Annotated in this window: 53 protein-coding genes and 2 tRNA genes (2 of these 55 only partly in view); 16 read left to right on the plus strand and 39 right to left on the minus strand. The window is 71.5% G+C overall.

What is annotated here, in order from left to right; all coding sequences use genetic code 11:
• The 5 genes from tig to ABD785_RS29430 all read right to left on the minus strand — a co-directional run.
• Positions 1-1,186, minus strand: the 5' portion of a protein-coding gene (gene tig / locus ABD785_RS29410; RefSeq protein WP_344834810.1) for a trigger factor. It extends 251 nt beyond the left edge of the window; 1,186 of the gene's 1,437 nt are visible here — the first part of the coding sequence; the start codon lies at positions 1,184-1,186; its stop codon lies beyond the left edge, outside the window.
• Positions 1,187-1,388: 202 nt separating this feature from the next.
• Positions 1,389-3,164 carry a substrate-binding domain-containing protein gene (locus tag ABD785_RS29415; RefSeq protein WP_344834812.1) on the minus strand — a complete coding sequence of 592 codons (1,776 nt, stop codon included), beginning with the start codon at positions 3,162-3,164 and terminating at the stop codon, positions 1,389-1,391.
• A gap of 106 nt (positions 3,165-3,270) precedes the next feature.
• On the minus strand, positions 3,271-4,821 hold the full coding sequence (locus ABD785_RS29420) for a caspase family protein (protein WP_344834815.1): 1,551 nt from the start codon (positions 4,819-4,821) through the stop codon (positions 3,271-3,273).
• Positions 4,818-5,159 carry an effector-associated constant component EACC1 gene (locus tag ABD785_RS29425; protein ID WP_344834818.1) on the minus strand — a complete coding sequence of 114 codons (342 nt, stop codon included), beginning with the start codon at positions 5,157-5,159 and terminating at the stop codon, positions 4,818-4,820. The genes ABD785_RS29420 and ABD785_RS29425 overlap by 4 nt, the downstream gene beginning before the upstream one ends.
• Positions 5,153-6,154 (minus strand): YbaK/EbsC family protein, encoded by a 1,002-nt coding sequence (locus ABD785_RS29430; RefSeq protein ID WP_344834820.1) that lies wholly within the window; start codon positions 6,152-6,154, stop codon positions 5,153-5,155. The genes ABD785_RS29425 and ABD785_RS29430 overlap by 7 nt, the downstream gene beginning before the upstream one ends.
• Positions 6,155-6,262: 108 nt before the next feature.
• Between ABD785_RS29430 and ABD785_RS29435 the strand changes: the two genes are divergently transcribed.
• A complete protein-coding gene (locus ABD785_RS29435; RefSeq protein ID WP_344834821.1) occupies positions 6,263-8,821 on the plus strand; it encodes a LuxR C-terminal-related transcriptional regulator in 2,559 nt (852 codons plus the stop codon).
• A gap of 73 nt (positions 8,822-8,894) precedes the next feature.
• Here the strand turns inward: ABD785_RS29435 and ABD785_RS29440 are convergent.
• From ABD785_RS29440 to ABD785_RS29450, 3 genes are all read right to left on the minus strand, one after another.
• A tRNA-Pro gene (locus ABD785_RS29440) sits at positions 8,895-8,968 on the minus strand.
• A 61-nt stretch (positions 8,969-9,029) separates the two neighbouring features.
• Positions 9,030-10,247, minus strand: coding sequence for a sulfite oxidase (locus tag ABD785_RS29445; protein ID WP_344834823.1), 1,218 nt, complete (start codon positions 10,245-10,247; stop codon positions 9,030-9,032).
• Positions 10,248-10,312: 65 nt separating this feature from the next.
• A complete protein-coding gene (locus ABD785_RS29450) occupies positions 10,313-11,437 on the minus strand; it encodes an LLM class flavin-dependent oxidoreductase (protein WP_344834825.1) in 1,125 nt (374 codons plus the stop codon).
• 81 nt (positions 11,438-11,518) lie between these two features.
• On the opposite strand from ABD785_RS29450, the gene ABD785_RS29455 reads away from it, so the two are divergent.
• A complete protein-coding gene (locus ABD785_RS29455) occupies positions 11,519-12,700 on the plus strand; it encodes a cytochrome P450 (protein WP_344834827.1) in 1,182 nt (393 codons plus the stop codon).
• Here ABD785_RS29455 and ABD785_RS29460 read toward each other — a convergent pair.
• Genes ABD785_RS29460 through ABD785_RS29470 form a run of 3 tightly spaced genes read right to left on the minus strand, consistent with a single transcriptional unit; the run spans position 12,697 to position 14,084 of the window.
• Positions 12,697-12,930 carry a DUF3618 domain-containing protein gene (locus ABD785_RS29460; RefSeq protein WP_344834829.1) on the minus strand — a complete coding sequence of 78 codons (234 nt, stop codon included), beginning with the start codon at positions 12,928-12,930 and terminating at the stop codon, positions 12,697-12,699. The two genes, ABD785_RS29455 and ABD785_RS29460, sit on opposite strands and share 4 nt — an antisense overlap.
• The gene (locus tag ABD785_RS29465) at positions 12,927-13,313 is read right to left on the minus strand and encodes a phage holin family protein (protein WP_344834832.1); all 387 of its coding nucleotides are present in this window, start codon (positions 13,311-13,313) and stop codon (positions 12,927-12,929) included. The genes ABD785_RS29460 and ABD785_RS29465 overlap by 4 nt, the downstream gene beginning before the upstream one ends.
• Positions 13,314-13,355: 42 nt before the next feature.
• Positions 13,356-14,084 (minus strand): PaaX family transcriptional regulator C-terminal domain-containing protein, encoded by a 729-nt coding sequence (locus ABD785_RS29470; protein ID WP_344834834.1) that lies wholly within the window; start codon positions 14,082-14,084, stop codon positions 13,356-13,358.
• A 63-nt stretch (positions 14,085-14,147) separates the two neighbouring features.
• On the opposite strand from ABD785_RS29470, the gene ABD785_RS29475 reads away from it, so the two are divergent.
• Positions 14,148-15,767: an acyl-CoA dehydrogenase family protein gene (locus tag ABD785_RS29475; RefSeq protein WP_344834836.1), complete on the plus strand. Its 1,620-nt coding sequence runs from the start codon at positions 14,148-14,150 to the stop codon at positions 15,765-15,767.
• A 6-nt stretch (positions 15,768-15,773) separates the two neighbouring features.
• On the opposite strand, the gene ABD785_RS29480 is transcribed toward ABD785_RS29475, so the two are convergent.
• The 3 genes from ABD785_RS29480 to ABD785_RS29490 form a co-directional block, all read right to left on the minus strand.
• Positions 15,774-16,205, minus strand: a complete 432-nt coding sequence (locus tag ABD785_RS29480; protein ID WP_344834840.1) for a nuclear transport factor 2 family protein — start codon at positions 16,203-16,205, stop codon at positions 15,774-15,776.
• A gap of 42 nt (positions 16,206-16,247) precedes the next feature.
• Positions 16,248-16,424 (minus strand): hypothetical protein, encoded by a 177-nt coding sequence (locus tag ABD785_RS29485; RefSeq protein WP_344834843.1) that lies wholly within the window; start codon positions 16,422-16,424, stop codon positions 16,248-16,250.
• A gap of 67 nt (positions 16,425-16,491) precedes the next feature.
• Positions 16,492-17,334: a CE1 family esterase gene (locus ABD785_RS29490; protein WP_344834847.1), complete on the minus strand. Its 843-nt coding sequence runs from the start codon at positions 17,332-17,334 to the stop codon at positions 16,492-16,494.
• 169 nt (positions 17,335-17,503) lie between these two features.
• Here ABD785_RS29490 and ABD785_RS29495 point away from each other — a divergent pair.
• Positions 17,504-17,577 (plus strand) — tRNA-Gly (locus tag ABD785_RS29495).
• 52 nt (positions 17,578-17,629) lie between these two features.
• Here the strand turns inward: ABD785_RS29495 and ABD785_RS29500 are convergent.
• Complete coding sequence (locus ABD785_RS29500) at positions 17,630-17,782, minus strand: hypothetical protein (protein ID WP_344834850.1); 153 nt, start codon at positions 17,780-17,782, stop codon at positions 17,630-17,632.
• Positions 17,783-18,241: 459 nt separating this feature from the next.
• On the opposite strand from ABD785_RS29500, the gene ABD785_RS29505 reads away from it, so the two are divergent.
• From ABD785_RS29505 to ABD785_RS29520, 4 genes are all read left to right on the plus strand, one after another.
• A complete protein-coding gene (locus ABD785_RS29505) occupies positions 18,242-18,376 on the plus strand; it encodes a hypothetical protein (protein WP_344834852.1) in 135 nt (44 codons plus the stop codon).
• Between the two features lie 140 nt (positions 18,377-18,516).
• A complete protein-coding gene (locus ABD785_RS29510; RefSeq protein WP_344834854.1) occupies positions 18,517-18,882 on the plus strand; it encodes a TraR/DksA family transcriptional regulator in 366 nt (121 codons plus the stop codon).
• A 239-nt stretch (positions 18,883-19,121) separates the two neighbouring features.
• Positions 19,122-20,639, plus strand: a complete 1,518-nt coding sequence (locus tag ABD785_RS29515) for a serine/threonine-protein kinase (protein ID WP_344834856.1) — start codon at positions 19,122-19,124, stop codon at positions 20,637-20,639.
• A 115-nt stretch (positions 20,640-20,754) separates the two neighbouring features.
• On the plus strand, positions 20,755-21,567 hold the full coding sequence (locus ABD785_RS29520) for an adenylate/guanylate cyclase domain-containing protein (RefSeq protein ID WP_344834858.1): 813 nt from the start codon (positions 20,755-20,757) through the stop codon (positions 21,565-21,567).
• Between the two features lie 11 nt (positions 21,568-21,578).
• On the opposite strand, the gene ABD785_RS29525 is transcribed toward ABD785_RS29520, so the two are convergent.
• From ABD785_RS29525 to ABD785_RS29560, 8 genes are all read right to left on the minus strand, one after another.
• A complete protein-coding gene (locus ABD785_RS29525) occupies positions 21,579-22,214 on the minus strand; it encodes a class I SAM-dependent methyltransferase (RefSeq protein WP_344834861.1) in 636 nt (211 codons plus the stop codon).
• 53 nt (positions 22,215-22,267) lie between these two features.
• Positions 22,268-23,275, minus strand: coding sequence for a galactofuranose ABC transporter, permease protein YjfF (yjfF, locus tag ABD785_RS29530; RefSeq protein WP_344834864.1), 1,008 nt, complete (start codon positions 23,273-23,275; stop codon positions 22,268-22,270).
• Positions 23,272-24,339 carry an ABC transporter permease gene (locus ABD785_RS29535; protein WP_344834868.1) on the minus strand — a complete coding sequence of 356 codons (1,068 nt, stop codon included), beginning with the start codon at positions 24,337-24,339 and terminating at the stop codon, positions 23,272-23,274. Before ABD785_RS29535 ends, yjfF begins: the two co-directional genes overlap by 4 nt.
• Complete coding sequence (locus tag ABD785_RS29540) at positions 24,336-25,847, minus strand: sugar ABC transporter ATP-binding protein (protein ID WP_344834870.1); 1,512 nt, start codon at positions 25,845-25,847, stop codon at positions 24,336-24,338. The genes ABD785_RS29535 and ABD785_RS29540 overlap by 4 nt, the downstream gene beginning before the upstream one ends.
• 67 nt (positions 25,848-25,914) lie before the next feature.
• The gene (locus ABD785_RS29545) at positions 25,915-26,892 is read right to left on the minus strand and encodes an ABC transporter substrate-binding protein (RefSeq protein WP_344834873.1); all 978 of its coding nucleotides are present in this window, start codon (positions 26,890-26,892) and stop codon (positions 25,915-25,917) included.
• A gap of 42 nt (positions 26,893-26,934) precedes the next feature.
• The gene (gene araA / locus ABD785_RS29550) at positions 26,935-28,425 is read right to left on the minus strand and encodes an L-arabinose isomerase (protein ID WP_344834876.1); all 1,491 of its coding nucleotides are present in this window, start codon (positions 28,423-28,425) and stop codon (positions 26,935-26,937) included.
• 32 nt (positions 28,426-28,457) lie between these two features.
• Entirely contained in the window at positions 28,458-29,117 is a 660-nt protein-coding gene (locus ABD785_RS29555) for an L-ribulose-5-phosphate 4-epimerase (RefSeq protein WP_344834878.1), read from the minus strand.
• A 69-nt stretch (positions 29,118-29,186) separates the two neighbouring features.
• Positions 29,187-30,224: a LacI family DNA-binding transcriptional regulator gene (locus tag ABD785_RS29560; protein WP_344834881.1), complete on the minus strand. Its 1,038-nt coding sequence runs from the start codon at positions 30,222-30,224 to the stop codon at positions 29,187-29,189.
• A 164-nt stretch (positions 30,225-30,388) separates the two neighbouring features.
• Here ABD785_RS29560 and araB point away from each other — a divergent pair, with 164 nt between their 5' ends.
• The 3 genes from araB to ABD785_RS29575 are packed head-to-tail and all read left to right on the plus strand — an operon-like array spanning position 30,389 to position 33,667.
• The gene (araB, locus tag ABD785_RS29565; RefSeq protein ID WP_344834884.1) at positions 30,389-32,029 is read left to right on the plus strand and encodes a ribulokinase; all 1,641 of its coding nucleotides are present in this window, start codon (positions 30,389-30,391) and stop codon (positions 32,027-32,029) included.
• A 23-nt stretch (positions 32,030-32,052) separates the two neighbouring features.
• Complete coding sequence (locus tag ABD785_RS29570) at positions 32,053-33,075, plus strand: aldose epimerase family protein (protein WP_344834887.1); 1,023 nt, start codon at positions 32,053-32,055, stop codon at positions 33,073-33,075.
• A gap of 52 nt (positions 33,076-33,127) precedes the next feature.
• The gene (locus ABD785_RS29575) at positions 33,128-33,667 is read left to right on the plus strand and encodes a hypothetical protein (protein ID WP_344834891.1); all 540 of its coding nucleotides are present in this window, start codon (positions 33,128-33,130) and stop codon (positions 33,665-33,667) included.
• 24 nt (positions 33,668-33,691) lie between these two features.
• Here ABD785_RS29575 and ABD785_RS29580 read toward each other — a convergent pair whose 3' ends face one another.
• Both ABD785_RS29580 and ABD785_RS29585 read right to left on the minus strand, forming a co-directional pair.
• Positions 33,692-35,494 (minus strand): acyl-CoA dehydrogenase, encoded by a 1,803-nt coding sequence (locus ABD785_RS29580; protein WP_344834894.1) that lies wholly within the window; start codon positions 35,492-35,494, stop codon positions 33,692-33,694.
• Positions 35,495-35,593: 99 nt separating this feature from the next.
• Positions 35,594-36,199 carry a QsdR family transcriptional regulator gene (locus ABD785_RS29585; RefSeq protein ID WP_344834898.1) on the minus strand — a complete coding sequence of 202 codons (606 nt, stop codon included), beginning with the start codon at positions 36,197-36,199 and terminating at the stop codon, positions 35,594-35,596.
• A 71-nt stretch (positions 36,200-36,270) separates the two neighbouring features.
• Here ABD785_RS29585 and ABD785_RS29590 point away from each other — a divergent pair, with 71 nt between their 5' ends.
• Positions 36,271-37,005, plus strand: a complete 735-nt coding sequence (locus tag ABD785_RS29590) for a ZIP family metal transporter (RefSeq protein ID WP_344834902.1) — start codon at positions 36,271-36,273, stop codon at positions 37,003-37,005.
• A gap of 6 nt (positions 37,006-37,011) precedes the next feature.
• Here the strand turns inward: ABD785_RS29590 and ABD785_RS29595 are convergent, their stop codons facing one another.
• From ABD785_RS29595 to ABD785_RS29610, 4 genes are all read right to left on the minus strand, one after another.
• The gene (locus tag ABD785_RS29595) at positions 37,012-37,785 is read right to left on the minus strand and encodes a hypothetical protein (protein ID WP_344834904.1); all 774 of its coding nucleotides are present in this window, start codon (positions 37,783-37,785) and stop codon (positions 37,012-37,014) included.
• Entirely contained in the window at positions 37,782-39,278 is a 1,497-nt protein-coding gene (locus tag ABD785_RS29600) for a beta-N-acetylhexosaminidase (RefSeq protein ID WP_344834906.1), read from the minus strand. Before ABD785_RS29600 ends, ABD785_RS29595 begins: the two co-directional genes overlap by 4 nt.
• A gap of 34 nt (positions 39,279-39,312) precedes the next feature.
• Positions 39,313-40,461, minus strand: coding sequence for a serine/threonine-protein kinase (locus tag ABD785_RS29605; protein ID WP_344834908.1), 1,149 nt, complete (start codon positions 40,459-40,461; stop codon positions 39,313-39,315).
• A gap of 432 nt (positions 40,462-40,893) precedes the next feature.
• Positions 40,894-41,622, minus strand: coding sequence for a L,D-transpeptidase family protein (locus ABD785_RS29610; RefSeq protein WP_344834911.1), 729 nt, complete (start codon positions 41,620-41,622; stop codon positions 40,894-40,896).
• Between the two features lie 151 nt (positions 41,623-41,773).
• Between ABD785_RS29610 and ABD785_RS29615 the strand changes: the two genes are divergently transcribed.
• Positions 41,774-42,508: a nuclease-related domain-containing protein gene (locus ABD785_RS29615; protein ID WP_344834915.1), complete on the plus strand. Its 735-nt coding sequence runs from the start codon at positions 41,774-41,776 to the stop codon at positions 42,506-42,508.
• Here ABD785_RS29615 and ABD785_RS29620 read toward each other — a convergent pair.
• On the minus strand, positions 42,481-43,134 hold the full coding sequence (locus ABD785_RS29620) for a TetR/AcrR family transcriptional regulator (RefSeq protein ID WP_344834917.1): 654 nt from the start codon (positions 43,132-43,134) through the stop codon (positions 42,481-42,483). The genes ABD785_RS29615 and ABD785_RS29620 overlap by 28 nt on opposite strands.
• A 123-nt stretch (positions 43,135-43,257) precedes the next feature.
• Entirely contained in the window at positions 43,258-45,807 is a 2,550-nt protein-coding gene (gene pepN, locus ABD785_RS29625; protein WP_344834921.1) for an aminopeptidase N, read from the minus strand.
• Between the two features lie 125 nt (positions 45,808-45,932).
• On the opposite strand from pepN, the gene ABD785_RS29630 reads away from it, so the two are divergent.
• Positions 45,933-46,550 carry a mycothiol-dependent nitroreductase Rv2466c family protein gene (locus ABD785_RS29630; protein WP_344834924.1) on the plus strand — a complete coding sequence of 206 codons (618 nt, stop codon included), beginning with the start codon at positions 45,933-45,935 and terminating at the stop codon, positions 46,548-46,550.
• 235 nt (positions 46,551-46,785) lie between these two features.
• Here the strand turns inward: ABD785_RS29630 and ABD785_RS29635 are convergent, their stop codons facing one another.
• From ABD785_RS29635 to ABD785_RS29660, 6 genes are all read right to left on the minus strand, one after another.
• Positions 46,786-47,256 (minus strand): ribose-5-phosphate isomerase, encoded by a 471-nt coding sequence (locus ABD785_RS29635; protein WP_344834927.1) that lies wholly within the window; start codon positions 47,254-47,256, stop codon positions 46,786-46,788.
• 17 nt (positions 47,257-47,273) lie between these two features.
• Complete coding sequence (locus ABD785_RS29640) at positions 47,274-48,209, minus strand: ATP-binding protein (RefSeq protein WP_344834931.1); 936 nt, start codon at positions 48,207-48,209, stop codon at positions 47,274-47,276.
• 70 nt (positions 48,210-48,279) lie between these two features.
• Entirely contained in the window at positions 48,280-49,041 is a 762-nt protein-coding gene (locus ABD785_RS29645) for an energy-coupling factor ABC transporter ATP-binding protein (RefSeq protein WP_344834934.1), read from the minus strand.
• The gene (cbiQ, locus tag ABD785_RS29650; protein WP_344834939.1) at positions 49,041-49,802 is read right to left on the minus strand and encodes a cobalt ECF transporter T component CbiQ; all 762 of its coding nucleotides are present in this window, start codon (positions 49,800-49,802) and stop codon (positions 49,041-49,043) included. The genes ABD785_RS29645 and cbiQ overlap by 1 nt, the downstream gene beginning before the upstream one ends.
• A complete protein-coding gene (locus ABD785_RS29655; protein WP_344834942.1) occupies positions 49,802-50,104 on the minus strand; it encodes a PDGLE domain-containing protein in 303 nt (100 codons plus the stop codon). Before ABD785_RS29655 ends, cbiQ begins: the two co-directional genes overlap by 1 nt.
• Complete coding sequence (locus ABD785_RS29660) at positions 50,101-50,805, minus strand: energy-coupling factor ABC transporter permease (RefSeq protein ID WP_344834944.1); 705 nt, start codon at positions 50,803-50,805, stop codon at positions 50,101-50,103. Before ABD785_RS29660 ends, ABD785_RS29655 begins: the two co-directional genes overlap by 4 nt.
• Positions 50,806-50,963: 158 nt before the next feature.
• On the opposite strand from ABD785_RS29660, the gene ABD785_RS29665 reads away from it, so the two are divergent.
• Positions 50,964-52,097: a PP2C family protein-serine/threonine phosphatase gene (locus ABD785_RS29665; protein WP_344834945.1), complete on the plus strand. Its 1,134-nt coding sequence runs from the start codon at positions 50,964-50,966 to the stop codon at positions 52,095-52,097.
• Positions 52,098-52,166: 69 nt separating this feature from the next.
• Positions 52,167-53,123 carry a hypothetical protein gene (locus ABD785_RS29670; protein WP_344834947.1) on the plus strand — a complete coding sequence of 319 codons (957 nt, stop codon included), beginning with the start codon at positions 52,167-52,169 and terminating at the stop codon, positions 53,121-53,123.
• 182 nt (positions 53,124-53,305) lie between these two features.
• On the opposite strand, the gene malQ is transcribed toward ABD785_RS29670, so the two are convergent.
• Both malQ and ABD785_RS29680 read right to left on the minus strand, forming a co-directional pair.
• Complete coding sequence (gene malQ, locus ABD785_RS29675) at positions 53,306-55,048, minus strand: 4-alpha-glucanotransferase (RefSeq protein ID WP_344834948.1); 1,743 nt, start codon at positions 55,046-55,048, stop codon at positions 53,306-53,308.
• Positions 55,049-55,099: 51 nt separating this feature from the next.
• On the minus strand, positions 55,100-55,483 hold the final stretch of the coding sequence (locus tag ABD785_RS29680) for an amidase (protein WP_344834950.1). 1,035 nt of this gene lie beyond the right edge of the window; the window shows 384 of its 1,419 coding nt (coding positions 1,036-1,419); the start codon falls outside the window, past its right edge — the gene reads right to left on this strand; its stop codon occupies positions 55,100-55,102.

A 55,483-nucleotide genomic window follows, 5' to 3' on the forward strand; every position in this document is an offset into this window, starting at 1 on the left:
TGAGGTACTGCGCGAGCTGCTGCGGCGGCAGGCCCATCTGCATGGCCTGGGTCACGACGTACTCGCTGAGCTCCTCGTTCTCGACGCCCAGCTCCTCCTGGAGGGCCAGCTGGTCGAGGATGAAGCCGCCCTTGACGGCCTTGCGGGCGGCGTCGTCGATCTCGGCCTCGAACTCCTCGGCCGTCTTCTCCTCCTCGGTGAGGTAGTCCTCACGGGAGAGACCGGCGTAGGAGAGCTGCTGCTCGAGCTGCTCGTTGCGGCGGGCGATCTCGTTGGCCACGACGGAGTCGGGCAGCGGGATCTCGACCTTCTCGAGCAGGGCCTCGAGGGCCTTGTCGCGGGCCTGGCCGACCTGGTTCATGCTCTTCTGGCGGGCGAGGCGCTTGCGCACGTCGTCCTTGAGCTCGTCGATGGTGTCGAACTCGGAGGCCAGCTGGGCGAACTCGTCGTCCGCCTCGGGCAGCTCCTTGTTCTGGACCTTGGAGACGGTGACGGTGACGTCGGCCGCCTCGCCCTTGCGGGAGCCCGCCACCAGGGTGGAGGAGAAGGTCTTGGACTCGCCGGCCGCCAGGCCGACGATGGCCTCGTTCAGGCCCTCGATCGCGCCTTCGGCGCCGACCTCGTAGGAGTAGCCCTTGGTGGCGGCGTCCTCGACCTCTTCGCCGTCGATCGCGGCGGACAGGTCGATGGTGACGTTGTCCTTCTCGGCCGCGGGACGCTCGGCCGGGGTCAGGGTCGCGAAGCGGTCGCGGAGGTTGCCGAGGGTCTCCTCGACCTCCTCCTCGGTGACCGTGGCGTCGTCGACGGTGACCGGCAGGCCCTCGTACTCCGGCACCTCGAAGGAGGGGCGGACGTCGACCTCGGCGGTGAACTCGAACTCCTTGCCGTCGTCGAGCTTGGTGACCTCGACGTCGGGCTGGCCGAGAACGAACAGCTCCTTCTCCTCGACGGCCTTGCCGTAGAGGCCGGGAAGCGCGTCGTTGACGGCCTCCTGGAGGACCGCGCCGCGACCCACGTACTGGTCGATCAGCGCGGCGGGGGCCTTGCCCGGACGGAAGCCCTTCAGCCGCACCTGCTTGGCGAGCTCCTTGTAAGCCTTGTCCAGGCTCGGCTTGAGCTCTTCGAACGGCACTTCGATGGTGAGCTTCACCCGGGTCGGGGTCAGCTCCTCGACGGCGGTCTTCACTGGGGCAGGTCTCCTTGATCCGGCGGTTGACACGGCTCTACGCGCTCGAGCCTGGGAGCAGGCGAGCCTCGGCGGCTAGCAGGACTTCCAGGCAAGCACCTAGCAGGCCGCCGGTCTGACTGAGTCGTTTTCGGGCGGCAACACATGCCTATGCGGCCCCAAGTCTAGGGGGTCCCGGCCACTGGCCGGGACACCCCTGAACTCAGAAGTTGGACAGCAGCTCGGAGAAGACCTGGCTGATGCTGTTCGGGTCCTTGGAGTCGTAGGCGGCGCCGTCGGTCGCCTGGGCGATCTTGGTGAGGGTCTCGAGATCGGCGCCGTCCCCGAAGGCGAGGGTGAACACGCGGACGGGCTCGCCCTCCTTGGCCGCCAGGCGTCCGGTGAGCGTCTCGAGGTCCTCGATGCCGCCGCGCCGGTCGTTCTGGCCGTCGGTCATGACCACGACCGCGTTGATCGCGCCCGCGGCCTTGGCGCCGCGCAGCGTGTCGTAGGCGGCCGCGGTGGTGTTGTACAGGCCGGTGCCGCCCTGGACCCTGAGCCCGGACAGCGCGTTCTTGAGCTGGTCGCGATGCGCGCCCGCCATCCCGCCGAACGGGACGATCTGCTGGTAGTCCTGGTCGCCGACGAGCTTGGAGGAGAACTGCCACAGGGCCACCTGGTCCTGCGGGGCGAACTCCTTCAGGGCGTTGATCGCGGCCGCCTTGGCCAGGTCGAGCTTGCTCTTGTCGGTGCCGGGCACCTTCTGGCTCATCGAGCCGGACTTGTCGAGCACGAGCAGGACCTTGGCGGGCTTGCGCAGCTCGGTCCAGCTGTTCAGCACACCCTGCATGATCGAGGCCGCGGGCAGCGGCAGCTTGATCTTGGGCTGCTCGGCGAGCACGCCGAAGTCCTTCGACGCCGACGCTCCCGGCTCGCCCTTCCAGCCGCGGTAGCCGTGGTCGGTGAAGAACTTCTGGCCGGGACCCGAGTGCAGGTACTCCAGGAAGTCGTCGGCTGCCCGCTTCTTCTGCGCGTCCATCCAGGTCAGTTCCACGAACGGGTGGTCGGACAGGACCGTCCCCTCGCTCGGGTAGAACGCCACGACCGGGACCTTCGGCTTGGCGTGCTCGCCGATCTGGGTCGGGTCGATGGTCGGGTTGCCCTGGTTGTAGTTCCAGACGAAGGTCTCCTCCGCCGTGACGGCCGAGATGTAGTTCAGCGCCTCGCCCCGGTCGTCGGCGCGCTGGAGGTTGCTGAAGAAGGTGAGGAGCGTGTCGCCGTAGTGGACGATCGACTTCTCGATGTTCCCCACGAACTCGCGGTTCTTCGGCGCGGTCAGGTCCTCGGGGACGAGGTCGCTGGTGGAGCCCGTCGCGGCGAAGTAGGCCGCGAGCGTCGCGTTGAATCCGCTGGTGGAGTAGTTGGGGTTGGTCTTGCCGAGCTTGAAGGTCCCCCACTCGGGGTGGCCCTTGGTCGACCAGCCCGCGGAGGTGGCCAGCTCGGCGAGGTCACGCCAGCCGATCTGCTTGTCCGGCCAGCCCAGGGCCTCGGCCATCGGCTTGGGCATCGCGATGGTGAGCGGCGTCGTCATGATCGCGGGCCAGGAGGTGCCGGTGACCGGGGCCTTCGGCGACTGCTCCCGCAGCAGGGCCGCCCACTGGCTGGAGGCCGGGGACCAGATGTCGGGACGCGGGCCGTCGTCGTCCGACCAGCCGCGGGCCAGGGCCTCCTTGGCGGTGCCGGAGTTCTTGGAGTCGACGGTGATGCTGACGCACTTGCCGCCGACCTCGGCGTCCTTGGCGTAGGCGTCACCGGCCATCTGCAGCAGCTGGACCTTGTCCTGCGAGGCCGCGATCCTCAGCTTGGTGGTGCCGCCGCAGTCGCCCGAACCCTTCGCGAGGAAGAACACGACACCCGCCGCGATCATGAGGGTGACGACCGTGACGATGGCCACCAGCGGCCACGGGTTGGTTCGCCTGGTCGGGGTGTTGATCGCCACTGTGCCTCCTGATGAACACCATCGGTCCGGAAAGTAAACCGTCCCGGTTCACCGCTTAGATGTCGATGATCGCCCATCGGTGCCCTTCGTCATCAATCCGTTGCGATCAGAAGCCCGCGTTGACGTCGGCGGGGCAGGACACGGGCTCGTGCCCGCCGACCGGCTCGGTGGCGAAGGTGACGGTGAGCGAGTCGGCCAGGTAGAGACGGCCGCAGGCACCGGGACTGGTGGCGGTGGCGTGGCAGCGGCCGGACCCGCAGGAGTCGACCGGGTCGAGCCGGACGTGCCACTCCTTCGCCCACTGCTCGACCGCGGCCCTCGACCAGTTCACGAGATCGCGCACGAACATGTACCGGTGGTAGACGCGCAGCTTGGCGATCCTGTTCTCGGGGCACTCCCGCCCCTCGACCGGGTCGATCGCGTAGACCTTGCGCGGGCTGTCGGTCTCGGTGCCGTCGGCCAGGCTGTCGCTCCAGATGATCTGGCTGGTGACCCCGCGCGCCTTCAGCAGCGCCTCGACCTCGCCGACGTCGCGTCCCACGAGGTTGGCCGGGATCGTGCACGGTGCGGCGGACGTCGGCGCGGGCCGCACCTGGCGCGGGGTCGGCCCGCCCGACGGGGTCGCCTTCGGCGCGACGGGGGCGGAGGGGGTGGTGGCCCTGTCGCTCACCACCGGGCCGGCCGGGATCGCCTCGCCCGGGGGCGTCGCGCCGGACGGAGGAGCGGTCAGTGCCTTCGGGTTCGTCGTGCCGGGCGCGGGCCGGCCGCCGCCTCCCCCGGTGAAGGCGGCGACGCTCACGAACGACAGCAGCCCGAGGGCCAGGACGCCCGCGCCGACCATGAGCGGCAGCGGCGGGAAGCCGGGCCTGCGCCGGTGGCGGGGCGGCGCCATGACGGGCTCGTCCGGGGCGGGCGCCGCACCGGACGCGCTGTTGCGGACCAGCCCGAGATGGGTGATGTTCTGGTGGACGGCGAGCTGCGGCTCGGGCAGGCCCCGGCTGCCGAGCCGGCCGCGGACCGCGTCGAACAGATGGGTGACGCCGAGGATCGGCGGCCCCGACGGGTCCCCCCTGCGCATCGCGGTCAGCAGCTCGCTGGTGAAGGCGGTGTGCGCGCCGCCCGCCCGGGCGAGTGACACCGACACCCGCGAGCTCGACGTGAGCGTGGCCGCGCCCTGGATCTCGAGCTGTCCGGCGACGACCGAGCTCGGCGCCGCGGAGGCGTCGATGGCCCGGCCGCTGAAGCAGCAGTCGAGGATGACCATCCGGCAGCGGGCGTCGCCCGCCGCGACCGAGTCGCGCACCAGCTCGTAGGGCAGGGCGCTGAAGGACAGCAGCGCGGGATCGTCGTGGGTGCCGGTCAGCCCCAGGTGGAGGCGGCCGCGCCGGTCCAGCAGGCCGTGGCCGACGTAGTAGATGAGCAGCAGGTCCTCGGCGCGGGTGCCGAGCTCGTGCAGGGCGGCGCCGATCCGCGCGGTGTCGGCGGGATCGGCGATGACCCGGATGTGCTCCTGTTTGAACCCGCACAGCTTCCGGCTGGTGAGGACGTCGGCGAGCGCGGCGAGGTTGGCGTGGGCCTCGGGGATGCCGGGCAGGTGCCGGTAGGTGGCGGTGCCGATGAGCAGCGCCCAGGAACGTTCCGGGTCGAAGATCCTCATCCGCCCGCCGCCTCCACCGCCGCCTTGAGCAGCACCGCGACGTCCAGGGTCCCGTCGCCCACCAGGGTGACCGGCGGACGGTCGCCGATCCTGACCTGGAGGGTGACATCGGTGCCCCGGTGCCTCAGCCAGATCTCGACCGTCTCGGCGAGCGCGGCGTTCTGGGCGGCGTCGGCGAGCGTCACCAGGAGTTCCTCGTCGGCCGTGCCGAGCTCGCCGGGGCGCGGCGGAGCGGGGACGAGACGGATCCGGCCGCGCAGCCGCTCCTCGCCGCGCAGCCAGTCGTCCAGCGAGCGCAGGTCGTCGGGGCCGGGGGCGGAGAGGCGGACGGTCAGCATGGTTCTCCGGAGATCGGGACGGCTTCGGTGACGCGGATTAGATCCTCCGGAGCGAGTTCCAGTTCCATCCCGTCGCGCCCGCTGGAGACCAGGACGGTCCGGTGGGCGGTGAGCGACGGGTCGTACAGGACCGGGACCCGCAACGGAAGCGCCAGCGGCGTGACCGCATCGGTTCCCAGCCGCTGGACCTCAGCGGGCTCGGCGATGCGCGCGTAGGGCCGTCCCATTGTGCGGGCGACCGCCGCCAGGTCGATGCGTCCCGTGACCGGCAGGAGTGTGATGGCCACATGTGGGCCGGCGTCGACCAGGACGGCCTTGGTCAGGCGCTCCGGTTCGGCCGTCAGGAACGGCAGGCCGAGGAGGGCGGGCAGGTCGCGGCGGGCGACACGGCGGCCGCGCGGCAGGGGGGCGGGCCGCTCGGTGAAGGGCACGTTCCGCTCGCGCAGCAGCCGGACCGCGGGCGGGTCGGGGCGGCGGCGCGGCGCCTCTCCCCTGCGGGCCTTGAACTCCTCGTAGGTGCGGGCGAAGACGTAGAGGTAGTCGAGCAGCGCCTCGGCGAGGGCGACGGCGTCGCGGGCGTCGCGTTCGGCGGGCGCGGAGTTGAGGTGGGCGCCGCGGTTGCCGAGGATCCTCAGGTCCTCGGCCCACTGCAGGAAGCGGCCCTCGATCCGGCCGTCGTCGGCCATGACGCCGAGGGAGGTGTAGAGGGTCGGGCGGTGCACGCCGTGGTCGCGGCAGACTCCCTCCAGGATCCGCCGCACGGCGACGACGGCACCCGAGTGCGCTCCCGCCCGCAGGCACGAGCGCGCCTCGGAGAGCTCGTCGCGGAGCGTCCGGGGGATCGCGGGATCGGGCGGCGGCGGGCCCGCGGGCCACACCACGGCGGGCTCCCCCGCCAGGTCGAGCAGCACGACCAGCAGGCACGCCTGGCACTCGGCGAGCGGGTGGGGCCGGAACTGGACCGGCAGGAACGCGCGGTCGGGCCCGTCGGGCACCCGGACGATGGTGCGCCGGGCACAGCGCGGGCAGTCTACGGAGAAGCTTGCTCCCCAGCGGTCCACAGGGCGACCATAAGGAGGGACGCCGAGAAAGGCTAGGGGCACATGGCCGGGTGGCCGTTCGCCGGGCGGGCCGCGGAGCTCACGCGGCTCGGGCAGATCGCCCGCGAGAGCGCGCTGGTGATCGCCGGTCCCGCCGGGGCGGGCAAGAGCCGGCTCGCGGCGGAGATCGTCGAGGGCTTTCCCCAGGGTGAGTTCACCGTGGCCAGGGTCAGCGCGACCGGTTCGGCCAACGGCATCCCCTACGGGGCGCTGGCGCATCTGCTGCCCGCCGAGTCACCGGGCGGCATGACCAACCCGCTGCGCTGGGCCGCGGAGGCGATCAGCGTGCGCGGGCGGCGCCTGCTGCTCGCCGTCGACGACGCCCATCTCCTGGACGCCGCGTCGGCCGCGACCGTCCGCTACCTGGTGGCCAACGCCGGGGCCTACCTGGTGGCGACGGTCAGGACCGGGGAGCACGTGCCGGACGCCGTCGCCTCGCTGTGGAAGGACGGGTTCGCCGTCCGGTCGGAGATCGGGCCGCTGACCGCGGAGGACACGGCGCTCATGCTGCACGCGCGGCTCGGCGGGCCGGTCGACGACACGACGCTCCAGCGGCTGTACCGGGCGACCGAGGGGAACGCGCTGCTCGTCCGGGAGCTGGTCGGGGCGGCGCTCGACTCCGGTGAGCTGGCCGAGGAGCGCGGGATGTGGCGGCTGGCGGGCGTCCCTGCGCCGGGCCCGCGGCTGACGGAGCTGATCCAGGAGCGGATCGGGAAGCTGTCGGGCGTGCAGGCGGCCGTCCTGGAGTACGTGGCGCTGGCCGAGCCGCTCGGGCTGCGTCCGCTGACGGCGCTGTGCGGGGCCGCGGCCGTCGAGGAGGCCGAGGCGCGCGGGCTGGTCCGGGTCGAGGCTGCGGGGCGGCGCGCGGAGGTCAGGCTCGCCCATCCGCTGTACGGCGAGGTCGCGCGGGCGCAGTGCCCGTCGCTGCGCCGCAGGTCCCGGTTCGCCGCGCTCGCCCGAACGCACGAGCGGTACGGGGCGCACCGGCGCGAGGATCCGCTGCGGCTCACCCTGTGGCGGATCGAGAGCGGGCTCGGCGCGCCGCCCGGGCCGCTGCTGAAGGCCTGCCGGCTCGCCTGGGCGGCGCACGACTACCCGCTCGCGCTGCGGCTGGGGCATCTCGCGGTCACGGCGGGCGGCGGCCTGGAGGCGTCGCTGCTGCTGGCGACCGTTCTCGACAACGCGCAGCTGCCCGACGAGGCGCGGGCCGTCCTGGACGCCCTGCCGACCCCGGTCGAGCCGGCGCAGCGCGTCCAGGTGACGCTCGCCAAGGCCAGCAATCTCGCGTGGGGGATGAACCGGCTCGGCGGCGCCCTCGCGCTGCTGTCGGCGGAGGTTCCGGAGCTGGCGGTGCGGCGGCTGTCGCTGCTGGCGTCGGCCACGCGTCCCGCGGAGGCGCTGAACCTCGCCGACGCCCTGCTCGACGCGGGCGGGCTCGAGGCGGGGCAGGTCGCGCAGGTGCTGAACGCGCGGGCGCTGGCGCTGGTGCAGCTCGGCCGGATCGGCGAGGGCGTCGCGGTGCTGCGGACCGCGCTCGCCGACGGCTCGTGGCGGGACGGCGTGCCGGTGCTCGTGTCGCCGCTGCACTCGACGTGGGCGATGGCCGGCCTGTTCTCCGGCGATCTGCGGATGACGCGCGAGGCGGTCGCTTCGATGTCCGCGGCCGAGGCCGACCAGCACGGGTGGTCGCGCGGCGAGGGCAGCCTGGCCCTGTGGCGCGGCCAGCTCGCGATGGCCGAGGGCCGGCCGCGGACCGCGCTGAGCGTGCTGCACGCCGCGGCCCACCATCCGACGGCCACGACCGTCGGCGGCTGCATGGGCGCCTACGCCGCCGCCCTCGCGATGCGCGGCGACGCCGCGGGCGCGCGGGCCGCCCTCACCGAGGCGCGCCGCCGCAACCGCCCCACCTGGACGGCCTTCACCCGCTGGGCGGAGCTGACCGACATCGCCATCGCGACGGCCTCGGGCCAGACCTCCGAGGCCGCGCACCTGGCCGCGGAGGCCGCGGCCTCCGCCCGGCTCGACGGCCTGCCGGGGTTCGAGCTCCTCGCCCTGCACGACCTGGTCCGCCTGAACGCCGCCGGATCCTCGACGGTCGTCCGGCTGTCGGAGCTGCGCTTCCTGGGCATCCGCGCCGAGACCACCTACCGCCAGGCCCGCTGGGCGCGTGATCCCGAGGGGCTCACCGAGGTCGCCAGGGAGTGGGCCGCGCAGGGCTTCACCCTGTTCGCGGCGGAGACCGCCGCCCGGGCCGCGGCCGTCCTGCGCCGCGACGGCACCGAGCGCCGCCGCCGCAACGCCGAGACCCTGGCCCTGGAGTACCTGACGGCCTGCGAGGACGCCGACACCCTCCCCCTGCACAGCCTGGGCGCCCCCGACCTCACCCCGCGCCTGTGGGAGGTGGTCCACCTGGTCGTGTCGGGGCTCAGCAACCGGGAGATCGGGGAGCGCCTCCACCTGTCGAAGCGGACCATCGACAACCATCTCCGCACGATCTACATGCGCACCGGCATTCCCGAACGCTCCCAGCTCGGCCGCCTGCTCCTGCTCCGCCGCCGATGATCTTCGGCCTCGCGACCGGGCCCGGGACGCGGAAAAGGCCCCCGCTCTGGAGAGCGAGGACCTTCGGCGACCGTCGGGGCGACAGGATTTGAACCTGCGACTTCTTGCTCCCAAAGCAAGCGCGCTACCAAGCTGCGCCACGCCCCGTTGACGTGACGAGTGTAGTCGTAAGTGGGGGGTCATGCTGACGAGATAGGAGTCCCGCGGGTCAGGCGACCGTGACGGGGTGCCGGACGACGGCGCCGAACTGGTAGCCGAGGGTGTTGAAGGGGGCCGTCTCGGGCTGGACGGTGCCGTGCTCGTCGGTGGCCCTGGCGCGGAGCTGGTAGGAGCCCGCGGCCGGGCGGTGCCAGCGGTACTCCCACTGCTGCCAGGCGGTGGCCGACCTGGACGGGTCGAGGACGGCGTCCTGCCAGGTCTCCCCGTCGGTGCTGATCTCCACCCGGGCGATCCGGCCGGCGCCCGACCAGGAGCGTCCGTGGAGGACCTCGGTGCGGCCCGCGGTCAGGGTGGCGTTCCAGGGCAGCTCGAAGGCGCTCTTGACGTTCATCGTGGTGAGCGGGTCACCGCCTCCGGGGGGATGATCACCGCCGAACATCCGGTAGAAGGTCGTGTTCCACGGCGAGAACAGGGGCTCCTCCGCCACCTGGATGTCGCCGAGCCACTTCACCGAGGCGATGCCGACCCAGCCGGGCACGACGAGCCGGACGGGGAAGCCGTGGTCGGGCGGGAGCGGCTCACCGTTCATCTCGTAGGCGACCAGGACGTCCTTCAGTGCCTTGGCGACCGGCAGCGGGCGGCGGACCCGGCCGAGGTTGACGCCCTTGTCGACATAGTCGGGATCGAGGCCGCGGGGCAGCAGGTCGACCGCGCCGCCGGTCAGCCCGGCCCGCTCCAGCAGGGCCGACAGCCGGACGCCCCGCCAGTGGGCGACGCCGACGGCGCCGAGCTTCCAGGCCGTCCCGGAGACGGTCTGGCCCTGCTGGGAGGCGTAGAAGCCGCGGCCGTTGCCGGTGCACTCGACCGAGGCGACGAGGGACTCGCCCTTGATCGCACGCAGGTCGTCGAGGCTCAGCTCGAGCTCGTTCGCCACGCCCGAGCCCCAGATCCGCAGGCGGTAGGAGGCCGGGTCGATCTGGGGCGTCAGGATGTGGTTGCGGACGAAGAACCGCTCGTTCGGGGTCAGGAAGCCCTGGCCGCGCAGCGCCTCCCAGCGGGTCTCGGCGTTGGTGCCGAACACCGTGAACCACTCGGGCGGCAGCGGCTTGACGATCGGGCCCGCCGCTGCGGCCCTGGTCGTCAGGCCCCCGGCGAGGGCGGCGCCCGCACCGGCCACCGCCGTGGTCTTCAGCAGGCCCCGCCGGCTCAGCTCGGCCCGCTGGGCAGACCGGACCCGCTCGTACACGCCCTCGTCCGTGAGATCCATGGGAAGGATCCTCGCCATCGGCCGAGGGTATTGTCAACCAATAAGGTCGATTTAATCAGGAGGCGTCAGTCCTTCTTCTGGAAGGCCGCCATGATCGCCGCGTTGGCCTCGCCGATGAAGCTCTCCCGGTTCGCCGAGGCCCAGTCGCGGCTGCCCGTCAGGGCGGTGACCGACCCCTGGAAGTGCGGCGCCACAGAGCGGGCGAACAGCTCGTAGGAGCGCCGGGTCTCGGCGGTGTCGGCCCAGTCGTGCGCCATGATCAGGTAGGAGCCGAAGCCACCGGACTTCTCCTGGAGGCGTTCGATCTGGGCGATGGCGTCGTCGGGGGTGCCGATCACCGCGAAGCCGTTGGCGTTCATGGCGTCGGCCATCTCGGCGGTGTCGTCGGTGTCGGGGGCCAGCGGGAGCGCCGCGACGTTCTTGAAGTAGTCGATCCAGCGGGCCAGGCCGAAGTCGACGTCGCGCTTGGCCTGCTCGCGGGTCTCGGCCAGGTGCATCGGGCCGACCAGGCGCCAGGTGCCGCGGTCGACGGGCCCTCCGGCGGCCGCCTCCATCGTCTTCCAGGTCTCGCCGAGCAGGTCGAAGCCCTTGGTCTGGGTCGCGCCGATCGACAGCAGGCCCGCTCCGTGCCTCCCGGCCGCCTGGGGTCCGGCCGGGGAGACGGTCGCGGCGACGGCCACCTCGAGCCCCGGACGGCTGTAGGGCCGCAGCTGGAGGCGGGCGTCGTTGAGGGTGAACCAGTCGGTCTTCATGGTGACCGGGGCGTCCCCGGCGAGGAGCGCCATGATCGCGTCCAGGGACTCCGACATCATCCGCCGCTGCGCGCTGATGTCGATGCCCATCATGTGGGCGTCGCTCGGCAGCGATCCGGGTCCGACGCCGAGCATGACGCGGCCGCGCGTCAGATGGTCGAGCAGCACCATCCGGTCGGCCAGCATCAGCGGGTGGTGGTAGGGCAGCGAGGAGACGCCGGTGCCGAGCCGGATGTGCCTGGTGCGCTCGGCGGCCACCGCGATGAACACCTCGGGCGAGGCGATGATCTCGAAGCCCGCGCTGTGGTGCTCGCCGATCCAGGCCTCGTCGAAGCCGAGCTTGTCCAGATGGACGATCAGATCGAGATCACGTTCCAGTGCGAGGGTCGGGTTCTGGCCGACCGGGTGGAACGGGGCGAGGAAGACGCCGAAACGCATCGGGGAGACCGCCTTAACTAGAACCGGTTTCCAATCTAGAGGGCCCTGTGCGGTCGGGCGCAAGTGGGACATGATCGAACAATGGATCTGCACTACAGTCCGTTCGATTTCGGCGTCCAGCAGGATCCCTACCCCGTCTACGCACGGCTGCGCGAGCAGGCGCCCGTCCACCGCAACGAGGCCGACGACTTCTGGGCCCTGTCGCGGCACGCCGACGTCGCGGCGGCCCTGCGGGACTCCGCCCGCTTCTCCAGCCGCAACGGCCTGCGCCTCGAACCGGCCTTCTGGGGCCCCGACGCGGAACGCTTCTTCTCCTTCGTCGCGATGGACCCGCCCCGGCACACGCGTCTGCGGTCGCTGGTCGCGCGGGCCTTCACCCACCAGCGCGTCCGGTCGCTGGAACCACGGCTGCGGGAGATCGCGCGGGCGCACCTCGCCCCGCTGCTGGAGGCGGGCGGCGGCGACCTCATGGAGTTCGCCGCCCGGTACCCGACCGATGTGATCTCCGAGCTGGTCGGAGTGCCCGAGGCCGACCGCGACCTGGTGCGGGAGCTCGGCTCAGCGATCATGTACCGGCCGGAGACGGCCGCCGCGCACGACCTGCCGCCCGAGGCCCTGGCGGCGATCGGGGCGCTCGTCGGGTACTACACCGAGCTCACGATCGCCCGGAGCGGCTCCCGCCGGGACGATCTGCTCTCGGATCTGATCGACGCCTCCTCCGGCGGCGACCGGCTCGGCCCCGAGGAGATCGTCGGGGTGCTGATCCTGCTGGTCGGGGCCGGGATAGAGACGTCCATGCTGCTGCTCGGCAACGCCCTGCACGCGGTGTCGGCACGGCCGTCGCAGCGGAAGCGGGCGCTGGCGGGCGAGGTGGAGCCGTGGATCGAGGAGACGCTCCGGTTCGATCCGCCGAGCCAGGCGCTGGCCCGCACCACGAACGGGGAGGTCGAGCTGCACGGCGTCACGATTCCGGCCGACGCGCGGGTCCTGCTGCTCACCGGGGCCGCCAACCGCGATCCGGCCGTCTTCCCCGACGCCGACGTCTTCGACCTCGACCGGGACACCTCCGGATCCCTGGCCTTCGGGATCGGCCGCCACCACTGCCTCGGCGCGCATCTCGGCCGGCTCGAGGCCCGGGTCGCCCTCACCGAGCTGACGGCGGCCGTCGCGGACTACGAGCTGGACCTGGAGGCAGCCAGGCGCATCCACTCCTCCAACGACCGCGGCTTCCTCAGCCTGCCGATCACCTTCACCACGCGTTAGCGGCGCCGCAGGAGCCAGACGGCCGTTCCCGCGGCGGCGACCCCCGCCGCCGCGGCGAGGGTGCGCGGGCGTTTCGCGGCGGTTCCGATGCGGGTGCCGGTCGCGGCGAGGCCCGCCTTCGCGCGGGCCTTCAGGTCGGCCTTGGCGGCCAGGGCGGCGACCGTGTCGCCCAGGTCCTGCCGGGTCCGCTCGATCTCGCGGTGCAGGTCCTCGTGGGGGCCGCCGGTCATCGGTGGGCCCTCTCCTTGATCTCCGCGACGTCCTCGGCGACGCTGTGCAGAGCCTCCTCCGGAACGGGCGGGACGGCCTCGGCCAGCCGCTTCCTGCCCGTCAGGCCGAGCACGCCCGCGCCCAGGAGCAGCACCACGGCGACGATCACCGCGGCGGCCCAGACGGGCAGCACCAGGGCGAGCGCCGCACCGGCCGCGACCAGCAGCGCGGCGAAGGCGTAGAGGGCGAGGAGCCCGGCTCCCGCCAGGAGCCCGCCGCCGGTGCCGCCGCGTCTGGCCTTGTCCTTGAGTTCCGTGGCGGCCAGCCGCAGTTCGGCCCGCACGAGATGGGACAGCTGCTCGGACGCCTGCTTGACCAGGTTCGCTGTGCTTTCGTCGGCCATGTCTGCGGTGTTCCCCGTGGAGGGGGTCCAAACTCCGGTGGCTCAGCCGGGTTCCAGGACGTGCCGGACCAGGAAGTGCTCGAAATCGGCCTGGAACGCCGCGTACTGGGCGCGAAGGGTCCCTCCCGGCCAGTCTCCGGGCAGGAGGGGATCGGGGAGCAGCGGGTCCTGGAGCAGGTGGCGGAGGACGGCGGCGGAGACCACGAAGCGGTCGGCCAGGGAGGCCCCGGGGTCCAGGGCGCGGCTGAGATCACCGGCGCGGGCCGACCAGGCGTCCAGGTCCCAGAGCCGGGCGGCGAGCTCCGCGGGGTCGCCGTCGGGGCGCGCCTCGAACCAGGCGCACTGCTCGGTGACCACGCCGGGGCGGGGCCTGTCGAGGTTGGCGGGGCGCAGCCAGGTGCCCTCCCTGAGCTCGGCGAGACGGAGGTCGGCCATGGCCTGGCGGAGGGCGGCACGGTCGGCCGCGGCGCGCCGGTCGGCCGTCACGACGACCAGCTCCCAGGCCCCCGACCAGGGGCGGGTGTGCGGAGCACGGCTCTCGTCCTGCCGGTTCTGCCGGTGCACGAGCCGGTCGGACAGGGCGTAGCCGCGCGAGGTCTGGACGAGGTCGCCGGCCGCGACCATCCGCGACAGCGCCACCCTGATCGTGCCCTCGGCCACGCCGAACAGCTCCCCCACCCGGACGAGGTAGCGCGCGGGCAGACGGGGCGGATGGCTGCCCAGCAGGGTGCTGAGCACGACCGAACGGGCGGTGAGCGGCCGGAACTCCATGCCGGGACCCTATCTCGCATTACAGTCTTCCATCACGTGTCGAGAAGTTGTAATGTCCGGGCCATGGACACCACCCGGCGGTACGCGACCGAGCGGTACCAGGGAGCGGCCTCGCTCAACTGGTACTCCAGCGATCCGAGTCTGCGGGCGCAGCTGCGCCGGCACCTCGGCGACGACGCCCTGGCCTGGGCCGAACCCCATCTCGTCGAGGCGGGCGCGCTGATGAGCGGGCTCGTGGAGACCTGCGCCCGCTCGACCGACCGCGATCCGCCGCGGCTGGAGCGCTACGACCGGTGGGGGCACGAGGTCAGCGAGGTCGTCATGCCTCCGTCGTTCGAGACCGCACGGCGGGCGCTGGTGGCGGGGAGCTTCACCCGTCCGGGCTTCCTGGCCGAGGCCCGCGGGCACGGGGCGAACCCGGTGGCGCTCGGCATGGCCTGGAACTACCTCCTCTACCAGGCCGACATCGGGATGGGCTGCGCCCTCGGCACGGGCGGCGACATGGTCGTCCTGCTGGCGGAGGCCTTCGCGCCGGCGGACGTCAAGGAGCGGGTCCGGGAGATCTTCGCCGACGGCATGTTCTCCGGCGAGGCCGCCCAGCTCCTCACCGAGCGCACCGGCGGCTCCGACCTGGCCGCGCTCGAGTCCGTCGCGCACCGGGCCGGTCCCGCGTCGGACGCCTGGGAGCTGACCGGGGTGAAGTGGTTCGCCTCGAACGCCAACGGGTCGGCGTTCGTGGTGATGGCGCGCCCGGAGGCGGCGGCGGAGATCGCCCCCTTCCTGGTGCTGAAGGAGCGGCGGGACGGCTCCCCGAACGCGATCTCGGTGCGGCGGCTCAAGGACAAGCTCGGCACCCGCTCGGTGGCCTCGGCCGAGATCGGGTTCTCGGGTGCGGAGGCGTTCCTGCTGGCACCCGAGCGCAGGTCGGACGGCAGGGGCCTCGGCCGGATGATGGAACTGACCAACGGGGCGCGGCTCGGGATCGCGCTGATGGGACTGGCCTGCGCGCGGCGCTCGCTGGTCGAGTCGGTGCTGTACGCCCGGAGCCGGGAGGCGTTCGGGCGGCGGCTGATCGACCAGCCGCTGATGCGGCGCAAGCTCGCCGAGCTGGTCGTCGAGGTCGAGGCGGCGCAGGTCCTGGTCTTCGACGGCTTCCTGCACCGGCAGCGGCTGACACCCGCGCTGGCCAAGCTGCGCGCCGCCCGCCTCGGTGTGACGGCCGCCGGTGACGCGGTCGAGATCCACGGCGGGAACGGCTACATCGAGCAGTGGCCGGTCGCCAGGATCCTGCGCGACGCCCACGTGAACCCGATCTGGGAGGGCGGCGACAACATCCTGTGCCTCGACGTCCGGCGGGCCCTGCGCAAGGGCGCCTACGAGGAGTTCCGGTCACGGCTGGCGGGGCTCTCGGCGGAGGTGCCGCTGGACGACCTCGACAAGACCGTCGCGGCGTGGCACGCGCTCCCCGACGACGTGGCGGAGGCGCGGCTGTATCCGCTGGCCCGGTACATGACCGACGTCCACACCGCGGCGCTGCTCCAGGACCACGGGCGTCCCGAGGTCGCGCGGCTCTACACCGAGCGGCATCTCACCGACCCGGGCCCGCTGCGCGGGATGGACCGGCCGGACGACCTCGGCGGCTTCGACGAGCTGCTGGCGGGGGCGCTGACGGCCGGAGACTGAGCCGCCCTACTGGATGGTGCGCCAGATCTGCTCGAGGACGACTCCGCGGCTGCGCCAGCCGCCGTCGGTCCGGATGAGGCGGTGGTGGTACCAGCCGCCGCCCTTCACGAAACCGGGGGCGTCGTGCTTGAGCATGGCGCCCGACGGGGCCAGCGTGTCGGTGAAGGAGGCTCTGACCTCGGCCTCGTCGCCGTCGATCCGGATGACGGTCGAGGCGATGAGGTGCTGCCTGGCCGGCCACCCGGCGAGCGTCGCGGACAGCCACGCGCGGGCCTCCGCCGTGGTGCCGGTGACGCCTCCGGCCGAGGCGTAGTCGAGCGTCGCGTCCTCGGTGAACAGGGTGGAGAACAGCTCCCAGTCCCCCGTGTCGACGGCCAGCGCGTAACGCGCCAGCAGCTCGGCGATCTCCAGCCGGTCGGACAGTTCTCGCGGTTCCATCGCCCGATCGTAAGGGAACCTAGCGCTTGGTAGGGAGTCCTGTCAGCGGAGAAGTTCGGGGAGCCGGATGCCGTCGTGGACGGGAGGGCGCGGGAGCTCGCGCGGGACGTCGCCGCGCTCCTGGCCCGGCGTCGCGGAGAGCTGGGACGCCAGGAACGCCCCGGCCACGGCCAGCACCACCCCGACGGCCAGGGCCCAGGCCCGCACCACCGCTCTCACCGGCACCCCCGCGCTCGACGATCAGTGCCCGCACCCTAACCGGCGGTGATCACGAGGGCCATCGGACTCACCGCGGCGGATGCGCCCTGAAGAATCCGGCGATCCGGTCGGTGGCGCGGACGGGCCACTCGTGGCCGCCGTTGAGGATCGTGCAGAACTGCACCTCGATGACGTCGCGGGAGCTGCTCTGGCACCACGTCCAGTCGCCGATGTCGGTCGCCCAGCCGAGGTCGGGCAGGCCGCCGTTCTTCCAGCGCCAGAAATCCATGAGCCATCGGACGGGCGGGAAGGGGATCTTCACATCGCCGTCCATGTTGCCGCCGCCGTCGTAGGGCACGGAGAAGTCGGCCGTCCCGTGGAAGGCGAGCACCGGCACCGGCCGCACCGGCTCGCACCCCACCCCGAGGGCCCCCGACACGACGGCCACCGCCGCGACCCTGGAGGCCCGCTCGCAGGCGTACCGGTAGGCGAGCGCCGCCCCGTTGGAGAAGCCGGTGAGGAAGACCTGCCGCCCGTCGGCGACCCCGTCGGCGTCGAGCCGCGCGATGAGGGCGTCGAGGAAGCCGACGTCGTCGATCCCGAGGATCCGGGCGAAGGCACAGCACGTCCCGGCGTTGTAGGTCCCGAGGATCCCGTCCGGGTAGACGACGACCGCCCTCTCCCGCTCCGCCAGCCCGTCGAGCCCGCTCTGCCGCTCCAGGTAGGCCCCGTCGTTGAGCCCCCCGTGCAACGCCACCACGAGCGGCGCCCGCCCCGTGACCCCCGGCGGCACGTAAAGCCGGTACGACCGCTCCCACCCACCGACCGAGATGGTCCCCCGGACCGACTTCTCCTCGGCCCGCGCCCCCGCCTCCCCCACCGACGAGAGCCCGACGAACCCCACCAGCACCCAAGCGATCAACTTCTTCATGGCGCAGATCCAACGCCTGTGACCCCCATCACGCCTACGCCCAAAACGCCACAAATCGCCGCCCCGTTTTGACACTTCCAACAAAAGTGTCAACTTCATCACCCACGGTCACCGCAACGGTTTCGCGAACCCCCCGCAAACCCTGTAAGCTTCCGTCCGTTCACCCCACGCGGATGTAGCTCAATGGTAGAGCCCTAGTCTTCCAAACTAGCTACGCGGGTTCGATTCCCGTCATCCGCTCCACAGCACAAAGCCCCAGCTCAAAGCCCCATCCCGAGCCGGGGCTTCCTGCTTCTCAGTGCTTCTTCTCCGCCTTCCGTGCCCGTTGCGTGCCCGATCCCTTCTTCGTGCCCTTGCGCGCCGCCTTCAGCGCGTCGCCCATCACTTTCGCGATCGCCTTGTCTCTGTCCGTGCCGGCGTGCTGGTAGATCAGCGCCGCACGCGTCAAGGGCGGCGACGCGTCGCGCCGCCGCCAAGGCCTACGAGCTACAAGCTGTGCCTCCGGCGGGGCCTCTGGCTCTGGGATGGGGGATCCTCCCGCTCGCCGACGTCCCAGGCGGAGCCAAGCAGAACAGGGGTGTGGGTGGCGGCAGACGGGACGATCCTCGGGGTGGAAGGAGGCCGGTCCGCGGGGGTCACCCGGTCCAGAGGATGTCGATGATGCGGACGGTCTCTGTGTCCTCGTTGATGATGAACGTCAGGAGGTTCGCGTAGGTGCCGCAGGGTTCGCGTACTCGAGGCACCTTCACTTACGTCCCCATCAAGATCTAGATCAATCCGAGTGGTGCTTGAGTCATTGTTCGCGCCTGTGCGTGGTCGACGACCGGGTGTGTCAGGGGGCGGAACACGTTTCGGGGCCGTCAGTTGTCGGGGCGTGATCTTGTCTGATCGGCGCTGGATCCCGATCATGCCGTCATGGAACGTCCTCGAACTGGGCGCCGCCGGCCCCGAGGCCCTCGACCAGGCCCAGGACCTCCTGGCCGATCCCGCCTTCTTCGAATTCGCCACCGCGACGGTCACCTGCTGGGGCCGCAGACCCTGACCGGAGGCGGCGGCCCTTCCACAGAACCGAAAACGCCGGACGGGCGTATCTCGCCGATCTTCACAATGCCGTGCCCGGGCCGGACCCGGCTCGACCGCCCGGCCGGAATATCGGGAACACCGCCGGCGGTTGACGGCCCTATGGACGATCGTGAGCGGTCGACGGCGCTCCGGGAGGCGGCGTCCCGGCAGATCCAGCGGGCCCGGGCGGAGACCCTGCGGCTGATCAGCTCATTGGCCCGCCAGTGGGACGAGCTCGTCGCGTCCACCGACCTGAGCAACGCCGACGACGAGCACGATCCCGAAGGCGCCACCATCGCCTTCGAACGCGCCCGGCTGAGCGGCTCCCTGGCCCGCGCCCGCACCGACCTCGAAGCCCTCGACCGAGCCGTCATCCGGCTCGAGGCAGGCGACTACTGGTTCTGCGAACGCTGCGGACAGCCCATCGCGCCCGCCCGGCTCGATGCCCGCCCGGCGGCGAGGACGTGCATCACCTGCGCGACCTGAAAGCCCTACCCGGTCCGATGACGAAGGCCGGGAGGCCCTGAGCGCCGATCCGCTTTGCGCCTGTGCCGGAAGGCTCGCGAACGTGCGCCGTCGCACCCCGCTCCGTGGGTGAAGCCTCGGCGCAGAGCCGTATCCGGGCGGGGGCTTCCGGCATTTCGGAGGGCTCTCGGCCTCGAGGTTGCGATAATTACTGGTTTCGGGGCATTTGTTTGGTCTGCCGGTTTGGTGGAGGTGGCGGGGTGCTCGCGGAGCGGTATGAGCTTGGGGAACGGCTCGGGCATGGGGGGATGGGGACCGTATGGCGGGCTCGGGATCTGGTGCTCGGGCGGGACGTCGCGGTCAAGGAGGTGCTGCTCCACTCGTCGTTGAGCGAGGAGGAGCATGAGGTCGTCAAGGAGAGGACCAAGAGGGAGGCCCGGGCGGCGGCCCGGCTGAGCGATCCGGGGATCATCACGATCTATGACGTGGTCGAGGAGGACGGGCGGCCGTGGATCGTCATGGAGATGGTCGAGGCCCGGTCGCTTCAGGAGGTGCTGGAGGGGGACGGGCCGCTGCCGTGGAGGCGGGCCGGGGAGATCGGGCGGCGGTTGCTGGACGCGCTGCGGGTCGCGCATTCGGCGGGGATCCTGCATCGGGACGTGAAGCCGGCGAATGTGCTGCTGGCCGAGTCCGGGCGGGTCATTCTCACTGATTTCGGGATCGCCACCGCCGAGGGGGACGCGACGCTGACCGTCAGCGGGCGGATCATGGGGTCGCCCGCGTGGGTGGCGCCGGAGAGGGCTCGGGGGGAGAAGCCGGGGCCCGCCTCGGATCTCTGGTCGCTGGGGGCGTTGCTGTACGCCGCCGTCACGGGGGCGTCGCCGTTCCGGCGGGAGGAGCCGCTCGCCTGCCTGATAGCGGTCGTCACCGACGAGGTGCCGTTCGCGGCCGCCGCCGGGCCGCTCTGGCCGGTGATGGACGGGCTGCTGCGGAAGGACCCGGCCGTCCGGCTGACGCACGGGGAGGCGGTCGAGATGCTGGACGCCGTCCTCTCCGGGGGCGAGGACGGGGACGCGGAGGTGACGGAGGAGGCGCCGTCTCCCGCACGGGGTCGTGCCAGGTCGCGCTTCCTGGTGCCCGTGGCCGCGGGGGTGGCCGCGCTGGCCGTCGCGGGAGGCGGGTACCTCCTGGCGGCCGGGGACGGGGATCCGTCGAAGGGGCGCGCCGTGAGTGCCCTGCCGGTTCCCAGCTCCAGCACCCCGTCCACCGGCGCGCCGACGAGTTCCGCCGCACCCGGGAAAGGCGTGCCCGGCGGGTTCACCCGGCACAAGGACTCCAGCGGCTACACCGTCGTCGTGCCGGAGGGCTGGACGGGGCCGGAGCGGCAGGACGGCGGGGACTTCTTCCACTCCCCCGACCGGTCCCGGTACATCCAGATCGACCAGACCTCGCGGCCCGGCGCCAGCGCGATCGGCGACTGGCGGGACCTCGAACCCGGGATCCGCGCGACCATGTCCGGCTACCAGCGGCTGCGGATCGCGCCCGTCACCGAGGGCGGGCCGATCGCCGACAGGTCGGGGCGGAAGGCCGCGGACTGGGAGTACACCTGGGAGGCGCCGGGCGGCACACGCCATGTGCTCAGCCGGGGGCTGACGCTCAACGGGCACGGCTACGCGATCGTCGTCTCCGCGCCGGAGGACGCCTGGACGCGGACCTGGACCGCGCTCGCGCCCGTCTTCGCGACGTTCGAGGGGGCGCCCGAGGAGACGCCGCGCTGACGCGATGCCGGGAACGTCACAGGAGATCGGGACACCACACGAAGTTACCTGTCGGTAGAGTCGGCTCGTCGCGCAGCCGCCGAAGGGATGTGGTCCCATCGCCACCGTCTGGTTCGTGATCGTCTCCGCGGTCGCCGTCGTGTCCACGACCGCCGCGGGTGTGCTGGCCCTGCTCCTCGGGAGGGAGCGGCGACGGCATCGGGCTCTGCTGGAGGCGACGCGGCCCCGGCCGGACTCCCCCGTCCTCCAGGGCACGCAGAAGGCGATGAAGATCGCGGTGGACGCGGCGTCGCGGCTGAAGAGCCACGGTGTCGGGGGGACCCTGATCGAGTCGCTGGAGGACCTGACGCGGTGGGCCGCCGAGGACCGGGCGGAGCTCGTCCGGGTCACCGGGGCCGACGGGACCGTGACCTTCATGTTCACCGACATCGAGAACTCCACGGCGCTGAACGAGCAGGTCGGGGACCGGGCGTGGGTGCGCATCCTCAAGGCGCACGACCTGCTGGTCCGCAGGCACGTCACGCCGCGCGAGGGGCACATCGTGAAGTCCCAGGGGGACGGGTTCATGATCGCGTTCAGGGATCCGGAGAAGGCGATCGCGGCGGCCATCGCGATCCAGCACGGGCTGGCCGCCCGGTCCAGCGGGGCGCTGCGCCGCACGCCCATCGCGGTCCGGATCGGCCTGCACCGCGGGACGGCCGTCTCCCGTGACGGTGACTACTTCGGGCGCACCGTGGCGATGGCCGCGAGGGTCGCCTCCCAGGCCAGGGCGGACGAGATCCTCGTCAGTGAGGCGACGCTCAAGGGCCTCCCCGATCCCGCCCGCTTCCGGGTCCGCGATCCCCGCCAGACGTCCCTCAAGGGCCTGAACGGCGAACACACCCTGCATCCCGTCGACTGGCCGCTCCACCAGCCCGACCCGGCCTGACGCCCGCACCGTCAGGGCCCGACGCGCTCGATCCTGGCGAGCCACGCCGCCGACGGCTCCGGGGCCACGTGGGTCTCCAGGCGTTCGGGTCCGATGGAGTGGATCCTCCAGCCGGTGGTGAAGGCGGCCTCGATGTCGGCGCGGCGGATGCGGTGCGGGCCCCAGGTGCCGGGTTCGGCGTCGCTGAAGCAGAGCAGGACGAGGTGCCCGCCGGGGACCGTCACGGAGGCCAGGCCCCGTGCGTACTCCGCGCGTTCCGCGGCGTCGAAGGTGTGGAAGAGGCCGCAGTCCAGGACCGTGGCGAAGGCGCGGTCCAGCCGGTCGAGGCGGAGGGCGTCGCCGTAGGCGAACTCGGCGTCGAGACCGAGGCGGGCGGCCTTGCCGCGGGCCAGCGCCAGCGCCGTCTCCGCGACGTCGACGCCCAGCACCCGGAACCCGGCGGCCGCGAGGTGCAGGGCGTTGTCCCCCGATCCGCATCCGGCGTCGAGGACGGGCCCGGTGAAGGCGCCGTCCGCCGCCAGCTCGACGACCGCGGGCTGGGCCCGTCCCGTGTCCCAGGGCGCGGGGCCGTCGCGGTAGGACTCGTCCCACGGCCGCCCCGCGCTCAGCTCGTGGCTCGTCGGCCGCCGCTCCTCGTCACCGGGCATCTCCTACCTCCCACGCCGATCCCGGCCTCCATGCTCGCACGCGGCCCGCCGGTTCAGGCGGAGCGCGTCCTGCGCCGGGTGCCGATGAGCCGCTGGAGGGCGATGAAGCCGAACAGCAGGACGCCGATGGCGATCCGGGTCCACCAGGAGGACAGGGTGCCCTCGAAGCTGAGGATGGTCTTGATGACCCCCAGGACGAGCACGCCCAGCAGCGTCCCGAGCAGGTAGCCGGAGCCGCCGGTCAGGACCGTGCCGCCGATGACGACGGCCGCGATGGCGTCGAGCTCCATGCCGACGGCGTGGGTGCTGTCGCCCGACAGGGTGTAGAGGGAGAACAGGATGCCGCCGAGCGCCGAGCAGAAGCCGCTGATCGCGTACACCTGGATCTTGGTGCGCCCGGCCGGGAGCCCCATGAGCATCGCCGACTGCTCGCTGCCGCCGACCGCGTAGATGTTGCGGCCGGTGCGCGTCCACTGGAGCACGTAGGTCGCCACGGCGAACACGATCAGCGCGATGACGGCGCCATAAGAGAGGTGGGTGCCCCCGGGCAGGGGCAGGGAGTTGAGCGCGACGGCGTCGAAGAAGCCGTTGTCGATCGAGATCTGCTCCTCGCTGATGGTCAGGCAGACGCCGCGGGCCAGGAACATCCCGGCCAGCGTCGCGATGAACGGCTGGATCTGGAAGGCCTGGATCATGTAGCCCATGCCGGCGCCGAACACGGTCCCGATCACCAGGACGATCGGGAGCACGACCAGCGCGGGCAGATGGAGCTTCATCGTGCCGACCGCGCACAGCATCCCCGACAGCGCGACGACGGAGCCGACCGACAGGTCGATGCCGCCGGTGAGGATGACGAAGGTCATCCCGATGGCGACGACGATGAGGAAGGCGTTGTCGATGAACAGGTCGAGGAAGACCTGGCCCGTGCCGAAGTTGGGGTAGCGGATCGCGCCGATCAGGAAGGCCAGCAGGAACAGGCCGAGCGTCACCAGGACGGGCACGTGCCTGCGCCGGAGCGTGAACGGGACGGCCCTGGTGAGGTCCTCGAAGGCGGTGGTCATGCCGTGACCTCCTGCTTGGCGTCGGTGAGGGGCGGGGTGGACGGCCGTCGGCGGCGACGCGAGATCTTCGCGCGGAAGGCCGGGGACTGGAGCAGGCACACGATCGTCACGACGACGGCCTCGAACACCAGGGTCGTGCGCGGCGGGATGCCCGCGGTGTAGATCGTGGTGTCGAGGGTCTGGATGATGAGGGCGCCGACGACCGTCCCGGCGAGGGAGAACCGGCCGCCGGTCAGCGCGGTGCCGCCGAGGACGACCGCGAGGATGGCGTCGAGCTCGATCCAGAGGCCGGCGTGGTTGCCGTCGGCCGACAGCGTGTTGGAGCTGATCATCAGACCGGCGACGCCCGCGCACAGCCCGCAGAACACGTAGGCGAGGATGATCAGCCCGCTGGCGCGGATGCCGACGAGCCGGGAGGCCTCGGCGTTGCCGCCGACCGACTCCACCAGCAGGCCGAGCGCGGTCCTGCGGGTCAGCACCACCGTGACGGCCAGCGCCACGACCACGATGATGATCGCGAAGGGCATGCCGAGCCAGTAGTCTCCGCCGATCATCTTGTACGACGCGCTGTTGATCGTGATGATCTGCCCGCTGGTGATGAGCTGGGCGATGCCCCGCCCGGCCACCATGAGGATCAGCGTCGCGATGATCGGCTGGATGCCCAGCCGCGTCACCAGCAGCCCGTTCCAGAGCCCGAGCAGCATGGACGCCACCACGGCGACCGTGATCGAAACGAACAGGCCGTGCCCCTCGCTGATCAGGTAGCAGGCCAGGGCCCCGCTGATCGCGACGGTCGCGCCGACCGACAGGTCGACGCCGCCGGTGGCGATCACCATCGTCATGCCGAGGGCGACCAGGATGAGCGGGGCTCCGAACAGCAGGATGTCGATGAGGCTGCCGTACAGGTGGCCCTGCCGGATGTGGATCGACAGGAAGCTGGGGGTGAAGATGACGTTGGCCAGGAGCAGGGCCACGAGGACCGTCACGGGCCAGAACAGGGTGTGCCTGGTCAGGGCGCCGCCGGGAAGGGCGGCGAGCCTGGACCTGGGTTCGGCGCGGTTCATTTCTCCGCGGCTCCGTTCGCGATGGTCTGCAGGATGCGTTCGGGCGTCAGGGACCCGTCGTTGTCGAGTTCGGCGACGAGCTGCCGGTCGCGCAGCACCTCGATCTTGTGGGAGATCCGCAGGACCTCCTCGAGCTCGGCCGAGATGAACAGGACGGCCATGCCGTCGCCCGCGAGCGAGACGACGAGCTTCTGGATCTCGGTCTTGGCCCCGATGTCGATGCCGCGGGTGGGCTCGTCGAGGATCAGCAGCTTCGGCTGGGTGATGAGCCACCGGGCCAGCAGGACCTTCTGCTGGTTGCCGCCGCTGAGGTTCTTGACCAGTGCCTGCGGATGCGGCGGATGGATGCGCAGCGCCCGGATGTACTGCTCCACGAGCTCCTCGCGCTTGCGCTGGCTCAGCGGGCGCGTCCAGCCGCGGGCCGCCTGGAGGGCCAGGATGATGTTCTCCTCGACGGTCAGGTCCATGACCAGCCCGTCGCCCTTGCGGTCCTCGGGGCAGAACGCGACGCCCCGCTCGATGGCGGCGCGCGGGTTCCTGAGCGCGACGGCCTCGCCCTCGGCCGTGATCCGCCCGCTGTCGGCGGTGTCCGCGCCGAAGATCAGCCGGGCGAGTTCGGAGCGTCCGGAGCCGAGCAGCCCGGCCAGGCCGACGACCTCGCCGCGGTGCAGGTCGAGGTCGACCGGATCGATCGCCCCGGTGCGGCCGACGCCCTCCAGGGCGAACAGCTTCTCGCCCCGCTCGACGCGCGGCGCGGCCTCGTCGATCTCCTCCAGCGCCGCCAGCTCCTGGCCGGTCATCTTGGAGACCAGCTCGAAGCGGCTCAGCTCGGCCAGCGGGTACTCCCCCACCAGCCTGCCGTTGCGCAGCACGGTCACCCGGTCGCAGACCTCGTAGATCTGCTCCAGGAAGTGGGAGACGAACAGGATCGCCACACCGTCCGCTCGCAGCCTGCGCATCACGGTGAACAGCTGGGCGACCTCGCCCCGGTCGAGGCTGGAGGTCGGCTCGTCGAGGATGAGCACCTTCGCGTCCAGGTCGATGGCCCGGACGATCGCCACGAGCTGCTGCACCGCCAGGGAGTAGGACCCGAGCTGCGCGGTGACGTCGAGGTCGAGGTCGAGCCTGGCCAGCAGCTCGGCCGACCGGGTGCGCACCTGCGCCCAGTCGATGCGGCCGAGGCGGCGCGGCTCGCGCCCGATGAAGATGTTCTCCGCCACCGACAGGTTGGGGCAGAGGTTCACCTCCTGGTAGACGGTGCTGATGCCGAGCCGCTGGGCGTGCAGCGGCCCGCGGATCAGGGTGCCGACGTCGTCGATCGCCACGAGTCCGGCGTCGGCCTCGTACACGCCGGTCAGGACCTTGATCAGGGTGGACTTGCCGGCGCCGTTCTCGCCCATCAGGGCGTGGATCTCCCCTGGGAACAGCCGGAAAGCGACGTCCTCGAGGGCCTGGACGCCGGGGAAACCCTTGGAGATGCCTTCCATCTCCAGGACGGGAACGGTCATGGCCGTCCTCCTCTTCTGCGGGGCCCGCCGCGGCCGTGGGCGGCCACGGCCGCGGCGGGAGTCGCGATCAGTACTGCCGGGTGGGGAGGGCTTCCTTGGCCTTGGCCTGGTCGAAGACGGTCTCGACGGTGACGATCCGCTTCTCGACGGTCTCGCCGGCCTTGACCTTCTTCACGGTCGCCATGAGCTGGTCGCCCAGCAGCGGGGAGCACTCGACGATGTAGTTGAACTTGCCTTCGGACAGGGCCGTCATGCCGTCCTTCACCGCGTCGATCGTGACGATCTTGATGTCCTTGCCGGGGGTCAGGCCGGCCTCCTCGATCGCCTGCATGGCGCCCAGGCCCATGTCGTCGTTGTGCGCGAAGAGCACGTCGACGTCCTTGTTCGCCTTGAGCAGCGCCTGCATGACCTCCTTGCCCTTGGCCCGGGTGAAGTCGCCCGACTGCGACGCCACGACCTTCAGGTTCGGGTTGGAGCCGATGACCTCCTCGAAGCCCTTCTTGCGGTCGATCGCCGGGGCGGAGCCGACCGTGCCCTCGAGCTGGATGATGTTCACCGGCTCCTTGGCGTCCTTGTACTCGTCGACCAGCCACTGGCCGGCCTTCTTGCCCTCCTCGACGAAGTCCGAGCCGATGAAGGTCACGTACAGGGACGGGTCGGAGTCGACGGCGCGGTCGGTGAGGACGACCGGGATCTTGGCGGCCTTGGCCTCCTTGAGGACGGCGTCCCAGCCGGTGACGACCACCGGGGAGAAGCCGATGACGTCGACCTTCTGCTTGATGAAGGACCGGATCGCCGCGATCTGGTTCTCCTGCTTCTGCTGGGCGTCGGAGAACTTCAGCTCGATGCCGGCGGTCCCGGCCGAGGCCTGGATCGACTTGGTGTTCGCCGTGCGCCAGCCCGACTCGGCGCCGACCTGGGAGAAGCCGAGGACGATCTTCGAGGAGCCGGAACCGGAACCGCCGGAGTCCTTGTCGGAACCGCAGGCGGTCATCGTCAGCGCGAGCGAGGCGCTCGCCGCGAGGACGAGGATTCTCTTGAACATGGGGATGATCCTTCTTCCGGGGGGGTGGGTGGGGCGGGGTGGTCAGAACCCCTGGGCCAGGCGGTGGTAGGCCTGGTTCCAGCGGAGTTCCTGGGTGAAGCGGCGCAGCTCGGTGCCCGCGTTGATGATCAGGAGTTCGACCCCGACCATCGACGCGAGGTCGTCGAGTTCTTCCGCGCCGAGTGCGGCGGTGAGCACCGTGTGGTGGGGCGCACCGGCCGTGAGCCATGCCTCGGCCGAGGTCGCCAGGTCGGGCAGCGGCTTCCACACCGCACGCGCGACCGGCAGTTTCGGCAGGGGCTCCAGCGGCGGCACGACCTCGATCTCGTTGGCCACCAGCCGGAACCTGTCGCCCATGTCGGCCAGGCCGACGACGTGCGCGGGTCCGGGTTCGGCGTCGAAGACCAGCCGTACCGGGTCCTCCCGGCCCCCGATGCCGAGAGGGTGGATCTCGAGGGACGGCCGGCCCGCGGCGATCGACGGGCAGACCTCCAGCATGTGGGCGCCCAGGATGACCTGCTGCCCGTCCGCCAGGTGGTAGGTGTAGTCCTCCATGAAGGAGGTCCCGCCGGGCAGTCCCGTGGCGGCGGCCTTGAGCGTGCGCAGGAGGGTCGAGGTCTTCCAGTCGCCCTCGCCGCCGAAGCCGTAGCCGTCGGCCATCAGCCGCTGCACGGCCAGGCCCGGTAGCTGCCGCAGCCCGCCGAGGTCCTCGAAGTTCGTGGTGAACGCCCTGAATCCGCCGTCGGTGAGGAAGGACCGCAGGCCGAGCTCGATCCGGGCGCCGTACCGCAGCGAGGCGTGGCGCTCGCCGCCCTGGCGCAGCTCCGGCGCGACGGTGTAGCTGCCCTCGTACTCCTTGACGAGCTCGTCGATGGCGGCGTCGGAGACCTGGTCGACGACCTCGACGAGATCGTTGACGCCGTAGGTGTTCACGCTCACACCGAACCGGAGCTGGGCCTCGACCTTGTCGCCCTCGGTCACGGCGACGTCCCGCATGTTGTCGCCGAACCGGGCGAGCTTGAGGGTCCGCAGCTCCTGCGCACCCGTGGCCGCCCGCGCCCAGGACGCCACCCGGCCGCTCACCGACGGGTCGCTCACATGACCGGCGACGGTCTTGCGGGCCACCCCGAGGCGGGTCTGGATGAAGCCGAACTCCCGGTCGCCGTGGGCGGCCTGGTTCAGGTTCATGAAGTCCATGTCGATCGAGTGCCAGGGCAGATCGACGTTGGCCTGCGTGTGCAGGTGCAGCAGCGGCTTGGACAGGGCGTCCAGGCCGGCGATCCACATCTTCGCCGGGGAGAAGGTGTGCATCCAGGCGATCAGCCCGACGCAGGAGTCGTCGGCGTTGGCCTCCAGGCAGACCCGGCGGATCGCGGCCGAGTCCGTCAGCACCGGCAGCCACCTCACCCTGAGGGGGAGGTCCGCTCCGAGCCGGTCCGCGATCGTCCGGGACTGCTCGGCGACCTGGCGGAGCGTGTCCTCGCCGTACAGTCCCTGGCTGCCGGTCAGGAACCAGATCTCGCGGTCGGTCATCGGGGTCTCCTCAACGGGGGTGGTGGGGGCGGTCACTGGCCGTAGGCGTTCTGGTAGCGGTCGTACAACCGGTCGATGTCGGCCCCGTCCAGCGGGAGGGGCTCGCCGAGCTGCCGCGACAGGTGCACGGTCCTGGCCACGTCCTCGCACATCACCGCCGCCTTGACGGCCGCGCGGGGCGAGCCGCCGATGGTGAACACGCCGTGGTTGCGCATCAGGACCGCGGGGCTGCGGTGGCCGGCGAGCGTCTCGACCACGCCCTTGCCGATGTCCTCGCCGCCGATCATCGCGAACGGCCCGACGGGGATCTCGCCGCCGAACTCGTCGGCCATGGCGGTGAGCACGCACGGGATGGGCTCGTTGCGGGCGGCCCAGGCGGTGGCGTAGGCGGAGTGGGTGTGCACCACTCCGCCGACGTCGGCACGGTGCCGGTAGACGTAGGCGTGGGCGAACACGTCGCTCGACGGCTTGAGGCCGTCCGGCTCGACCGGGTGGCCGTCGAGGTCGCAGAGCACCATCGAGCCGAGGGTCAGCTTCTCGTAGGCGACACCGCTGGGCTTGATCAGGAAGTGCCGGTCGTCGACCTTCGCCGAGACGTTCCCCGCCGTCCAGGCGACGAGCGCCGACTCGACCAGGACCCTGTGCAGGTCCACCAGTTCCCTGCGGAGCAGCGGATGTTCGAACTCGTTCATTCCAACCTCGGGTGTTAGCGATAACATTCAGCGGGGCGTGACGGCGGCGGGACGAAGGGACGGGGACGGCTAGCGCCTGATGCCGGTGCTCTCGCGGACCACGAGCTCGGGCTCGATGATCCGGCGCGGGCGGGCGCCGTCGGCGGCGGGGCTGCCGATGCGGTCGAGCATCAGCTTGAACGCGCGGTGTCCGATGTCGCCGAAGTTCTGCCGGACGGTGGTGAGCGGCGGGGAGAAGTAGGGGGACTCGGGAACGTCGTCGAAGCCCACGACGCTCACCTCGCCGGGGACCCCGCGGCCGGCCTCGCGCAGGGCGCGCAGCAGGCCGAGGGCCATCGCGTCGTTGGCCGCGAACACGGCCGTGAGCTCGGGATCGCGGGCGATCAGCTTGCCGAGCTGGTAGCCGGACTGGGCCGACCAGTCCCCGATGAGGATCTCGGGGATCTCGCGGCCCTCGGCCGTCAGCGCCTCGTGCCATCCGGTGACCCGGGCGTGCGCGTCGACCCAGTTGGCGGGTCCCGCGAGATGCCGGACCGTCTCGTGGCCGAGGCTGAGCAGATGCCGGGTCGCGCGGACCGCCCCGGCCTGGTGGTCGACCGAGGCGAGGGGGAACGGCAGGTCCTCCGCCGCCCCCACCACCACGATCGGCAGTTCGGGCGGCAGGTCCCGCAGCCCCTCGGCGGCCGACTCGTGCGGCGCGACGATGATGATCCCGTCGACGTTCTGGCCGCGGAGCCGGTCCACCCCCTCGCCGATCGACTTCCGGTTGAGGGCGCTGAGGCTGACGATGCTGATCACGTAGTCGTGCTCGCGGGCCGCGCGCTCGATCCCGTAGAGGGTGGAGGCGGGGCCGTAGAGCGTGGTGTCGAAGCTGACCACCCCGAGGACGCCGGAGCGCCCGGTCACCAGGACGCGTGCGGCGAGGTTCGGCCGGTAGTCCAGCTCCCTGACGGCGGCGAGGACACGGGCCCGGGTCGCCGGCCGCACCTTCTCCGGGGAGTTGAGCACCCGGGAGACGGTCATGGCGGAGACCCCGGCCAGCTCGGCCACGTCGTCCATGACCGCCGGCCGTCGCTCGGCCGTACGCCCGCTTCTGATCTCTTCCATTTCGCCCCCCTTCGTCCGATGTGGCGTGTGTCACGAATGTTTGCGGTACCACTTCCGGATGTCAAGACCCCATTTCTTCCGGGTTCGCCCTAGCTAGACGTTGACGTGCGGCATTGATACCGCTAACAATCTTGGCGCCAGCCCCCGCATCGAGGAGGACCCACGTGTCGCAACAGGTAGTGATCGGCGTCGACTACGGAACGCTGTCCGGACGTGCGGTCGTGGTCGCCGTCGAGGACGGCTCCGAGCTGGGCAGCGCCGTCTTCGAGTACCCGCACGCCGTCCTCGAGCAGCGGCTCCCCTCGGGCTCCCCGCTGGGCCACGCCTGGGCGCTCCAGGTGCCCGCGGACTGGCGCGAGGTGCTGCGGCGGACCGTCCCGGCGGCGCTGGAGGCGGCCGGGGTGCGGCCGGACCAGGTCATCGGGATCGGCACCGACTTCACCGCCTGCACGGTCCTGCCCACGAACGCCGAGGGCGTCCCGCTCTGCGAGCTCGACGGGCTCGCGGACCGTCCGCACGCCTACCCCAAGCTCTGGAAGCACCACGCCGCCCAGGGCCAGGCCGACCGGATCAACGCCCTGGCCGAGGAGCGCGGTGAGCCCTGGCTCCGCCGCTACGGCGGCAAGATCTCCAGCGAGTGGCAGTTCGCGAAGGCCCTCCAGGTGCTGGAGGAGGACCCGGAGGTCTTCGGGCTGGCCGCCCGCTGGATCGAGGCCGCCGACTGGATCATCTGGGAGCTGTGCGGGAGGGAGACCCGCAACCTGTGCACCGCCGGCTACAAGGGCGTCTACCAGGACGGATACCCCTCGAAGGAGTACCTGGAGGCGCTGAGCCCCGGCTTCTCCGCACTGCTCGCCAAGATCGATCATCCGCTGTCGGCGATGGGCGAGCGGGCGGGCGGCCTCAGCGCCGCGGGGGCGGCGCTCACCGGCCTCCCCGAGGGGATCGCGGTCGCGATCGGCAACGTCGACGCCCATGTCACGGCGGTCGCGGCTCAAGCGGTCGAGCCCGGTCAGATGCTCGCGGTCATGGGCACCAGCACCTGCCACGTGATGAACTCCGACGCGCTCGGCGAGGTGCCCGGCATGTGCGGGGTCGTCGAGAACGGCATCGTCCCCGGGCTGTGGGGTTACGAGGCCGGGCAGTCGGGCGTCGGGGACATCTTCGCGTGGTTCCTGCGCTGCGGGCTGCCGCCGGAGTACGTCGCGGAGGCCTCCGAACGCGGGCTCAGCGGGCATGAGCTGCTCACCGAGAAGGCCGCGCGCCAGGCGGTCGGGCAGCACGGGCTGGTCGCGCTGGACTGGCACAACGGCAACCGCTCGATTCTCGTCGACCACGACCTGTCGGGCGTCCTGGTCGGCTGCACGCTCGGCACCACGCCCGAGGACATCTACCGGGCACTGCTCGAGGCCACGGCCTTCGGCACCCGGACGATCATCGACGCGTTCGAGCGGGCGGGGGTCGGGGTCGGCGAGCTCGTCGTCGCGGGCGGCCTGCTGCGCAGCCCGTTCCTGATGCAGCTCTACGCCGACGTGACCCGGCGCCCCCTCAGCACCCTGGACTCCGAGCAGGGACCCGCCCTCGGCTCGGCGATCCACGCGGCCGTCGCGGCCGGGGCCCATCCCGGCGTCCGGGCCGCGTCGGCGGCCATGGGCCGGATCCACCGGAACGCCTACGTGCCCGACCCGCGCCGGGCCGACGCCTACGACGCGCTCTACGCCGTCTACACCGAGCTCCACGACCACTTCGGCCGTCACGGCGGGGTGCTGCACACCCTGCGCGGCATCCGCGACGCCGCGAGCTGACCCCCACACGAAGGAGACGTCCCTTGACCGAGGACTTCGGAACGCTGCCCACGGGTGAGCGGGTCCGGCGCCACACCCTGGAGAACGGCGCGGGGCTCCGGGTCCGGATCCTCACCTACGGCTGCGCGATCCAGACCCTCGAGGTGCCGGGCCGCGACGGCCGCCCCGCCAACGTCGTCCTCGGCTGCGCGACCCTCGACGGCTACCTCGACGGCGGCCTGTACCTCGGCGCCGTCGCCGGGCGCTTCGCCAACCGCATCGCCGGCGGCCGCTTCACCCTCGACGGCGCCGAGTACCGCCTGCCGTGCAACAACGGCCCGGCCAGCCTGCACGGCGGCGTCCAGGGCTTCGACAAGAAGGTCTGGACGGCCGTCGACTCCTCCCCGGCCCACCTCACCCTCGCCCACACCAGTCCCGACGGCGACGAGGGCTACCCCGGCACCCTGTCGGCCCGGGTCACCTACACCCTCACCGGCGACGCCCTGCGGATCGATCACCACGCCACGACCGACGCCCCCACGGTCGTCAACCTGACCAACCACAGCTACTTCAACCTGGCGGGCGAGGGCTCCGGCGACGTCCTCGGCCACCTCCTGAGCATCGACGCCGCGCACTACCTGCCGACCGACGCCCACCAGCTCCCCACCGGAGCCCTCGCACCGGTGGCCGGGACCCCCTTCGACTTCACCACGCCCCGCCCGGTCGGCGCACGGATCGGCGAGCCCCACCCCGATCTGCTGGTCGCCCGCGGCTACGACCACTGCTACGTCCTGACCGGCGGCGCCACCCTCACCGACCCCGGCTCCGGCCGCGTCATGGAGGTCACCACGACCGAACCCGGGGTGCAGCTGTACACCGGCAACTTCCTCGACGGCACCGTCCGCGGCACCTCCGGGCGCCCCTACGGCCGGGCGGCGGGCCTCTGCCTGGAGACCCAGCACTTCCCCGACTCCCCCAACCGCCCGTCGTTCCCGGACACGACGCTCCGCCCCGGCGAGACCTACTCCTCGACGACCGTTTTCCGCTTTTCCCGCCGTGAATGGTAATTCATGCCACGATGTTCCTCAGTAAGAGGGGAACTGTGATCACGGGGGCATCGTGGGCGCATCAGATCAACACGCGCGAAATCAAGATCTGCGGAATTCAGCGATCAAGGTCATCGGATTCGTGACCGCCGCCACAGCGGCGGTGACCGGCGCGGCTCTGGCCGTCCGGGAGAGATCACCGCAGAACCGGCCGCAGGTGCGGCCGGTCGCGGGGCCCACCGATATCTCCATGAGTTTCGCCCCGATTAACAGCACATCACCGAATCCCGTCGGCAGCGTGTCCTTTTCCCGGTCACCGGAGTTGGACCTCTCCGGATCGACGCGTACCGCCTCGTATTTCTCCTACGAGCTGAGGGTTCAGGGCGAATCCAACCAGACCTGCAAAAGCGAGTGGAAGGTTCTCACTGCCTCGGGTGGAGACCGCATCAAGGGCGCGGCGGTGGGTGTCTTCATCGCCGAGACCGAGGAGACCAGCACCCGCTACATCAGCTTCCTCAACCCCGACCCCCGCTTCGGCCGGTGGTTCGTCAAGCTCGCCTTCTCCTGCCCGGACGGAGCCCGCGCCGAGACGCGGAGCCCCGTCCACAGCTGAGTCGGGGCGGGAGGGCCGATCCCCTCAGAAGGCCTCCGAGGGGATCTCCATGAGCGCGTTGTCGGTCCGCTCGAGGACCTGGCGGCGGGTGGCGAGCTCGGGCAGGACCGTGGTCGCGAAGAAGCGGGCCACCGCCAGCTTGCCGGTGTAGAACGCGGTCTCGCCCGCCCCGTCGTCGAGGGCGTGCAGGGCCACGGCCGCCTGGCGGAGCAGCAGGTAGCCGATGACCAGGTCGCCGACGCTCATGAGCAGGCGGGTGGTGTTCTGGCCGGTCCGGTAGACCTCCGCGGGGTTCTCCCGGGAGTCGCGGGTCCAGCCGAGCAGGGTGGCGATCATCGCCTTGACGTCCGCCAGGGCCGCCGCGAGGGCGGTCCGCTCCGTCAGCAGGCGCTCCTCCCCCGCGTAGGCCTCGGCGAATTCGGCGATCTCGTCGGCGAGGACCCCGAAGGCCCGCCCGCCGTCGCGGACGATCTTCCGGAAGAAGAAGTCCATGCCCTGGATGCCGGTCGTGCCCTCGTACAGCGAGTCGATCTTCACATCGCGCAGGTACTGCTCGATCGGGTAGTCCTGGAGGTACCCCGACCCGCCGAGCGTCTGGAGGGCGAGGACGAGCATCTCCTGCGCCCGCTCCGACCCGACCCCCTTGACGATCGGCAGGAGCAGGTCGTTCATGCTGGCGGCGGCCTTGGGGTCGATGTCGCGGTCGAGCCAGCCCGCCGTGTACAGGTAGGTCGCCCGCAGCCCCTCGGCGTAGGCCTTCTGGAGCATCAGCATGCGCCGCACGTCGGGGTGCCGGTCGATCGTCACCCGCGGCGCGGACTTGTCGGCCGAGCGCGTCAGGTCGGGGCCCTGGACGCGGTTGCGCGCGTAGTCGAGGGCATTGAGGTAGCCGGTCGACAGCGCCGCGATGGCCTTGACGCCGACCTGCATCCGGGCCGACTCGATCACGTGGAACATCTGGGCGATGCCGTCGTGGACGTCGCCGAGCAGCCACCCGACGGCGGGCTCCTCGGCGCCGAAGGTCATCTCACAGGTGGTGGAGACCTTCAGCCCCATCTTCTTCTCGACGTTCGTGGCGTACACGCCGTTGCGCTCGCCCGGCTCCCCGGTCTCGGGGTCGAACCGGAACTTCGGCACCAGGAACAGCGACAGCCCCTTGGTGCCCGGCCCCGCGCCCTCGGGCCTGGCCAGCACGAAGTGCATGATGTTCTCGGTCAGGTCGTGCTCGCCCGAGGTGATGAACCGCTTGACGCCCTCGATGTGCCAGGTGCCGTCCGGCTGCTCGACCGCCCTCGTGCGGCCCGCGCCGACGTCGGATCCCGCGTCGGGCTCGGTCAGCACCATGCTGCCGCCCCAGCCGCGATCGATCATGAAGTCGCCGATCCTGGCCTGCTCCGGAGTGCCCAGCCGGTGCAGCAGCCCGCCGAATCCCGGTCCGCTGCCGAACATGAAGACCGGCGCGTTCGCCCCCTGGACCATCTCGATCAGCGCCCACCACAGCGAGCGGGGCGCGGGGGTGCCGCCCGCCGACTCGGGCAGGTCGAGGCGCCACCACTCGGCGTCGGTGTAGGCCCGGTAGGAGCGCTTGAACCCCTCGGGCATCGCGACGGTGCGCGTGGCGGGGTCGTAGACCGGGGGCTCGCGGTCGGCCTCGGTGAAGGAGGCCGCGACGGGGCCCGTGGAGAGCTTCTCGACCTGGCCGAGGATGTCGCGCGCGGTGTCGGCGTCGATCTCGGCGAACGGAGCCCGTCCGAGACGGTCACCGAGCCCGAAGACCTCGAACAGGTTGAACTCCAGGTCGCGCAGGTTGCTGCGGTAGTGCGTCAATGTCTTCCCCCTCGGCGAGTGCACCATCAATGAAACACCTTGCCCATCTGATTCACCACCCCGGGGTCCGGAATCTGGTCGTCCGCCCAACCGGTCCCGTCACGGACGGGCGGTGGCCCTGACCTGGAGTGTGCCCTCGACCAGATGCTCGACCATCGTGGTGGCGGCGACCAGATCCGGCGCGCGGTCGGCGATCACGTCGGCGTACACGATCGACTCACAGAGCCGGATCACCGCGTAGGCGAGGGTGTCCAGGTCGACCAGCGGCGCCAGGCCCCCGTCGGCGACGTCGCGGCGCAGCAGGACGGCGAAGGCCTCGATCATCCTCGGCTGGACGCGGCCGAACGGATCGGTCAGGACCCGGAGCGCCACGGCGGGCTCCTCGTCGAGGAGCCGCCGGAATCCCTGGTCGGCGACGATCCTCTTCCCGTACCCGGCCAGGACGCCGAGCGAGCGCATCCGGCCGTCGGGGCTGAGCCATCGGGCCCCGTGCTCGCGCTCCCACCGGCACTCCGTCATCCGCCAGACCCGGGACGCCAGCCGCCAGAGCGCCTCGCCCATCAGCTCTTCGCGGTTGCCCACGCGCCGGAACAGGGTCGGCCGCGAGATCTCCAGCTCGGCTGCCAGGGCGCTCAGATCGAGCCGCCGGCCCTCGCGCAGCCGGCGCGACGCCAGCTCCACGATGTCGTCGGCAGGGGCTCGCACGGACCCAGCGTAGCCGTGCCCGTCCGGCGCGTTGCAAGGCCCCGGTCACGGCAGGGCGGGATGCTGTGACCATGGCGATCCTGGTGGCCTGCGGGGCCTTCGTGGCGACGTTGCTCGGCGGCCTGGTCGCCGCCCGGGTGAGCGACAGCCTCCACCTGGTGCTGGGGCTGGCCGCCGGGATCATGCTCGGCGTCGTCGGCTTCGACCTGCTCCCCGAGGCGTTCGAGCAGGCCCACCAGACCTGGCTGGGGGTCCCGGCCGCCGCCGTGACACTGGTCGCCGGGTTCCTGACCGTCCACGTGGTCGAGCGGTCGCTGGCCATGCACCGCGGCCACGAGGCCGAGTTCGGCGCGCACGAGCACGGCATGCAGGCGCTCGGGACCGTCACCGGCACCGGCCTGATCATCCACTCGACCCTGGACGGCGTCGGGATCGGCCTCGCCTTCCAGGCGGGCGGCTCGGTCGGCGTGGCCGTCGCCATCGCGGTGATCGCCCACGACTTCGCCGACGGCTTCAACACCTTCACCGTCACGAGCCTGTACGGCAGCGGCCGCGCCCGCGCCTGGACGTTCCTGTTCCTCGACGCCGCCGCCCCGGTCTTCGGCGCCTTCCTCGGCACGGTCGTCCGCATCCCCGAGGACGCCGTGGGCCTCTACCTCGGCTACTTCGCCGGATTCCTGCTCTACCTGGCCACCTCGGACATCCTGCCCGAGGCTCACGCCAAGCACCCGTCCCGGCTGACCCTCCTCTGCACGGTCGGCGGCGCCGCGGCCATGTTCCTGGTCGTCGGCCTCAGCCACGGCTGAGAAGCGTCAGAACACCCATCCCGCCAGCACCTCGAGCGCCGCGGTGCAGGCGAGGCCGAGGACGATCGAGAGCAGGAAGGCCCGCAGCCCGGACAGGTGGAACCCCGAGCGGGCGACCGGCTCGGTGGCCGGGCGCCACAGCGGCCGGATCTCCAGCGCGAGGTAGAGGAAGACGGCCACCGGAACGCCCGCGAAGATCCAGAACCACGACCAGCGGCTGCCGTGCCGATGCCGGTCCCGCCCGCGGAACAGCATCAGCAGGAGGACCCCCACGTAGGCGGCACCCGCGATCCGCGGCAGCCAGAGCCCCGGCAGGTGCCTCAGCCAGCTGTCGTTCCTGAACCCGATCGAGCCGCCGCCGTCGAAGCCGCCGTCGCCCACCTTGATCGCGAGTCCCGGCCGGTCCGCGGCCAGGAGTTCCAGCGATCGCCGATGGTCGCGGTCGAACTCCGACACGAGGGGCCGCAGATCCGAGGTGCTGATCCTCCCCTTGTAGCTCCACCAGCGCAGCGGCCCCGTCGACCAGACGATCTCGGCCCGCGACCAGGCTCCGTCGGCCGGTTCGTGCTTCAGCGAGACCAGCTCGGCGGAGCGCACGGCGTGGTCGGCTAGGTCGAGGCGGAACCGGTCCGCCGACCCCGTGTCCGTGGGGTTGGCGTGAGCGAGGGCCAGCGCCCCGCAGCAGGCGAAGAACACCAGCAGCACGGCGCGGACCGGACGGCCCAGCAGGGAGACCGCGGCCCCCGGCCATCGGGACAGCCTCGGGGAGACGGTCCTCACAGCTCAGAGCTGCGGAAATAGTTCGTGATCCCGGCGGAGTCCCAGCGGGCGGGGTGGGCGGCCAGGCGGGCGCGGTAGGCGTCCCAGTCGCGGCCGGGGGCCGACCAGGCGACCTCGGCGAGGCCGGGAAGGCGCGGGTAGAGCATGAAGTCGAGGTCGTCGGGGGTGGACAGGGTCTCCGACCACAGGGCGGCCTCGACGCCCACGACGTCGGCGCCGGGCACCGGGTCGGCGGGGTCCCAGTCGTAGGACCGCTCGACGCCCAGCGTGCCGGCCCAGGTCAACCCGAGCGGGGTCGACTCGTCGTACTTGAGGTCCAGGTAGGCCCGGTCGGCCGGGGACATGATCAGCTTGACGCCGCCTCCCGCGGCCTTGCCGACGGCCTCCGGGACGGGCTCGGTGGTCGGCCGCCAGTACTGGAGGCGGGTGCCGGGCGGCAGGGCGCCGGAGGCGGCGGCCTCCTGCCAGGCCACGACCGTCTTGCCCGTGTCCGGGACGATCGGGAGAACGCGCTGCAGGAACTCCGCGTAGTCCTCGGGGGTGGTCTTCAGCGCCTCGTCACCGCCGATGTGCAGGTAGCCGCCGGGCGTCTGGGCGGCGACCGAGCCCAGCACGTCGCGCAGGAAGGCGTAGGTCTCGTCCTTGCCGATCGCGATCTCGCTGAAGCCGACCTCGGTGCCGGTGTAGACGACGGGCCTGCCGTCACGGTCGATCAGCAGCCGGACCAAGGATTCCTCGACCCGGGAGTCCAGCGGCCAGGACGGCGCCAGCGACGGGTAGGCGGCCATCGCGGCCTGGGTGTGGCCGGGCAGGTCGATCTCCGGGACGACCGTGATGTACCGGTCGGCGGCGTAGGCGAGGATCTCCGCGTAGCCCTCGCGGCTGAAGAAGCCGCCCGCACCGCCGCCGACCTGGGTGGCGGCGCCGACCGAGGTCAGCTTCGGGTGCGAGGGGATCTCCAGCCGCCAGCCCTGGTCGTCGGTCAGGTGCAGGTGCAGGATGTTGAGCTTGTAGGGGACGAGCCGGTCGATGAAGCGCTTGACCGCGGCGACGTCGAAGAAGTGCCGGGCGACGTCCAGGAGCACACCGCGCCAGGGGAAGCGCGGAGCGTCGGTGATCGTCACGGCGGGAACGATCCACTCCGCGGTGACGGGCGCGGCGGACTCGATCGCCGCGGGCAGGAGCTGACGGAGCGTCTGGACGCCCCGGAACAGGCCCTCGTCGGTGGAAGCGGTGATCGTCACCCCCGCCGGGGTGGACTCCAGCCGGTAGGCCTCGGCGTCCAGGCCGTCCTGTGGGCCGTCCTCGATGATCAGGGCGATCGCGCCGTCGCCGGCGAGCGGCAGGGGAAAACCGGTCGCGGTGCGGAGCAGGCCGGTCAGCTCCGCGGCGGCGCGGCCTTCCGGGGCGGAGACGGCCGTCTCTGCCGTGAGCACGAACGCCCCATCACCGAGAGTGACGGACTGCGGAGCGGGGATGACGGAGAGTTCCACGCCCCAGAGTGTAGATGCCGAGAATCACCGCGAATCACCGATTGCGGTGCTTCTTCAGCTCGGGCGTCACGGCGTTCATCCTGTCGGCGGGCACCTTCCCCGGCGTCTTCCCCGAGGCCTTGCCCGAGGCCTTCTCCGGCGCGGGCGCCTGGACGGTCACCATCGGCACCGTCGCGTCGTCGCTCGCACCGCCCGGCAGCGCCAGGGAGACCCCGACGGTGAGGGCGGCGACGGCCAGCATCAGCCCGCCCACCAGGAGCTGCTTGCGGTAGCGGCCGAACCCGCGGACGGGCGCGGGCTCCGGCGGCGGCCCCGCGATCCCCTGGAACTCCCGGCCGACGAGCCGCATCATCAACTCCGGCGCCGACGGCCTGTCCAGCGGGTCCTTGCAGAGCGAGGACCTGATCAGCTGCCCCAGCGGACCGTCCGGCAGCCCGGTGAGGTCCGGCTGGTCCTGGACGACCCGCCGGGCGACGTCCAGCGCCTGGCCCTCGCCGAACGCGGAGCGGCCCGTCCCCGCGTAGGCCATCAGCAGGCCCCAGGCGAAGATGTCGGCGGCGGGGGTGGCCTTGCCGCCGACGAGCACCTCGGGCGCCATCCAGCCGGGCGTGCCGAGCACGGTCCCGGTGGTCGTCCAGGAGGAGTTGGAGTCGAGCGCCCGGGCGATACCGAAGTCGATCACACGCGGCCCGGACAGGGTGAGCACCACGTTGGACGGCTTCAGGTCCCGGTGGACGAGCCCTGCCTCGTGGATGGCGGCCAGCGCGGTGGCGACCCCGACCGCGATGCCGTGCAGGTCGGACACGGGCAGCGGCCCGCTCTCGTGGACGCGCCGGGCGAGGGACACCCCGCCGATGAACTCCGAGACCATGTAGGGCAGCCCGGACGGGTGCAGCCCCGGGTCCTCGCCGTGCCCGAGGATCTGGGCGGTGCAGAAGGAGGCGACCCGCCCCGCGTTCCTGACCTCGTCCTCGAACCGGGCGCGGAAGGCCTTGTCGGCGGCGAGCCGGGGATGGATGGTCTTGACGGCGACGCGGCGGCCCAGGTCGTCCTCGGCGAGGAACACGGTGCCCATGCCGCCCGTGCCGAGCCGGCCCAGCAGGGCCATCCCGCCGACGGTGACGGGGTCCTCGAGCTCCAGCGACTGGATGCCGGCGGGCAGGGTCTCTTGCACAGAACTCATCTAACCCGCGGGTCCTATTCCTGTCGCCTTGATGTGCGGAACAAGAGTGCCCGATTTCCGTGCTCCGGGACGCGACCGCTACCAAATTGTCATGTGTCGGCAACATTTCATGGGACTGGACCGGTACAACGGCCGTCCGGCAAGACGAAACGTGCATGTCACCGGGGCGTAGCCTTCCGTGTCATCTCGCGTCCTAGTCTTTCCTCATCTCCGCTGAAGCGGGGTCGCGCAGAACCCGGTCAACGCCTTCGTCGGCTCCTCCTCGACGGACGAGGGCGACGGCCGGAGCCCGCGCGGCGGACCGGTGTACCGCGTGTGAGAGCCCCAGGGGTGGGAGGTCCTATCGCGCGGGCACCGGCGACTCGAAGAAAGGCCGGTCCCTCGGGACCGGCCTTTCGCTTTCGGGCCCGCCCGGAGGCGGGCCCGGTGCCGCTACTTGACGTAGACCTGCCAGCCGATCGGCACGAGACGGAACATCACCATGTCGGTGCCGAACGGCAGCCGGGCGCAGCCGTGGGAGTCGGGGTAGAGGGGCACGTTCGGCGAACCGTGCATCGCGTAGCCCCGGTAGAAGTAGATGGGGTTGTAGAGGGTGCCGAGCTTGGCGACCCGGAGCCCGCGGATCTTCCGGTAGGTGCGGAAGTAGCCGCGCGGGGTGGTCGAGACCGCGCCGTCCTCGTACCGGCCGCTGCCGGTGGACGTGTGCGTGATCAGCGCGATCTTGTTCTTCTTGTAGACGACGATCAGCTGCCGCTTGATGGAGATCTCGACCCGGTTGGCCTCACGGCGCTTCTTCGGGGTGATCGACTTCCAGACCTTCGGCTTCTCGAGCGCCTTCCAGGTCTTCGCGCCCACCGTGCCGTTGGCGGTGCGCGGCAGACCGTTGATCTTCTGGAACGCCCAGACCGCGGCCCGGGTCTGCCCGCCGAATCTGCCGTCGGACCTGCCCGGCTCGTAGTGCAGGGACTTCAGCTTCTTCTGCAGCTTCATGACCGCCGCGCCCTTGCTGCCGAGGCGGACCGACGGGTCCCCCGCGGCCTGGGCGCCCGCCACGGCCGGCGCGACCGCGGGCGCCGCCGAGGGCGCCGCGACGACGGCCTGCTCGCCGAGCGGAACCGAGACGAGAGCGACCAGCGCCGCCCCGAGTACGACCTTCTTCACACGTGACCCCAAACTCATCAGCCGTCTGACCTCGGAAACCCGATCACATGCGGCAAATGCTGTCAACGCGGCTATAGCGACCGTGACATATCAACCTTTCGTTACCTTCCGGGTAGATATCTTTTGACCGTGTTCGAGAGACGATCAAGACATGATCGGCGACTCCATCTACAGGGAGAGCAACCCGGCCCTGGTCGGCGGCTCTCCGCAGCAGGTCCACGAGATGCTCTGGTCGGCCGAACGCGACAAGCGGATGAGATTCCGCGCGATCGTGGCGGGCCTGCTGGTGATCATCGGCTGGAAGTTCGTCAGCCCGTGGGCGGGCGTCGGGGCCGCCGCCGCCTACCTCGTGGTCGACCTCGCGATGGCCGTCGCCAGACGGCTGTCCTCCAGCGTCTGGCGGCAGGGGCTCAGCGGTGAGCGGCGGACGGCACGCGCGCTGGCCCTGCTGGAGCGGCGCGGGTACCGGGTCCTGCACCGGAGGGTCGTCCCCGGCCACGGGACGGTCGCCCACATCGTGATCGGCCCGAGCCGGGTGTGGCTGGTCGAGAACGAGGTCTACGACCCCGAGACCGACCTGGTCGCCATCAAGGGCAAGCTGTTCGTCGGCAAGGACGTGAAGACGCACGTCAACGCCAAACTGGAACGTGCCGCCACCGACGTCTCCGAGATGCTGTCAGGGGCCCTCTCGGAGCCCGTCAAGGCCGCGGTGATCGTCGCGGTGCACGGGGGCAGGCCCAAGATGACCCGGATGACGGCCGGGGGCGTGGTGCTCATGCGCCCGTGGCGGGTGCCCGGCTTCGTCCGGCGGACGTCCGGGCCCGGCATGGACCCCAACGAGATCACCAGGACGGCGCTCTACCTGTTCGGTCCCGCCGGCTCGTGAGGCGGGAACGCCTCCGGGAGGCTGGCCTTCAGCAGCAGGTCGAGCCCGAACTCGAACTCCGCGTCGAGGTCGAGGACGAACGCCGAGGCGACCAGGGCGGAGATGTTGGGGAAGGCGGCCGGGTCCGCGGCGGCGAACTTCTCCTCCAGCGCGTGATCTCCGTGGTCCTCGACCATCTTCTGGAAGCGCGTCTCGCGCATCAGGCAGCCGACCGCGAAGGACAGGAAGGTGCCCGCGATGCGGGTGGCGTCCGCCAGCGGGTAGCCCGCGGCACGGGCGATCTCCATCGCGTGCTCGAACAGGCGCAGCGTCGCGGGCGACTCGAAGTCGCGGGTGATCACGAGGTTGACCGTGCGGGGATGGTCGTGGGAGATCTTGCGGAAGGCCCGCATCATCCCCCTGGCCCGCTCGCGGACGGGTGCCTCGGGATCGTCGGAGAAGTCGATGTCCGTGACGATCCGCTCGACCACCGCGTCCAGCAGGGCGGCCTTGTTCGGCACGTGGTGGTAGAGGGACATCGCGGCGGCGTCGAGCTCGGCGGCGACCTTGCGCATCGACAGCGCCTCCGCACCGTCCCGTTCGATCAGGTCGATGGCCGCACGCACGATCCGGTCACGGGTCAACACGCACTGACCCTATACCTCCCGTGAACAGGGTCACATCCAGCGCCTCCCGGCCCCACGGACGCGGAACCCCGCCTCGCGCGGTGCGGGGCGGGGTTCCGGGGTGACGCGGCCGGGTGACGCGGGTCAGGACGCGGAGGCGTCCTTCTCCCGGGCGCGCAGCGCGCGGCGGACGCCGTCGCGGCCCTCCGAGAGCAGGCGGAGCAGCGCCGACGGCGGCTTCTCGTCCGCGATGTAGCGCTCGGTGCGGTCGATGGTCTCCTGGGAGATGTTCAGGAAGGGGTAGGCGACCTCGGCGAACGTCTGCGACATGTCCGAGCTCCACTCCTTCCAGATCCGTCCGACCTCCTGGAAGTACTTCTCGCCGTAGGGCTTGAGCAGGTCGGCCTGGTCGGGCTCGACGAACCCGCCGATCGTGGCGCGGAAGACCGCGTTCGGCAGCTTCCCGCCGATGATCCGCTGCCAGGCCGCCTCCTTGGCCTCCGCGGTCGGGATCGCCGCGGTGAGCGCGGCGGCGTGCCGCTCGCCCGCCGCGGTGGCGTCCCGCTCGTGCTCGGCCCTGATCTCGGCCTCGCCCGCCTTGCCGTTGACGACGAGGCGGCGCAGCAGACCCCAGCGCAGGTCGGTGTCGACCTGGAGGCCGTCGAGGACCTCGGTGCCGTCCAGGAGCGCCCGGACGTAGCCGAGGTGCGCGTCGGAGGTCGCCGAGCCCGCGAACGCCTGCACGTAGTTGAGCTGGAGGTCGGAACCGGCCTCCGCCCCCCTGGCCAGGTCGTGCAGCGCGTCGGCCAGCAGGGACAGGCCCTCGGCGCGCCACGCCGGGTCGGCGTACTGCGTGATCGCCAGCCGGCCCTGGCGCAGCAGGGTCTGGGTCACCGAGATGTCCGTGACGCCCGCGATGCCCGACAGCAGGAGCTTGACGTAGTCGCGGGTCGCCAGCTCGGCGTCGCGGGTCATGTCCCACGCCGCCGACCAGGCCAGCGCCCGGGGCAGGCTCTCGCGGATCTCGCCGATCGAGGAGACCAGGGTCTGGAGCGAGTTCTCGTCGAGCCGGATCTTGGCGTAGGTGAGGTCGTCGTCGTTGACCAGCACCAGGTCGGGACGGCGCTCGCCGACGAGCTCGCCGACCTCGGTCCGGGCGCCGACCACGTCGAGCTCGACGCGCTTGCGGCGCACCAGGCCCTCGGCGGTCCGGTCGTACAGGCCGATCGCGACCCGGTGCGAGCGCAGGGTGGGGTACGCGCTGGTCGCCTCCTGGAGCACCTCGAAGGAGGCGAAGTTCCCGGACGCGTCCAGCGTGAAGTCCGGCCGCAGCGTGTTGACCCAGGAGGTCTCCAGCCACTCCTTCGACCAGGAGGTCAGCTCGCGCCCTGAGGTCTCCTCCAGGGCGTCGAGCAGGTCGGCCAGGACCGTGTTGCCCCAGGCGTGCCGCTGGAAGTAGCGGCGCACGCCCTCGAGGAAGTTCTCCAGGCCCACGTAGGCGACGAGCTGCTTGAGGACCGAGGCGCCCTTGGCGTAGGTGATGCCGTCGAAGTTGACCTCGACCGCCCGGATGTCGGGGATGTCGGCCGCGATCGGGTGCGTCGAGGGGAGCTGGTCCTGGCGGTACGCCCACGACTTCTCGACGTTCGCGAAGGTGGTCCACGCGCCCGTCCACTGGGTGGCCACCGACTGGCACAGCACCGACATGTAGGTGGCGAACGACTCGTTCAGCCACAGGTCGTCCCACCACCGCATGGTGACGAGGTCGCCGAACCACATGTGCGCCATCTCGTGCAGGATCGTCTCGGCGCGGCGCTCGTAGGCCGCGTCGGTCACCCGCGACCGGAAGACGTAGTCCTCCAGGAAGGTGACGCAGCCCGCGTTCTCCATCGCGCCCGCGTTGAACTCCGGCACGAACAGCTGGTCGTACTTGCCGAACGGGTAGGGGAAGGCGAAGGTCTCCTCGAAGTACGCGAAGCCCTGCTTGGTGACGTCGAGGATCGCCTCGGCGTCAAGGTGCTCGGCCAGCGACGCGCGGCAGTAGACCCCGAGCGGGATCCGGCCGTTGTCGTAGGAGTCGCGCACCACGTGGTACGGCCCCGCGACGAGCGCGGTGATATAGGTCGACATCTTCTCCGTCGCCGGGAAGCGGTGGACGGCCCCCTCGCGCACCGGAGCGGTGTTGGAGACGACCTCCCATCCCTCGGGCGCGGTGACGCCGAAGGTGAAGACCGACTTCAGGTCGGGCTGGTCGAAGCACGCGAACATGCGGTGCGCGTCGGCCGTCTCGAACTGGGTGTAGAGGTAGACGCCGCCGTCCACCGGGTCGACCATCCGGTGCAGCCCCTCGCCCGAACGGGAGTAGAGGATGTCCGCCGCGACGGTCAGCTCGTTCGACGCCTCCAGCACGGGCAGCGGGAGCCGCCCCTTGGCCGCGTCGTAGGTGGAGACGTCGAGAGCCCGCCCGTTGAGGGTCGCCTCCCGGACGACCGCGTCGTGCAGGTCGATGAAGGTCGGCACGCCGACCTCGTTGCTGGTGAACCGTACGGTGGTGACGCTGTCGAAGCGCTCCTCACCGGTGGAGTCCGCGCCGGGACCGTTGGAGCCGGTGACGTCCAGGTCCACCTCGTACGACTCGACGGTCAGCAGCCGGGCTCTTTCCCGCGCCTCGTCGCGCGTGAGGTTGCCTGCCACAAGCCCTCCTAGATGACGTCCGTTGTTCGTTCGGATCTTTTCATGTCTACCCGGACAGCGGGAATGCGCGCTCGCGGACCGGGGTTGATCCGTTGTACGCAGGCTCTCTTCTATGGAGGTCGATTTTGTCGGCTAATGACCCCACCCCGGTTGACTTCTGGTTCGACCCTAGGTGCCCGTGGGCATGGATGACGTCGCGGTGGATCCATGAGGTCGCCAAATATCGTGACATCGCCCCTCGCTGGCACGTCATGTCGCTGGCCGTGCTCAACGAGGGCCGTGACGACCTGCCGGAGCGCTACAAGCAGTTCATGAAGGACGCCTGGGGCCCGGTGCGCGTCGCCATCGCCGCGGAGCAGAAGTACGGCAACGAGGTGCTCGGCCCGCTCTACACCGAGCTCGGCACCCGGATCCACAACGAGGGACGCACCCCCGACGACGCGCTGGTCATCGAGGCGCTGGAGGCGGCCGGACTCGACCGCGAACTGATCTCGGCGGCCCACACGACCGACTACGACGAGGCGCTGCGGGCCTCCCACAAGGTCGGCATCGACAAGGTCGGCCAGGACGTCGGCACCCCGGTCATCGAGGTGGAGGGCGTCGCCTTCTTCGGGCCGGTCGTCACCCCGATCCCGCGCGGCGAGGACGCCGTCAAGCTGTGGGACGGCGTCCGCCTGGTCGCCGGCACCCCCGGCTTCTACGAGCTCAAGCGCACCCGCGACGCGGACCCCAGCTTCGACTAGAGGCTTGGGAGCCCTGGAATGGGGTAAACGGTTGTTCATGGGACAGCCGGGAGCGGGTCAGGCGGGAATGCGCATCACCCTCGACGTGGCGATGCGGGTCCGGGACGTGTCCCGGACCCGCTCCGAAGAGGCCGCGCCGCGAACGGCGGAGCCGCCGAAGCCCCGCAGAGGGGAGCGCCGGCGGCTCAGCAAGCGTCGAGGTCAGACGGGGTAGGAGAGGTCGGGCGGGCCGGTCTCAGGCGGGCAGGGCCGGGAGCTCGCCCGTGGTCTCGTAGGCGGAGAGCATGTCGATGCGGCGGGTGTGCCGGGACTCTCCCGAGTACGGGGTGGCCAGGAACAGCTGGACGAAGCGGGTGGCGTCGTCCAGGGAGTGCTGGCGGGCGCCGATGCTGATGACGTTGGCGTCGTTGTGCTCGCGGCCGAGGGTCGCGGTGTCGTCGCTCCACGCGAGCGCCGCGCGGATGCCCTTGACCTTGTTGGCCGCGATGGCCTCGCCGTTGCCGGAGCCGCCGATGACGATGCCGAGGGAGCCGGGCTCGCCCGCCACGCCCTCGGCCGCGCGCAGCACGAACGGCGGGTAGTCGTCGACCGCGTCGTACACGGCGGGGCCGCAGTCGACGGGCTCGTACCCGTTGGCCTTCAGCCACCCGACCAGGTGTTCCTTCAGCTCAAAGCCGGCGTGGTCCGATCCCAGGAAAACTCGCATGCCGCGATTCTCCCAGGTCATCCCTGGATCACGAACGCCGGGTCGAGCTGCGCCTCGAGATCCTCGCCCGTCGCCCTGTTCGCCCAGCTCCTGGCGTTCCTGACATGGAACTCGGCGGCCTGGCGCTGGAACTTCGGCCAGTCCTTGCCGTGCGCGTCGACGGTCTTGCGCAGCAGGTCGAGGGCGGCGATCCCCGCGTCCTCCAGGTGCGCCCCGGGACGTCCCTGCTCGATGGCCCGGACGGCGCTGGAGTGCCCGAACCAGGTCAGGAGGTCGTCGCCGACCTCGGTGCGCAGGTAGTCGAGGTCCTGCTCGTCGTGGACCTTGTTTCCGACGACCTTGATGGTGACGTCGAAGTCGCGGGCGTACTCGACGTACTGCCGGTAGACGCTGACGCCCTTCCGGGTCGGCTCGGCGACCAGGAACATGACGTCGAACCGGGTGAACAGGCCGGAGGCGAAGGTGTCGGCGCCGGCGGTCATGTCGACGACCACGTACTCGCCCTCGCCGTCGACGAGGTGGTTGAGGTAGAGTTCGACGGCCCCGGTCTTGGAGTGGTAGCAGGCGACGCCCAGGTCGTCGTCGCTGAACGGGCCGGTGACCATCAGCCTGAGCGTCGGGCCGAGTTCGAGGGCCAGGTCGCGGTGGAACAGGTCGCCGCCGCCGACGCGCAGCAGCCGCGAGCCCTCCCCCGGCGGCGTGGTCTTGACCATGGCGGCGGCCGAGGAGATCCGCGGGTTGGTCCCGCGCAGGTACTCCTTGATCTCGGTGAGGTGGTCGCCGAGCGCCGGGATCACGGTGCCCTCGTCGAGGCCGAGGGCCACGCCGAGATGCTGGTTGATGTCGGCGTCGACGGCCACGACGGGCAGTGCCGCCCCGGCCAGATGACGGATGAACAGCGACGACAGCGTCGTCTTGCCGCTGCCGCCCTTCCCCACGAACGCGACCTTCATGTCTCTTCCCCGCGCCTAGTTGGAATGAAAACCGTTTCCGCATTCCACGGTAGCGAAGCCCGCGCGGGAGCTAAGGGGCTTCGGGCAAAGAATCGGGGTGGAAGCCGTAGGGAAGTTCCAGGCGGTGCTCGGCCAGCAGGGCCGGGTCGGCGAGGAGATCGCGGGTCTTGCCGTCCGCGGCGATGACCCCGCCCGACATGATCATCGATCGGGGGCAGAGCTGGGCGGCGTAGGGCAGGTCGTGGGTGACCATCAGGATCGTGACGTCGAGGTCGAGCAGGATCTCGGCCAGCTCCCTGCGCGAGGCCGGGTCGAGGTTGGAGGACGGCTCGTCGAGCACGAGGATCTCCGGCTCCATCGCCAGGACGGTCGCGACGGCCACCCGGCGCCGCTGGCCGAAGCTCAGGTGCTGCGGCGCCCGGTCGGCGACGTGGCCCATGCCGACCCGCTCCAGCGCCGCCGTGACCCGCGCCTCCAGCTCGGGTCCGCGCATCCCCAGGTTGGCCGGGCCGAAGGCGACGTCCTCCCGGACGGTCGGCATGAACAGCTGGTCGTCGGGGTCCTGGAAGACGACCCCGACCCGGCGGCGGATCTCGCGCAGGGACTTCTTGTCCTTCGGGTCGACCGGCAGCCCGGCGACCTTCACGCTGCCCGAACCGCCGGCCAGGATCCCGTTGAGGTGGAGCACGAAGGTGGTCTTGCCCGCGCCGTTCGGGCCCAGCAGCGCGACCCGCTCTCCCCTGGCGATGCTCGCGTCGACGCCGAACAGCGCCTGCGTGCCGTCGGGGTAGGCGAAGGCCAGACCCCGCACCTCCAGGGAGAGTTCGTCCATCAGGCCATCCAAGCAGAGGCCGCGACCAGCACGGCGGCGGCCGGGAGCGCGGCGCTGACGGCCCACTGGCCGCGGCTGGCGGCGAGCTCGTGGATCACCGGCATCCGGCCGTCGTAGCCGCGGCTGATCATCGCGAGGTAGACGCGTTCGCCGCGCTCGTAGGAGCGCAGGAACAGCGCGCCGAGCGAGCGGGCGAGGATCTTGGCGTCGCGCAGGTCGCGCGGTTCGAAGCCGCGGGCGGCGCGGGCGGTCCTCATCCGGCGCAGCTCGGCGGTGACGACGTCGCCGTAGCGGAGCATGAAGGTCGCGATCTGGGTGATCAGCTGCGGCATCCGCAGCCGCTCGATGCCCAGCAGCAGCACGCGCGGCTCGGTCGTGGAGGCCAGCAGGATGCTCGCGACGACGCCCAGGGTGCCCTTGGCGAGGATGTTCCACGCCCCCCACAGGCCGCTCTCGCTGAGGTCGAGGCCCAGCACGTGGACCGTCGGGCCGGTCGCGACGAACGGCATCAGGAACGCGAACGCCACGAAGGGGATCTCGATCACGACCCGCCGGGCGACCAGCGCCAGCGGGATCCCGGCGGTGACGGCGACCCCCGCGAGCAGCAGCGCGTAGGCCCCGAAGGCCCAGATCTGCTCGCGCGGGGTGGCCACCACGGCCAGCACGAAGCCGACCGTGGCGAGGATCTTGCACTGCGGGGGGAGCCGGTGCGCCGTCGACTCCCCCGCCCGGTAGAGGACGTGAGCGTGTCCCGCGCCCACTACTCGGCCGTCTGGGGCTTGCGGCGGATCACCCAGAACAGGCCGGTTCCCGCGACGAGCACGACCGCGACGCCCGCGACGCCCGCCAGGCCCCCGGACAGGCGGGCGTTCTCGACGCCCTTCACTCCGTAGTCGGCCAGCGGGGAGTCCTTGGACGCGTGGTCCTCGACCTTGGCGTCGATCCCCTTGTCGGCGGCGACCTTCTCCAGCCCGTCGGGGCTGGAGCTGGCGTAGAAGCTGACGACGCCCGCCAGCACGAGGGCGGCCAGCAGGGCCGCTCCGAGGAACTTCCTGGTGCTCATGCGCGGCCTTCCTGAGCCTCGGCGAGGGGGGCGTTCCTGAGGACGAGGGGCCGGGCGAGGTCGCGGGCCCCGTAGACCAGGTCCGGCCGCACGGCCAGGACCGACGACACGGTCAGGGCCGTGATCAGCGCCTCACCGATGCCGATCAGCACGTGGACGCCGACCATCGCGGTGATGACCTTGCCGATCGGGACGTCGGTGGTCCCGCCGATCTCGTAGAGGACGGTGAAGGCCACCGCGGCGGCGGGCACCGACAGCACCGCGGCCGTGAAGGCGGCGACGGTGACCGAAGGCCGGGTGCGCGGCAGCACCCTGACCAGCGCGCGGAAGACCAGGTAGCCGACGAGCACGGTGGTCAGCGCCATCGTGGTGATGTTCACCCCGAGCGCGGTCAGCCCGCCGTCGGCGAAGATCAGCGCCTGGGCCAGCAGCACCACCGAGACCACCAGGACGCCCGTGAAGGGGCCGACCAGGATGGCGGCGAGGGTGCCGCCCAGCAGATGGCCGCTGGTGCCTCCGGCCACGGGGAAGTTGAGCATCTGGGCGGCGAAGACGAACGCCGCGGTCACCCCCGCCAGCGGGGCGGTGCGATCGTCGAGTTCCTTCCGGGCGCCACGCAGGGCGACGGCCACGCCCGCCGCCGCGAGAACTCCGGTGGCCACCGACGTCGGAGCGTCGATGAACCCATCGGGTACGTGCACGGGGATTTCCTCCTGATCGGGCCTGCGTCGCCCCTGTTGGAGCGTGATGATTGTACTTGCGACTGAGTTGCAATAACAAGGTTGGTGCGGCGGCCGGGAGCGGACGGTGACCGGGATTACCGCCACCCGGACGATTCCGTCGGTACAGTTGCGGGGTCATGCTTCAGCGCCTGGTTCACCTCCTCCCGCCGAAGGTCCGTGCCCAGCTCAGGCGCGTGCCCGCGTTCGTCGCGCTCTATCAGTGGCTGCGGCGGGGGCGGCTGCTGCGCGAGCGCTACATGTTCGCCGGGCTGGCGGGGCTGGCGATCGTCGTCGGCGCGCTGGCGACCGTCTCGTCCTGGTGGTTCCCGCCGAGCATGCTGGTGCTGTCGGTGCTCTGGGGCGGTCTGGTGCTGCGGGTCAAGGCCCTGTCGGGCCTGCTCGTGCTGGTCACCGGCATCCTCTTCGTGGACTTCTTCTCCGACGAGGGCCGCTTCGGGCCCGGGGTGTTCCTCACGATCGGGCTGACGGCCCTGCTCGCGCTGTCGCTCTCCCGCACCCGGCAGACGCTGGGCGTCCAGGGGCTGCGCGGCGAGGCCATGCTGCTGGAGCTCAGCCAGCGGCTGAACCGCCAGGGCAAGATCCCCCAGCTCGGCGACGGCTGGGAGGCCAAGGTCGAACTGGTCCAGGCGGGCGGGTCGTCCTTCGGCGGCGACTTCGTCGTGTCGTGCCGGCACGGCGGCCCGGACGGGACCAGGGATCTGCTCGAGGTCGCGCTGGTCGACGTGTCGGGCAAGGGCATCGACGCCGGGACCAGGGCCCTCATGCTGTCCGGGGCGTTCGGGGGGCTCCTTGGATCGGTCCAGCCCGCCGAGTTCCTCTCCGCCTGCAACAACTACCTCCACCGGCAGCGCTGGGACGAGGGATTCGTCACGGCCGTCCATGTGATCGTCGATCTCGAGACGGGCGAGTACACCGTCGAGTCCGCGGGGCATCCGCCGGCGGTGAAGTTCGTCGCCTCCAGCGGGACCTGGCAGGTCGGGACGGCCAAGGGCGTCGTCCTGGGCGTCGTCCCCGACCTCAAGTGCGAGCCGGAGACCGGGCGGCTGCGCACCGGTGACGCGCTGATGCTCTTCACCGACGGCCTGGTCGAGGCCCCGGGACGCGATCTCGACGCGGGGATCGACCATCTCCTCGGCGAGGCCGAGCGGCTCGTGCCGCAGGGCTTCCGCAAGGGCGCCCGCGAGATCGTCCAGACGATGTCCGCCGCCCACGACGACGACTGCGCGATGGTGCTGATCTGGCGCTCCTGATCGGGGTGCCGTCCGGAACCCGTCGTGAAACGCTGTTCGTTCGCGTGGCCGATGGGGAAGAGGAGTCTCGTGGGAGTTCTGGGAGAGCTGGCCCGGCGCTGTGCGTTCGGTGATCTCGCCGCGCTGGCGCGGGCGGGGGTGGCGCCCGCGGAGATCCTCGGGACCTGCGAGTTCGGCAAGCAGCTGCTGGAGCTGGACGCCGAGGACTTCGGCGACGCCGATCCCTCGGTTCCCGGAGCCCTCGTGGAGCGGGCCCGGCAGATCCGGATGCCGCAGGAGCCGCGGGAGAGCGTCCGTGGGGCGCTGGCCTCGATGCGTCCGGCCTACGCGCTGCTGCTCGAAGTGATCGCGATCCGGTGGGCGCGCCGGGAGATGGCCGGGCTCGTCGCCGCCGCGCACATCGCCTCGGAGTACCTGCACGTGCTGGCCTGGGAGCCGGTGCTCGGCCACGGGGCCGACCCCGCGCGGCTCGGCGAGCGGATGGCCGTCCCCGGCAGCCGGTTCGGGATCGTCGCCGAGGCCGAGCACTGCGAGCACACGCGGGGCGTCCGGGCGGCCTGCGACCGGTCCCTGCGGGTGTCGAAGGAGCCGGGCGAGGGCTGGCGCGCCTATCTCGACCGGCAGCACAGCCAGATGGCCAAGGGCCTCGGGGTCTGCGCCGCCGAGTGCCGGACCCCGTGCACGCCCGTCACCGGCCTGCCCGAGCGGGTCCGGATCGCGCTGGCCGACCGCAACCACCTCGCCAGGGAGTTCGCCGACGGCGCCCTGGTGAAGCTCCGGCACGCCGCCCCGGTCGGGCACGGTTTCGGAGTGCCGTCACAGGAGGAGCTCCAGGACGCCTGGGCGCGCTCGCGCACCTCGCTGTCCAAGCACGCGCTCTTCCACGCCGCCCCCGACCCCGACCCGGACTTCCCGCTGAAGGGCCTGCCCCAGGCCTTCACCGCCGTCGCGGCGGCGAAGATCGCCCCGAGCACCCTCCTACACGACGTGTCCCTGCACCTGCAGACCCTGCTGCCGGACGACTAGGGTCTGTTTCGAAGTCGGCGCCCGTAGCGAGCGGCGTCCAGGTGCGTGCCTCGGGGGTGCGGAGGAGGGAGTCGGCCTGGTGTGGGGCCGGCGACCGACGACAAGCCCGCGAGGCGCGTGCCTGGGCGTCGCGTAGTAGGGCAGGTGGCTTTGAAACAGACCCTAGGCCCGCCGGAACCGGGTTAGCCGGTCAGGGGCGCGATCGCGGCGCGGACGCCGGGATCGGTCTTGATCTCCTCCAGGGACAGGGGCAGGGGGACGCGCCAGTTGGGGTACTCGTTCGTGGTGCCCGGCTGGTTCTGGGTGCGCCGCTCCCCTGCCGCGTCGGCCAGGGAGACGCCGATGAGGCGGGCCGGGGTGCGGGCCAGGTAGGCGTGCAGGGCCTCGACGATTCCGGGGACCCCGACCCGGTCCAGGAGCGCGGCCGGAGCCTCGTCCTGCCCGGCGTCCAGGAGGCCCTCGTCGGTCAGCAGGCGGAACCAGCCCGCGAGGTCGGCCTCGTGGGCGGCGCGCTCCTCCGCGACGGGCCGCGTCAGCAGGTCGAGTTCCTCGCGCAGGGTGATGTGGTCGCCGTGCAGGAAGCCCGCGATCGGCGGCAGGTCGTGTGAGCCGACGCTGGCCAGGCAGGACTCGCGCCACTCCCCCGGCCTGCGGCCGCGCTCGAACCAGAGGAGCCCGGTGCCGAGCACCCCGTGGGCCGACAGCGCCTCGCGGACCGAGGGCTCGACGGTGCCGAGGTCCTCGCCGATCAGGACGGCATCGGCCCTGGCGGCCTCCTCACAGAGCACCCGCAGCAGCGCCCGGCGGTCGTAGGCGACGTAGGCGCCCTGGTCGGGCGGGGCTCCCTCGGGCACCCACCACAGCCGGGACAGCTGCATGACGTGGTCGAGCCGGAGGCCGCCGCCGTGCCTGAGGGCCGCGGCGATCATCGCCCGGTAGTGCCGGTGGTCGTCGTCGGCGATGCGGAGCGGGTGCGGCGGCGGCTGGCCCCAGTCCTGGCCGAGCTGGTTGAACTCGTCCGGCGGTGCGCCGACCGACATGCCGGGCGCGAACAGGTCCGGGTAGAGCCAGGTGTCGGCGCCGCCCGGATGGACCCCGACCGCCAGGTCGTGGACGATCCCGATCGGCATCCCGGCCGACCTGGCCGTCCGCTGGGCGTCGGCGAGCTGGCCGTCGAGCCGCCACTGGAGCCAGGCGTGGTACTCGACCCGTTCGGCGCGGGCCCCGCCCGGCTCGTGGCTGGGCCAGCCGCGCCAGTCCGCCCCGTACAGCTCGGCGAGGGCGCACCAGGTCGCGAAGCCGGTCAGCGCCGAGCCCTCCCGGCGGCGGTAGGCGCGGTAGGAGTTGTCCGGGGTGAACAGGGCGAACAGCGCGCGGAGTATCTCGTCCTTGACCTTCCAGACCCGGTCGCGGTCGAGGGTGTCGATGGATTCGAGCCGGCCCAGGAACGTCCAGCGGTCGGGGTGGGCGTCGAACTCGGGGAGCGCGCTGACCCGCAGGTAGAGCGGGCTGGTGTAGCGGCGGCTCACCGGCAGGTAGGGCGACGGCTCGATCGGGGACACCGGCGAGCCCGCGTGCAGCGGGTTGACCAGCAGGAACCCGGAGCCGAGCCGGGCGCTCCAGCCCGCGAGGTCGGCCAGGTCGCGCAGGTCGCCGATCCCGCACGAGGCGCGGGAGCGCACCGAGTAGAGCTGGGTCATGAACCCCCAGGCCCGGTCGGGCGGGGGCAGCGGCCCGGCCGGCGCGCCGCGGTCCGGCTCGCGCGCCGTCCGCTCGGCGGCCGCGGTCCCGCCGTCGGCCCCGAGCGAGGCGAGGACGGCGCGGAGGGTCTCGGGAGAGACCTGCGCTTCCTGTCCCCGCCAGTCCCGGTAGCCGGTCTCGACGTGATGGGCCCGGGCGAGTCGGCGCAGTTCCTCATCGTCCACGTGTCCACTCTTGCCGATGTCCGGCCCGACAAACGCCAGGAAGCGGACATGTCACCAGATGGATGGTCTGCGCTGAATCCAGGGGTGGGCCTGCTCGATCTGTGCCGCGAGCGAGATCAGGACGTGGTCCTCGCCGATCCGGCCCGACAGCATCACCCCGATCGGGAGATCGTCTTCGGTCCAGTGCAGGGGGACGCTCATCGAGGGCTGCCCCGAGACGTTGGACAGCGCGGTGAACGGGGTGAAGCGCTTCTGCCGCTCGAAGTTCTCCGCCGGCTCCTGATCATGGAAGTAGCCGATTGCGGCCGGGGGTTCCGCCAGGGTGGGCGTGAGGAGCGCGTCGTAGGCGTCGGAGACCGCCAGAGCGGCCCTGACGGCGGTCTGGAGATCGGCGTGGGCGCGCAGGAGCTCGGTCGCGGTGATCCGTGCGCCGCG

Origin of the sequence: Actinocorallia longicatena, from assembly GCF_039534125.1 — a bacterium.
GTDB lineage: Bacteria > Actinomycetota > Actinomycetes > Streptosporangiales > Streptosporangiaceae > Actinocorallia > Actinocorallia longicatena.

Excerpts from the sequence above, each read along its gene's own strand:
- ABD785_RS29665 (WP_344834945.1), top strand. The coding sequence starts at position 50,964 with ATGCTTCAGCGCCTGGTTCACCTCCTCCCGCCGAAGGTCCGTGCCCAG.
- ABD785_RS29450 (WP_344834825.1), bottom strand. The coding sequence starts at position 11,437 with ATGCGTTTCGGCGTCTTCCTCGCCCCGTTCCACCCGGTCGGCCAGAAC.
- ABD785_RS29455 (WP_344834827.1), top strand. The coding sequence starts at position 11,519 with ATGGATCTGCACTACAGTCCGTTCGATTTCGGCGTCCAGCAGGATCCC.
- araA (WP_344834876.1), bottom strand. The coding sequence starts at position 28,425 with ATGACCGACCGCGAGATCTGGTTCCTGACCGGCAGCCAGGGACTGTAC.
- ABD785_RS29540 (WP_344834870.1), bottom strand. The coding sequence starts at position 25,847 with ATGACCGTTCCCGTCCTGGAGATGGAAGGCATCTCCAAGGGTTTCCCC.
- ABD785_RS29525 (WP_344834861.1), bottom strand. The coding sequence starts at position 22,214 with ATGCCCGGTGACGAGGAGCGGCGGCCGACGAGCCACGAGCTGAGCGCG.
- ABD785_RS29445 (WP_344834823.1), bottom strand. The coding sequence starts at position 10,247 with ATGGATCTCACGGACGAGGGCGTGTACGAGCGGGTCCGGTCTGCCCAG.
- ABD785_RS29615 (WP_344834915.1), top strand. The coding sequence starts at position 41,774 with ATGATCGGCGACTCCATCTACAGGGAGAGCAACCCGGCCCTGGTCGGC.
- ABD785_RS29465 (WP_344834832.1), bottom strand. The coding sequence starts at position 13,313 with ATGGCCGACGAAAGCACAGCGAACCTGGTCAAGCAGGCGTCCGAGCAG.
- ABD785_RS29470 (WP_344834834.1), bottom strand. The coding sequence starts at position 14,084 with ATGGAGTTCCGGCCGCTCACCGCCCGTTCGGTCGTGCTCAGCACCCTG.
- ABD785_RS29545 (WP_344834873.1), bottom strand. The coding sequence starts at position 26,892 with ATGTTCAAGAGAATCCTCGTCCTCGCGGCGAGCGCCTCGCTCGCGCTG.
- ABD785_RS29555 (WP_344834878.1), bottom strand. The coding sequence starts at position 29,117 with ATGAACGAGTTCGAACATCCGCTGCTCCGCAGGGAACTGGTGGACCTG.
- ABD785_RS29535 (WP_344834868.1), bottom strand. The coding sequence starts at position 24,339 with ATGAACCGCGCCGAACCCAGGTCCAGGCTCGCCGCCCTTCCCGGCGGC.
- yjfF (WP_344834864.1), bottom strand. The coding sequence starts at position 23,275 with ATGACCACCGCCTTCGAGGACCTCACCAGGGCCGTCCCGTTCACGCTC.
- ABD785_RS29590 (WP_344834902.1), top strand. The coding sequence starts at position 36,271 with ATGGCGATCCTGGTGGCCTGCGGGGCCTTCGTGGCGACGTTGCTCGGC.
- ABD785_RS29605 (WP_344834908.1), bottom strand. The coding sequence starts at position 40,461 with ATGAGTTCTGTGCAAGAGACCCTGCCCGCCGGCATCCAGTCGCTGGAG.
- ABD785_RS29420 (WP_344834815.1), bottom strand. The coding sequence starts at position 4,821 with ATGAGGATCTTCGACCCGGAACGTTCCTGGGCGCTGCTCATCGGCACC.
- ABD785_RS29475 (WP_344834836.1), top strand. The coding sequence starts at position 14,148 with ATGGACACCACCCGGCGGTACGCGACCGAGCGGTACCAGGGAGCGGCC.
- ABD785_RS29480 (WP_344834840.1), bottom strand. The coding sequence starts at position 16,205 with ATGGAACCGCGAGAACTGTCCGACCGGCTGGAGATCGCCGAGCTGCTG.
- ABD785_RS29460 (WP_344834829.1), bottom strand. The coding sequence starts at position 12,930 with ATGACCGGCGGCCCCCACGAGGACCTGCACCGCGAGATCGAGCGGACC.
- ABD785_RS29490 (WP_344834847.1), bottom strand. The coding sequence starts at position 17,334 with ATGAAGAAGTTGATCGCTTGGGTGCTGGTGGGGTTCGTCGGGCTCTCG.
- ABD785_RS29645 (WP_344834934.1), bottom strand. The coding sequence starts at position 49,041 with ATGGACGAACTCTCCCTGGAGGTGCGGGGTCTGGCCTTCGCCTACCCC.
- ABD785_RS29505 (WP_344834852.1), top strand. The coding sequence starts at position 18,242 with ATGCCGTCATGGAACGTCCTCGAACTGGGCGCCGCCGGCCCCGAGGCC.
- ABD785_RS29635 (WP_344834927.1), bottom strand. The coding sequence starts at position 47,256 with ATGCGAGTTTTCCTGGGATCGGACCACGCCGGCTTTGAGCTGAAGGAA.
- ABD785_RS29425 (WP_344834818.1), bottom strand. The coding sequence starts at position 5,159 with ATGCTGACCGTCCGCCTCTCCGCCCCCGGCCCCGACGACCTGCGCTCG.
- ABD785_RS29560 (WP_344834881.1), bottom strand. The coding sequence starts at position 30,224 with ATGGAAGAGATCAGAAGCGGGCGTACGGCCGAGCGACGGCCGGCGGTC.
- ABD785_RS29510 (WP_344834854.1), top strand. The coding sequence starts at position 18,517 with ATGGACGATCGTGAGCGGTCGACGGCGCTCCGGGAGGCGGCGTCCCGG.
- ABD785_RS29655 (WP_344834942.1), bottom strand. The coding sequence starts at position 50,104 with ATGAGCACCAGGAAGTTCCTCGGAGCGGCCCTGCTGGCCGCCCTCGTG.
- ABD785_RS29435 (WP_344834821.1), top strand. The coding sequence starts at position 6,263 with ATGGCCGGGTGGCCGTTCGCCGGGCGGGCCGCGGAGCTCACGCGGCTC.
- ABD785_RS29640 (WP_344834931.1), bottom strand. The coding sequence starts at position 48,209 with ATGAAGGTCGCGTTCGTGGGGAAGGGCGGCAGCGGCAAGACGACGCTG.